At 53.8% G+C, this 55,505-nt stretch carries 62 protein-coding genes (1 of these 62 only partly in view); 34 read left to right on the top strand and 28 right to left on the bottom strand.

Annotation, left to right across the window (positions count from 1 at the left end; all coding sequences use genetic code 11):
- Window positions 1–219 (top strand): nucleoside-diphosphate kinase (locus VMX96_00945; GenBank protein HUU62481.1); only part of this gene is annotated, 219 nt, incomplete at its 5' end.
- Window positions 220–296: 77 nt separating this feature from the next.
- Here the strand turns inward: VMX96_00945 and rsfS are convergent.
- Window positions 297–665 carry a ribosome silencing factor gene (gene rsfS / locus VMX96_00940; protein ID HUU62480.1) on the bottom strand — a complete coding sequence of 123 codons (369 nt, stop codon included), beginning with the start codon at window positions 663–665 and terminating at the stop codon, window positions 297–299.
- 130 nt (window positions 666–795) lie between these two features.
- Here rsfS and VMX96_00935 point away from each other — a divergent pair, with 130 nt between their 5' ends.
- A complete protein-coding gene (locus tag VMX96_00935) occupies window positions 796–1,467 on the top strand; it encodes a DUF169 domain-containing protein (GenBank protein ID HUU62479.1) in 672 nt (223 codons plus the stop codon).
- A gap of 80 nt (window positions 1,468–1,547) precedes the next feature.
- Complete coding sequence (locus tag VMX96_00930) at window positions 1,548–2,189, top strand: ribonuclease HII (protein HUU62478.1); 642 nt, start codon at window positions 1,548–1,550, stop codon at window positions 2,187–2,189.
- On the opposite strand, the gene VMX96_00925 is transcribed toward VMX96_00930, so the two are convergent.
- From VMX96_00925 to VMX96_00915, 3 genes are read right to left on the bottom strand one after another with little or no spacing between them, the layout of a single operon-like run.
- Complete coding sequence (locus VMX96_00925; GenBank protein HUU62477.1) at window positions 2,164–2,910, bottom strand: alpha/beta hydrolase; 747 nt, start codon at window positions 2,908–2,910, stop codon at window positions 2,164–2,166. The genes VMX96_00930 and VMX96_00925 overlap by 26 nt on opposite strands.
- Before the next feature lie 9 nt (window positions 2,911–2,919).
- Complete coding sequence (locus tag VMX96_00920) at window positions 2,920–3,759, bottom strand: ARMT1-like domain-containing protein (GenBank protein ID HUU62476.1); 840 nt, start codon at window positions 3,757–3,759, stop codon at window positions 2,920–2,922.
- Window positions 3,760–3,784: 25 nt separating this feature from the next.
- Window positions 3,785–4,561 (bottom strand): class I SAM-dependent methyltransferase, encoded by a 777-nt coding sequence (locus VMX96_00915; GenBank protein HUU62475.1) that lies wholly within the window; start codon window positions 4,559–4,561, stop codon window positions 3,785–3,787.
- A gap of 68 nt (window positions 4,562–4,629) precedes the next feature.
- Here VMX96_00915 and VMX96_00910 point away from each other — a divergent pair, with 68 nt between their 5' ends.
- The 6 genes from VMX96_00910 (at window position 4,630) to VMX96_00885 (ending at window position 9,720) form a co-directional block, all read left to right on the top strand.
- The gene (locus VMX96_00910) at window positions 4,630–5,001 is read left to right on the top strand and encodes a YraN family protein (protein ID HUU62474.1); all 372 of its coding nucleotides are present in this window, start codon (window positions 4,630–4,632) and stop codon (window positions 4,999–5,001) included.
- Between the two features lie 242 nt (window positions 5,002–5,243).
- Window positions 5,244–5,621 carry an FmdB family zinc ribbon protein gene (locus VMX96_00905; GenBank protein ID HUU62473.1) on the top strand — a complete coding sequence of 126 codons (378 nt, stop codon included), beginning with the start codon at window positions 5,244–5,246 and terminating at the stop codon, window positions 5,619–5,621.
- A gap of 11 nt (window positions 5,622–5,632) precedes the next feature.
- The gene (locus VMX96_00900; protein HUU62472.1) at window positions 5,633–6,001 is read left to right on the top strand and encodes a zinc ribbon domain-containing protein; all 369 of its coding nucleotides are present in this window, start codon (window positions 5,633–5,635) and stop codon (window positions 5,999–6,001) included.
- A 3-nt stretch (window positions 6,002–6,004) separates the two neighbouring features.
- Entirely contained in the window at window positions 6,005–7,036 is a 1,032-nt protein-coding gene (locus VMX96_00895; protein ID HUU62471.1) for a thiamine phosphate synthase, read from the top strand.
- Window positions 7,037–7,681, top strand: a complete 645-nt coding sequence (locus VMX96_00890; GenBank protein ID HUU62470.1) for a haloacid dehalogenase — start codon at window positions 7,037–7,039, stop codon at window positions 7,679–7,681.
- Between the two features lie 14 nt (window positions 7,682–7,695).
- Complete coding sequence (locus tag VMX96_00885; GenBank protein HUU62469.1) at window positions 7,696–9,720, top strand: sodium-translocating pyrophosphatase; 2,025 nt, start codon at window positions 7,696–7,698, stop codon at window positions 9,718–9,720.
- Here VMX96_00885 and VMX96_00880 read toward each other — a convergent pair.
- Window positions 9,717–10,349, bottom strand: a complete 633-nt coding sequence (locus VMX96_00880) for an MBL fold metallo-hydrolase (protein HUU62468.1) — start codon at window positions 10,347–10,349, stop codon at window positions 9,717–9,719. The genes VMX96_00885 and VMX96_00880 overlap by 4 nt on opposite strands.
- A gap of 108 nt (window positions 10,350–10,457) precedes the next feature.
- Between VMX96_00880 and VMX96_00875 the strand changes: the two genes are divergently transcribed.
- The 8 genes from VMX96_00875 (at window position 10,458) to VMX96_00840 (ending at window position 18,504) form a co-directional block, all read left to right on the top strand.
- A complete protein-coding gene (locus tag VMX96_00875; protein ID HUU62467.1) occupies window positions 10,458–11,798 on the top strand; it encodes a glycine--tRNA ligase in 1,341 nt (446 codons plus the stop codon).
- Window positions 11,799–11,966: 168 nt separating this feature from the next.
- Window positions 11,967–12,179: a type II toxin-antitoxin system HicB family antitoxin gene (locus VMX96_00870; protein ID HUU62466.1), complete on the top strand. Its 213-nt coding sequence runs from the start codon at window positions 11,967–11,969 to the stop codon at window positions 12,177–12,179.
- 464 nt (window positions 12,180–12,643) lie between these two features.
- On the top strand, window positions 12,644–14,338 hold the full coding sequence (locus VMX96_00865) for a methylmalonyl-CoA mutase family protein (protein HUU62465.1): 1,695 nt from the start codon (window positions 12,644–12,646) through the stop codon (window positions 14,336–14,338).
- A 33-nt stretch (window positions 14,339–14,371) separates the two neighbouring features.
- A complete protein-coding gene (locus VMX96_00860) occupies window positions 14,372–14,791 on the top strand; it encodes a cobalamin-dependent protein (protein HUU62464.1) in 420 nt (139 codons plus the stop codon).
- 42 nt (window positions 14,792–14,833) lie between these two features.
- Complete coding sequence (locus VMX96_00855) at window positions 14,834–16,423, top strand: methylmalonyl-CoA mutase family protein (GenBank protein ID HUU62463.1); 1,590 nt, start codon at window positions 14,834–14,836, stop codon at window positions 16,421–16,423.
- A gap of 14 nt (window positions 16,424–16,437) precedes the next feature.
- Complete coding sequence (locus VMX96_00850; GenBank protein ID HUU62462.1) at window positions 16,438–16,842, top strand: cobalamin-dependent protein; 405 nt, start codon at window positions 16,438–16,440, stop codon at window positions 16,840–16,842.
- A 128-nt stretch (window positions 16,843–16,970) separates the two neighbouring features.
- Entirely contained in the window at window positions 16,971–17,321 is a 351-nt protein-coding gene (locus VMX96_00845; GenBank protein ID HUU62461.1) for a DUF167 domain-containing protein, read from the top strand.
- Window positions 17,272–18,504, top strand: a complete 1,233-nt coding sequence (locus VMX96_00840; GenBank protein ID HUU62460.1) for an exonuclease SbcCD subunit D — start codon at window positions 17,272–17,274, stop codon at window positions 18,502–18,504. The genes VMX96_00845 and VMX96_00840 overlap by 50 nt, the downstream gene beginning before the upstream one ends.
- 38 nt (window positions 18,505–18,542) lie before the next feature.
- Here VMX96_00840 and VMX96_00835 read toward each other — a convergent pair whose 3' ends face one another.
- The gene (locus VMX96_00835) at window positions 18,543–19,430 is read right to left on the bottom strand and encodes a nitronate monooxygenase (GenBank protein HUU62459.1); all 888 of its coding nucleotides are present in this window, start codon (window positions 19,428–19,430) and stop codon (window positions 18,543–18,545) included.
- 25 nt (window positions 19,431–19,455) lie between these two features.
- Window positions 19,456–20,412: a nitronate monooxygenase gene (locus VMX96_00830; GenBank protein ID HUU62458.1), complete on the bottom strand. Its 957-nt coding sequence runs from the start codon at window positions 20,410–20,412 to the stop codon at window positions 19,456–19,458.
- A gap of 279 nt (window positions 20,413–20,691) precedes the next feature.
- Here VMX96_00830 and VMX96_00825 point away from each other — a divergent pair, with 279 nt between their 5' ends.
- Entirely contained in the window at window positions 20,692–20,874 is a 183-nt protein-coding gene (locus tag VMX96_00825; protein HUU62457.1) for a methytransferase partner Trm112, read from the top strand.
- Window positions 20,875–20,889: 15 nt separating this feature from the next.
- A complete protein-coding gene (locus tag VMX96_00820) occupies window positions 20,890–21,126 on the top strand; it encodes a hypothetical protein (protein ID HUU62456.1) in 237 nt (78 codons plus the stop codon).
- Window positions 21,127–21,128: 2 nt separating this feature from the next.
- Here VMX96_00820 and queD read toward each other — a convergent pair whose 3' ends face one another.
- The 8 genes from queD to folP form a co-directional block, all read right to left on the bottom strand.
- Entirely contained in the window at window positions 21,129–21,491 is a 363-nt protein-coding gene (gene queD / locus VMX96_00815) for a 6-carboxytetrahydropterin synthase QueD (GenBank protein ID HUU62455.1), read from the bottom strand.
- 87 nt (window positions 21,492–21,578) lie between these two features.
- Window positions 21,579–23,399: a glycoside hydrolase family 15 protein gene (locus tag VMX96_00810; GenBank protein ID HUU62454.1), complete on the bottom strand. Its 1,821-nt coding sequence runs from the start codon at window positions 23,397–23,399 to the stop codon at window positions 21,579–21,581.
- A 1,180-nt stretch (window positions 23,400–24,579) separates the two neighbouring features.
- A complete protein-coding gene (locus tag VMX96_00805) occupies window positions 24,580–24,852 on the bottom strand; it encodes an RNA-binding protein (GenBank protein ID HUU62453.1) in 273 nt (90 codons plus the stop codon).
- Window positions 24,853–25,007: 155 nt separating this feature from the next.
- A complete protein-coding gene (locus tag VMX96_00800; protein HUU62452.1) occupies window positions 25,008–26,108 on the bottom strand; it encodes a nitronate monooxygenase family protein in 1,101 nt (366 codons plus the stop codon).
- Window positions 26,109–26,121: 13 nt separating this feature from the next.
- The gene (locus tag VMX96_00795) at window positions 26,122–26,529 is read right to left on the bottom strand and encodes a hypothetical protein (GenBank protein ID HUU62451.1); all 408 of its coding nucleotides are present in this window, start codon (window positions 26,527–26,529) and stop codon (window positions 26,122–26,124) included.
- A gap of 669 nt (window positions 26,530–27,198) precedes the next feature.
- Window positions 27,199–27,735, bottom strand: a complete 537-nt coding sequence (locus VMX96_00790; GenBank protein HUU62450.1) for a YgjP-like metallopeptidase domain-containing protein — start codon at window positions 27,733–27,735, stop codon at window positions 27,199–27,201.
- A gap of 184 nt (window positions 27,736–27,919) precedes the next feature.
- On the bottom strand, window positions 27,920–28,417 hold the full coding sequence (gene folK, locus VMX96_00785; protein ID HUU62449.1) for a 2-amino-4-hydroxy-6-hydroxymethyldihydropteridine diphosphokinase: 498 nt from the start codon (window positions 28,415–28,417) through the stop codon (window positions 27,920–27,922).
- A 7-nt stretch (window positions 28,418–28,424) separates the two neighbouring features.
- On the bottom strand, window positions 28,425–29,255 hold the full coding sequence (gene folP / locus VMX96_00780) for a dihydropteroate synthase (protein HUU62448.1): 831 nt from the start codon (window positions 29,253–29,255) through the stop codon (window positions 28,425–28,427).
- A 96-nt stretch (window positions 29,256–29,351) separates the two neighbouring features.
- On the opposite strand from folP, the gene VMX96_00775 reads away from it, so the two are divergent.
- From VMX96_00775 to VMX96_00705, 15 genes are all read left to right on the top strand, one after another.
- Window positions 29,352–30,260 (top strand): CoA ester lyase, encoded by a 909-nt coding sequence (locus VMX96_00775; GenBank protein HUU62447.1) that lies wholly within the window; start codon window positions 29,352–29,354, stop codon window positions 30,258–30,260.
- A gap of 470 nt (window positions 30,261–30,730) precedes the next feature.
- On the top strand, window positions 30,731–32,281 hold the full coding sequence (locus VMX96_00770; GenBank protein HUU62446.1) for a carboxyl transferase domain-containing protein: 1,551 nt from the start codon (window positions 30,731–30,733) through the stop codon (window positions 32,279–32,281).
- 9 nt (window positions 32,282–32,290) lie between these two features.
- Window positions 32,291–32,515, top strand: a complete 225-nt coding sequence (locus tag VMX96_00765; protein ID HUU62445.1) for a hypothetical protein — start codon at window positions 32,291–32,293, stop codon at window positions 32,513–32,515.
- Window positions 32,493–34,376, top strand: a complete 1,884-nt coding sequence (locus tag VMX96_00760) for a pyruvate carboxylase subunit B (GenBank protein ID HUU62444.1) — start codon at window positions 32,493–32,495, stop codon at window positions 34,374–34,376. The genes VMX96_00765 and VMX96_00760 overlap by 23 nt, the downstream gene beginning before the upstream one ends.
- 4 nt (window positions 34,377–34,380) lie before the next feature.
- On the top strand, window positions 34,381–35,634 hold the full coding sequence (locus tag VMX96_00755; GenBank protein ID HUU62443.1) for a 3-isopropylmalate dehydratase large subunit: 1,254 nt from the start codon (window positions 34,381–34,383) through the stop codon (window positions 35,632–35,634).
- Complete coding sequence (locus tag VMX96_00750; GenBank protein ID HUU62442.1) at window positions 35,635–36,129, top strand: 3-isopropylmalate dehydratase small subunit; 495 nt, start codon at window positions 35,635–35,637, stop codon at window positions 36,127–36,129. It begins immediately after the preceding gene.
- 14 nt (window positions 36,130–36,143) lie between these two features.
- Window positions 36,144–37,223 carry an isocitrate/isopropylmalate dehydrogenase family protein gene (locus VMX96_00745; GenBank protein ID HUU62441.1) on the top strand — a complete coding sequence of 360 codons (1,080 nt, stop codon included), beginning with the start codon at window positions 36,144–36,146 and terminating at the stop codon, window positions 37,221–37,223.
- Window positions 37,224–37,227: 4 nt separating this feature from the next.
- Window positions 37,228–38,157, top strand: coding sequence for a malate dehydrogenase (mdh, locus tag VMX96_00740; protein HUU62440.1), 930 nt, complete (start codon window positions 37,228–37,230; stop codon window positions 38,155–38,157).
- A gap of 2 nt (window positions 38,158–38,159) precedes the next feature.
- Entirely contained in the window at window positions 38,160–39,005 is an 846-nt protein-coding gene (locus VMX96_00735) for a fumarate hydratase (GenBank protein ID HUU62439.1), read from the top strand.
- 67 nt (window positions 39,006–39,072) lie between these two features.
- Window positions 39,073–40,794 carry a succinate dehydrogenase/fumarate reductase flavoprotein subunit gene (locus VMX96_00730; GenBank protein ID HUU62438.1) on the top strand — a complete coding sequence of 574 codons (1,722 nt, stop codon included), beginning with the start codon at window positions 39,073–39,075 and terminating at the stop codon, window positions 40,792–40,794.
- Window positions 40,794–41,243 carry a hypothetical protein gene (locus VMX96_00725; GenBank protein HUU62437.1) on the top strand — a complete coding sequence of 150 codons (450 nt, stop codon included), beginning with the start codon at window positions 40,794–40,796 and terminating at the stop codon, window positions 41,241–41,243. Before VMX96_00730 ends, VMX96_00725 begins: the two co-directional genes overlap by 1 nt.
- A gap of 9 nt (window positions 41,244–41,252) precedes the next feature.
- Window positions 41,253–41,585: a hypothetical protein gene (locus VMX96_00720; GenBank protein ID HUU62436.1), complete on the top strand. Its 333-nt coding sequence runs from the start codon at window positions 41,253–41,255 to the stop codon at window positions 41,583–41,585.
- 30 nt (window positions 41,586–41,615) lie between these two features.
- On the top strand, window positions 41,616–42,416 hold the full coding sequence (locus VMX96_00715) for a succinate dehydrogenase iron-sulfur subunit (GenBank protein ID HUU62435.1): 801 nt from the start codon (window positions 41,616–41,618) through the stop codon (window positions 42,414–42,416).
- A gap of 26 nt (window positions 42,417–42,442) precedes the next feature.
- Complete coding sequence (locus tag VMX96_00710; GenBank protein HUU62434.1) at window positions 42,443–43,000, top strand: Fe-S-containing hydro-lyase; 558 nt, start codon at window positions 42,443–42,445, stop codon at window positions 42,998–43,000.
- A gap of 201 nt (window positions 43,001–43,201) precedes the next feature.
- Window positions 43,202–43,969: a class I SAM-dependent methyltransferase gene (locus tag VMX96_00705; GenBank protein ID HUU62433.1), complete on the top strand. Its 768-nt coding sequence runs from the start codon at window positions 43,202–43,204 to the stop codon at window positions 43,967–43,969.
- Here the strand turns inward: VMX96_00705 and VMX96_00700 are convergent.
- The 13 genes from VMX96_00700 to VMX96_00640 all read right to left on the bottom strand — a co-directional run.
- Window positions 43,966–45,228 (bottom strand): glycosyltransferase family 4 protein, encoded by a 1,263-nt coding sequence (locus VMX96_00700; GenBank protein ID HUU62432.1) that lies wholly within the window; start codon window positions 45,226–45,228, stop codon window positions 43,966–43,968. The genes VMX96_00705 and VMX96_00700 overlap by 4 nt on opposite strands.
- A gap of 2 nt (window positions 45,229–45,230) precedes the next feature.
- Window positions 45,231–45,956, bottom strand: a complete 726-nt coding sequence (locus tag VMX96_00695) for a class I SAM-dependent methyltransferase (protein ID HUU62431.1) — start codon at window positions 45,954–45,956, stop codon at window positions 45,231–45,233.
- Window positions 45,956–47,143, bottom strand: a complete 1,188-nt coding sequence (locus VMX96_00690; GenBank protein ID HUU62430.1) for a glycosyltransferase family 4 protein — start codon at window positions 47,141–47,143, stop codon at window positions 45,956–45,958. The genes VMX96_00695 and VMX96_00690 overlap by 1 nt, the downstream gene beginning before the upstream one ends.
- Window positions 47,144–47,172: 29 nt before the next feature.
- Window positions 47,173–47,712 (bottom strand): NUDIX hydrolase, encoded by a 540-nt coding sequence (locus tag VMX96_00685; protein HUU62429.1) that lies wholly within the window; start codon window positions 47,710–47,712, stop codon window positions 47,173–47,175.
- Window positions 47,712–48,176, bottom strand: a complete 465-nt coding sequence (locus VMX96_00680) for an N-acetyltransferase (protein ID HUU62428.1) — start codon at window positions 48,174–48,176, stop codon at window positions 47,712–47,714. Before VMX96_00680 ends, VMX96_00685 begins: the two co-directional genes overlap by 1 nt.
- The gene (locus VMX96_00675) at window positions 48,173–48,988 is read right to left on the bottom strand and encodes an NAD(+)/NADH kinase (GenBank protein ID HUU62427.1); all 816 of its coding nucleotides are present in this window, start codon (window positions 48,986–48,988) and stop codon (window positions 48,173–48,175) included. Before VMX96_00675 ends, VMX96_00680 begins: the two co-directional genes overlap by 4 nt.
- Before the next feature lie 84 nt (window positions 48,989–49,072).
- The gene (locus VMX96_00670) at window positions 49,073–50,494 is read right to left on the bottom strand and encodes an NADH-quinone oxidoreductase subunit N (protein ID HUU62426.1); all 1,422 of its coding nucleotides are present in this window, start codon (window positions 50,492–50,494) and stop codon (window positions 49,073–49,075) included.
- A 10-nt stretch (window positions 50,495–50,504) separates the two neighbouring features.
- Window positions 50,505–50,927, bottom strand: a complete 423-nt coding sequence (locus VMX96_00665) for an NUDIX hydrolase (protein HUU62425.1) — start codon at window positions 50,925–50,927, stop codon at window positions 50,505–50,507.
- Window positions 50,920–52,401 carry an NADH-quinone oxidoreductase subunit M gene (locus tag VMX96_00660; GenBank protein ID HUU62424.1) on the bottom strand — a complete coding sequence of 494 codons (1,482 nt, stop codon included), beginning with the start codon at window positions 52,399–52,401 and terminating at the stop codon, window positions 50,920–50,922. Before VMX96_00660 ends, VMX96_00665 begins: the two co-directional genes overlap by 8 nt.
- 16 nt (window positions 52,402–52,417) lie before the next feature.
- Entirely contained in the window at window positions 52,418–54,340 is a 1,923-nt protein-coding gene (gene nuoL, locus VMX96_00655) for an NADH-quinone oxidoreductase subunit L (protein ID HUU62423.1), read from the bottom strand.
- Window positions 54,341–54,344: 4 nt separating this feature from the next.
- Window positions 54,345–54,650 carry an NADH-quinone oxidoreductase subunit NuoK gene (gene nuoK, locus VMX96_00650; GenBank protein ID HUU62422.1) on the bottom strand — a complete coding sequence of 102 codons (306 nt, stop codon included), beginning with the start codon at window positions 54,648–54,650 and terminating at the stop codon, window positions 54,345–54,347.
- A 3-nt stretch (window positions 54,651–54,653) separates the two neighbouring features.
- Window positions 54,654–55,148, bottom strand: a complete 495-nt coding sequence (locus VMX96_00645; protein HUU62421.1) for an NADH-quinone oxidoreductase subunit J — start codon at window positions 55,146–55,148, stop codon at window positions 54,654–54,656.
- On the bottom strand, window positions 55,145–55,505 hold the final stretch of the coding sequence (locus tag VMX96_00640; GenBank protein HUU62420.1) for an NAD(P)-binding protein. 1,547 nt of this gene lie beyond the right edge of the window; 361 of the gene's 1,908 nt are visible here — the last part of the coding sequence; the start codon falls outside the window, past its right edge; the stop codon is at window positions 55,145–55,147. Before VMX96_00640 ends, VMX96_00645 begins: the two co-directional genes overlap by 4 nt.

The following is a 55,505-nucleotide window of genomic DNA, read 5'->3' as shown; positions in this document are numbered from 1 at the left end:
CGCCCGATTATCGCTGCCATCTTCGAGGGCGAAGATGCGGTAGCAGTGGTTAGAAATGCTATGGGTGAGACCGACCCGGCACGCTCTGCACCGGGGACCATCCGGGGGGACCTGGCACAGGATATAGGGCGCAACCTCATTCATGGCTCGGACTCGGAAGAGACCGCGGAGAAGGAGATTGACCTCTTTTTCTCCAAATCGGAGATTTTAAGCTACTGAAAGGGGGACTTAGTTCGGTTCAGATCTATTGAGCATTAGTCACCCTATCAACTTAATGTGGGTTGAAAAGTTCAAAGTTACTGAATCCTGATTAAGGGGGTGGCTTTGCTCCACAGCTTATCCAGCTTGTAATACTCTCGCTCTGTTGCGGTAAAGATATGAATGACGACATCGCCGAAATCAGTCAGCATCCATCCCGAGTCAATAGTGCCCTCGCGATGACGTGGCACTATCCCCTCCCTCCCCATCACTTGATCGATCTCCTCGCATATGGCTTCGATCTGGCGGCCGGTGTCGCCACTGCAGATGATAAAATAATCGGTAAAAGTGCATACTCCCCTCATATCGAGCATCACAATATCCGAGGCCTGCTTCTCCGAGGCTGCCTCTGCTGCCTTCCTGGCTAATTGCTCTGTTTCCAGGTGTTGATCCCTCCTCCCAAACATATTATATCATGTTCACGCAATGGTAAGGCGACACCAGTCCCCGCTGTATACTGGCATGCCAGGCTTTGACGCCATGCTACTGCGCTGCTAAGATAGTCTTGCTTGACTTTTTAACAAGGAGGGCTATGGCATGGTTTGGCAGGAATATTCCAAAAGGCTGAGAGAAGTACTAGGGCTTGAGGGAAGCCCCATCGCAGTTAGCTATTCTATGGTGCCATCCTCTGAAGGAAAACCGGGGAAATACTTGGTGTGCCAGGCCCTACTCGACGCGAGGGGTGGCGCCATCATCAACCTGAGCAAGGAAAGCTGCGCTTGTCCCGGCGGGGTGTGGCATCTCGGCCTCGGCCCCAGACCTTCTGGGGAGGGGGATAAACTTCTGAAGAAATTCCTTGTAGAGGGAGAGAAACTTTTCTGCTCCATAGCCACCTTCCATCGGGCTATGAGCTTGACCACGTCTCCACCTCTGGGACTGGCAGAATATGTGGTTCTCTCCCCCCTGGAGAAGGCCGAAATAGCGCCAGATTTGGTGGTATTTTTATGTAATCCAGAGCAAGCGTGTCGCCTGGTCACCCTGGCTACTTACCCTGACGGCATCCCTCCCAAGACGGAGATAGTAGGCTCGACATGCCACATGGTTATTGCCTACCCCCTGGTATCGGGGGAGCTTAATATCAGTCTCCTGGATTATACCTCTCGCAAATACCAAAGCTTCAAGCCTGAGGAGCTGTTTGTAACCATCCCGTATCATAAGCTGCCGGGTTTAGTGGGCAGCATCGATGTTTGCAGTGCCGGCATGGCCTAGGCGGAGTTCCCTACTGGCTTTGGAGAGCCAACAAGTTGATGAAAAATGCGGGCGTCGAGGTAAAGCGGGAGCGATTGAAAATGCCAACTGAGATAGTACAGCGTCCGAGCTTTATAGAAGAAGAAAGGCTTGCGGAGCAGGGCTACCGCTTCATTGCGGGTATCGATGAGGTAGGGCGTGGCCCGCTGGCGGGGCCGGTGGTGGCTGCCGCCGTGATCCTGCCTCTAGACCTTGTTGCTCCCTGGCTACCTTTAGTGCGCGATAGCAAGGAGCTCACCCCGAAACGGCGGGCGTCCCTATTCCCCCTGATTGAAGCGGCAGCCGTAGCTATCGGCGTTGGCTTTACCGGCCCCGAGGTAATCGATAACCAGGGTATCGTAAGGGCAACGAAGATAGCGATGCGCTCCGCTGTGGAGCAGCTTGCCCGAGCCCCCGACTTTCTCCTTATCGACTTCGTTACCTTGCCCGAGATCACCATTTCTCAGAGAAGCATCACTAAGGGGGATAGCCACTGCCTCTCCATCGCCTGTGCCTCCATTATCGCTAAGGTGACTAGGGATGGCATCATGGTGGAACTCGATGAGACATATCCTGGCTATGGATTTGCCAGGAACAAGGGCTATGCTACCAGGGAGCACCTCCTAAGCCTCAGGCAATTAGGGGCGTGCCCCATTCATAGGAAGCGCTTCGCCCCGGTCAGGTTCTCTCTAGAAGGGCGATAAACCCCTGAAGGGCGGCCATGTATCCCTCTCCACCCACAATGTAGGTATCGTTGTGGCCTGCCTGCTCAATGGTATAGAATTCCTTAGGTTCATTAGCTGCTTCGTATAATTCCATTCCCGATTGAAAAGGGACCACCTCGTCATAGTCGCCATGCAGTATGAGCAGCGGGGCAGTGACCCGCTTTATTTTAGAGAGGGAGTCATACTTGATGGGGAGCATGTCGGGTGTGATGTTAGGAAAAGATCGGCTTATCCATCCCACCATGGAGGCGAAGGTCGATTCCAGGATAAGCCCGAGGCATTTTTGTTTGCTCGCCAGGTCCACCGCAATCGCCCCGCCCAGAGAGCGGCCGAAGAATACTATGGCGTCCTGGTCGATGTCCTGGCGAGTACGGAGGTAAGCCAAGGCGGCCTCGGCATCGCGGTAGGTGCCCTCCTCAGAGGGCTTCCCTTGGCTCCGGCCATATCCACTGTAGTCGAAAATGAATATAGTTAAGTCTAGCCTGTCATGAAGCAGCTTAAGGTTGTCCAATCGGTGGCTTATATTACCGGCATTGCCGTGGCACCACAGTAATGTTATCCTCCTCTGCCCCGGAACGAACCAGCCATGAAGCATCACCCCGTCGGCACTGGGGAAATAGACATCTTCGAAAGGCAGTCCCCAGCCGGCAGGGTCGCCGATGAAGTAGCTATCGGGGTAAAAGATAAAGTCCTCTCGCATCAACCTAGCTCAACGCAACATTGCCACGTAGCTTTTTAGCGGTACCCCCAGGGAATCGGCGACCGGCTGGCATTTGGCCATGAGAGAGTAGAGGATCCTTCCATCGCCAGGAAACTCCGATAGCGCCTCGTAGTATCCCATACCTTTAGCCAGTATCAGATCGGCCGCCGCAAACTCCCGCTTAAACTCATCTGAAGCCAGGTGAAGCAGCACCCCCGGCGTGGCGCATCCGGTGGTGATCACGCGATCCAGCTCACGCTCAAGGCCGGCTATCCTCAAGTCCTCACGGGTGGTATCATCTTGCACTGGTGATCCCTTAACTACATAGGTAACTGGGGTAAACCTTGTCATCCATTTTACAACGGGCAAATCGAAGAATACCTCCCCGGCATTATCGGCGAGAAAGAGAACGTTTGTCGATTTACTTAGCATCATTTCGAACCTGGCGCGATCGTCAAGGATAAATTCCACCTGGTTCTTCATATCCCCTCTGATGGTATCGAAGTCCCTGAAAAAATCGATGACATTACCCAGAGTGGATAGCGCCAGATAACCCTTGAAATCCTGGGTGTATGCCGGGCTTACCTCACTGATGAGCTCCCTGGAGATCCTTATCTCTTCGTCCTTAACCGTGCGATAGGGATCGGGGTTGGCGGTTATCTCCTTTACTGCCTGGTGAATCTTTGTGGCAATGGCGATGGTTACCACATCGGCGGAAAAATTCTCATCGACAATCCTGAGCCCTTCCCCTATCGCCTTCGATTTCAGTTCATCGTCATTAGTGGCCAGCCCCGCCGCCTGGCGGACCAGACGACATAGACATTGATAGCATTCGCTTGCCGCTTTCATTTGGATTTATTTTTTTCCAACCCGATCAAGGACGCTGGAGGAGCCACACCGCACTGATCATCGTCGTCTCCATTATCTCGCTCTCGCGCTCCTGCTTCTCCACATACCACAAAAAGGAGTCGGCGGCCTCCGGGTGTAATTCCGCCAGCTTCTCCGCCCTCCTGCGGATGAGCTCCGTATACTTCCGGTTAAGCGCCTTCACATCTTCCGTTGGTATGATTACTTCGTGCAGCAGAGCATCACCATGCGCTGTTAGCCGGCGCAGTGACTCCTGGTGGGTGGCACAATGTTCGTGCCACAGGCTTTCGACCTTCTCGGGATCAGCGAGGAAAACAGCGTCGATGAGCATATAGCCACCAGGATGTATGCACTGCCTCAGCTTCGCCACGCATTCATCTAACCTCCCCAGCACGCCGACAGAAGCATAGATGACCACATCAAAATCATTGGCTTTAAGTAGCGTATCGCGTATATCTTCGCATACGAATCCACACCGGCTGGCAAGACCCATCTCTTCTGCATGCCTCCTGGCTTCCTCTATAAAAGGCTCGAAGAAATCGACCCCCAGGGCTTGAAAGCCGAACTCCCGAGCCAGGGTGAGTGCCACTGCGCCCTTTCCGCAGCCAAGGTCCAGCACCCGCGTGGTCTCCGCCGGAAGGCCAAGCGGACGAAGCAGCTCCACTATTACCTCCAGCGAGCAGCCCAGTGCCCATAGGTCGGACAGGAGCTCGGGGATGAAAGGCAATAGCTCAGGCGTGGCGTCAAATGCTTCGGCTACTTCTCGCTGTTGGCTCTCGTCCATGCCAGATTATCGCCTTAAGTATACAATAAACTTGCCTGAAATGAACATGGCTACTATACTGGGGTACGATGGATTCTAGGGAGATCGGAGCTCTTGGTGAGAAGATAGCCGCGGAGTATTTAACCGGGCTGGGGTATGTGATTCGTGAGCGCAACTTTCGCTCGCGGGAGGGCGAGATTGACATTATCGCCGAAAAGGACGATTTCCTTGTTTTTATCGAGGTGCGCACAAGAAGGAGCCTCTCCTTTGGTACCCCCGAGGAATCGGTAACCGCTCAAAAGAAGGAGCGGCTGATCACCCTGACCCAGGCCTACATGGAGGATAGAGAAGACCTGCCGTCCTCTTGGCGCATCGATGTGGTGGCCCTGGAGCTGGGGCCAAAGGGGCAGATTTCCCGATTGGAGCTTATCGAGAATGCCGTAGGCCCCGGACTCGCCTGAGCCACTGAGGGGATAGCTGGGTATCACCATTAGAGTCTATCTGTTACCATTAATCTTTCGCTTTCCAATGCACTGAGCGGCAGATTGACCAAAGGGTCCAGCTCAAGGCAAACCCCGTAGCTGGGATTTTTAGCCACTGCATGGAATGACGACAACGAAGAGTCCACAGAAAGGGAACAGATACCATGCATTTACCGATTCTCCACGATGTGCTAGAATTATCATCGCAGGAGTGAGAGAAGATGCCAGTATACGAATATCGATGCAATAAGTGCCAGCGTAAGGTGAGCGTCTATTTGCGAGACACCTCGTCAACGCCAAAGTGCCCCCGGTGCGGCGGCGAAGATCTATCGCGCCTTTTTTCCACCTTTGCTGTCCGCGGGACATATAAGGATGTCTATGAGGATATCTTAACCGACCGCCAGCTGACGGATGGGTTGATGCGTAACGATCCCAGGGCGCTGGCGGATTGGAATAAGCGGATGAGCCGGGGGATGGAAGATGACACGGTCGCCCCGGAATACGATGAGTACCTGGAGAAGATGGAGCACGGGGAGTGGCCTCAGATACCCGGTGTTAACATGCCTGAGGGTAACCCGCCTGAGGAAGAGGTGGAATGAGGTGAGAGGTTATGCCCATCTATGAGTTTCGCTGCAACGGTTGTCAACGAAGGGTAAGCCTTTTTGTGAGGAGCATCGCCAGCTCGCTATCACCTCAGTGTCCGCACTGTGGAAACCGAGATATGGCTCGCCTGATCTCCAGGTTTGCCCAGCACAAATCGGCACGGGGCTGGCTGGAGGAGGCAGGTCCTCCCCAGGCCGCGGGGGGGGCGGACTACTATAAGGACCCGCGCAATATCGGACGCTGGACGGAGCATAGACTCAAGCAGTTGGGGATGGATATGCGCAGCGAGGAGCATTCAGACACCTTCTCCGAGGTTCGCCATATGATCGATGCGGCGAGGGAGGGCGAGATGCCGGAGCCAATCAAGGACTTATGATAGATGCTACGCCTCATCGATGTGAACCTGAACCGCATCAGCGAGGGGCTGCGACTCCTCGAGGATGTCGCCCGCTTCCTTCTCGACGACGCCGCACTAAGCGCCGCGCTGAAATCCCTGCGCCACGAGCTTTTAGGTATGCACTCCTCGCGACAGAAAGAGCTTCTCTCCGCGCGCGATTCGGCGGAGGATGTGGCCGCCTTCGCTGAGGAGGAGATGCGCCGAGCTGACATCCCTGCCATCGTGACTGCCAATGCCAGGAGGGTTGCCGAGTCGCTAAGGGTCCTGGAGGAATTTTACAAACTCCCGCAGAGCTATACCAACCTGGACCTCGACCCGGAAAGGTTTAAAAAGGCGCGCTTTGCCCTCTACGAACTGGAGAGAGCACTGACGGGAAAGATTCTGCGCTACGAAAAACGGATCGCGGGCCTGTATGTAATCATCGACCCGGAGGTTTTGGGGGAAAGGGACGAAGTGGAAGTTTGCCGCCAGGCGATACGAGGTGGGGCGAAGGCGATACAACTGCGGGATAAGAAGCGGAGTAGGGCGGAGGTGCTCGCCGAAGCGCAGAAGCTGAAGCAGGTCTGCGCTGAGTACGACGTGCCCTTCATATTGAATGATTACCTGGATATTACCCTCGCATGCGGAGCCGATGGTCTTCACTTGGGGCAGGGAGATCTCCCCATATCCATATCGCGCCACTTGTTGCCCATAGATAAAATTTTGGGTTGCTCCACCACCACGCTAGAAGAGGCGCTTAAGGCCGAGTCCGATGGTGCTGACTATATTGCCGTGGGAGCGATCTACCCCACCCCTTCCAAAGCGGGTGCTATCGTAGTAGGGCTGGAGAGGCTTTGTCAGATCAGGGGGGCTGTGTCGCTACCTATAGTTGCCATCGGTGGCATCGATGTGGAAAATGCTCCTGAGGTGGTGGGGGCCGGGGCGGATGCCATCGCAGTTATAGGCGCAATACTGGGAGCCGAGGATGTCGAGGGGGCCGCCCGCAGGCTGAGGGAGATAATGGAGGTTAATTAGATGGGTAAGATAACGGCTAAGGTGGAAGCCATCGCAGGGAAGGCCCGCGCTGCCCTGTCGGCCAAGGATGCCGCCCGGGAAAAGGCGCTGCGGTCATCCCGAGACGCTGTGCGTTACTGCTCGGAGGCCATCCGCTCGGTGCACCGCGGCGAGTACAGTGAAGCCGGGGAGCGGCTGTCCTCCGTACGGGAGATACTTAACCGAATGAACGAGGAGCTCGAGGAGCATCAGGACCTGCTCAATTCAGGCTTCGTATACAGTGCGCAGAAGGAATATGTGGAGGGGTGCGCTACCCTCAGCCTGATCACGGAGAGCACCGTGCCCGAGCCCGAAGAGCTTGGAGTGGGCTATGCCGCCTACCTGAACGGTCTTGCCGAGGCGGTGGGAGAGTTGCGGCGTCAAATCCTCGACCTGATAAGGAAAGGGGATACCGCCCGCTGCGAGGAGCTGTTGGAGGCCATGGATGACATCTACGGTGTGCTGGTAACCATGGACTTCCCCGATGCCATGACCGGCGGGCTGAGGAGGACAACCGACGCCACGCGGGGCATCCTAGAGAGGACCAGGGGCGACCTGACCGTCGCCGCCCGGCAGTGGGAGCTGGAAGGCAAGTTAAAAAAGTTCGAGGAAAAACTTAAACAGTGAAATAGGAGGTGAATATGGATCCAATATTCTATGCGGTAATAGCAGGAGTCCTTGGACTCATTGCTGCCGCATCTTTTGCTGCCTACGTGCTACGGCAGGATGAAGGCTCCGAGCGGATGAGAGAGATCTCGGCGGCTATTAAAGAGGGAGCGATGGCCTTCCTGAGGCGTGAATATCAGATACTGGCCATATTTGTGTTAGTGCTCGCCATCGCGCTGGGTTTCATCCCCAATCTCGGCTGGTGGGTCACCCTCGCCTTCGTTTTTGGTGCAGTCAGTTCCGCGCTTGCCGGCTTTATCGGCATGAATATAGCCATCAGGGCCAATTCCAGAACGGCCGCCGCTGCCGCTGAGAGCCTCAACCAGGGGCTACGGGTGTCCTTCCGCAGCGGTGCGGTGATGGGAATATCTGTCGTTGGCATCGGTATCCTGGGCTTAAGCATCCTCTACTTTGCTTTCAATGGACACGTTGACTTCCTCAAGATTATCCCTGGCTTCGGCTTCGGCGCCTCGCTGGTGGCCATCTTCGCCAGGGCTGGTGGCGGCATTTATACCAAGGCGGCGGATACCGGTGCTGACCTGGTGGGGAAGGTGGAGCAGGGTATCCCCGAGGACGACCCGCGAAACGCGGCGGTGATTGCCGACTTTGTGGGCGACAACGTCGGGGATGTGGCTGGCATGGGCGCAGACCTGTTCGAGTCCTACGTGGACTCTATTATAGCAACTATAACCCTGGCCACTATTGCAGTGGCTGCTGGACTGGTGGCCAGTGAGCAGACAGCGTGGCAGCTACCAATGATGGTAGCCACAGGTGGCATTATAGCTTCCCTCATCGGGGTGTTTCTGGTCAAGGTTGGCAAAAAGCCGGAGATGAAGGCACTGCTCAACGCCTTAAGGCGCGGCACCTTTGGCGCATCCATCCTGACCGCAGCCTTCGCAGCTTTGGCCGTCTATTTCCTCGATGCATCATGGGGAATATTCGGGGCTATCCTGACTGGTCTGATCGCAGGTGTGTTGATAGGAGAGAGCACCAACTATTTCACCTCCTACAGCTTCGGGCCGACGCAGCGCATCGCAAAGGCGTCCCAGACGGGCGCGGGTACCAACATAACCAGTGGATTCGCTAACGGTCTGATGAGTACCTTGCCTCCTATTATCATAATAGCCATAGCTATTGTTGTTGCCTACTACTTTGCCGACATGTATGGCATCGCCATCGCCGGCATCGGTATGCTAGCCACGCTGGGGGTAACCCTGGCCACTGATGCATACGGTCCAGTAGCGGACAACGCCGGGGGGATCGTGGAGATGTCGGATCTGCCCCAGGAAGTCCGGGACCGCACCGATGCCCTCGACTCGCTGGGTAACACCACGGCGGCAACGGGTAAGGGATTCGCCATCGGGGCCGCTGCACTCACCGCCTTAGCTCTCATGCTTTCTTACACCATAGCTGTAAACGTGAGCGTGGTCGACCTGCTGAAACCGGCGGTGATCGCCGGAATATTCCTCGGCGTCCTCATGCCGGCCCTGTTCTGCGCGCTGACACTTAATGCGGTGGGCCGGACCTCCTTCGCCATAATCAATGAGGTTCGACGCCAGTTCCGTGAGATAAAGGGTATCATGACCGGTGAGGAGAGGCCGGAGTACGGGAAGTGCGTCGATATCTGCACCAAGGCAGCGCTCAAGGAAATGATCGCCCCTGGGTTGCTCACGGTAGCCATACCTATCGTCGTTGGCTTCGTGCTGGGGCCTGAGGCCCTTGCTGGCTTTCTCATGGGTGCCGTGGCCACCGGTTTCCTCATTGCCGTAATGATGGCCAATTCCGGTGGCTCATGGGATAACGCGAAGAAGTGGATAGAGACGGGCCAATATGGTGGGAAGGGATCGGACGCGCATAAGGCGGCAGTGGTCGGCGATACTGTGGGCGACCCCTTTAAAGATACGTCAGGGCCCTCCCTCAACATCATGATAAAGCTGATGTCCATTGTGGCGCTGGTGCTGGCGCCTGTGCTGAAGGACATAACCGGAATCTTGGACTAGCCGACCAGGAAGGGGTTATACTGCCGTTCGGCGCGAATAGTAGTTTGAGGGCCATGCCCGGGGTAAACCACGGTCTCATCGGGGAGGGTCATAAGCTTGCTGTTGATGCTATCGATTAGCTGCTGGTGGCTGCAACCGGGGAAGTCGGTGCGGCCAATGCTGAGATTAAAAAGGGTATCCCCCACGAAGACCACTCCGTGTCCATAGAGGGATATGCCTCCGGGGCTGTGCCCCGGCGTGTGGAGTACGGTGAAGCTGAGGTCGCCGACCCCGATAGTATCGCCATCATTGAGCGGCGTATCCGGCTTGGGGAGCGGCTCCGCGGAGCCGCTCATGAAGAGTCCCATGACGCGGGCCATCCCTGATGCTATCATCCCGGCGGACTCAGCCTCATGCATGGCAAAGGGTGCCCCGGTCTCCTCCTTGATCTCGCTTAGCGCCATAATGTGGTCGGGGTGGGAGTGGGTGGCGATAATAAGCTTTATAGTGAGGCCGAGCTGGCGCACATTTTCCATTATAGTCTCCGCCTCGGCGACTGGGTCAAGGATCAACCCCTCCTTGGTCTTCTCCGAGCCGACGATATAGCAGTTGGCGAGGAATGGGCCCAGTTCCAGCACTTTTAATAGCATTGCTATATTCTTTACTATTCGTGCTTACCTGTCAAGCCTTTGACATTTGGCAGCAAAACTGTTAAGTTTTTTGAATAAAGAGCTTGGGGGAAATGATTGAAAGTAGATATGGATAAGTTAGTCTCCCTGTGTAAGCGGCGGGGATTTATCTTCCAGTCGAGTGAGATATACGGTGGGCTCTCCGCTTGCTGGGACTACGGGCCGCTGGGGGTGGAGCTGAAAAGAAATATCAAGGAGGCGTGGTGGCGAGGTATGGTGCGCGAGAGGGACGATATGGTGGGGCTGGATTCGAGCGTGCTAATGCACCGCGCCGTGTGGATCGCCAGCGGCCACGAGCAGGGTTTCTCTGACCCGCTTATGGAATGCAAGGCGTGCCACCAGCGGTGGCGTGCCGACGATACCAAGGACGGCCGCTGCCCCAACTGCGGCGGCGAGCTTACCGAGCCCCGCATGTTCAACCTTATGTTCAAGACCTTCTTCGGGCCGGTGGAGGAAGAGGCGGCGACGATCTACCTGCGCCCCGAGACCGCCCAGGGTATCTTCGTCAACTTCGCCAATGTGGTGGATACCGCGCGCAAAAAGCTTCCCTTTGGCATCGCCCAGATCGGTAAGGCGTTCCGCAACGAGATCACCACCGGCAACTTCATCTTCCGCTGCCGCGAGTTCGAGATGATGGAGATCGAGTTCTTCGTCAAGCCGGACACCGCTGAGGAGTGGTTCAACTACTGGCTCGAGGAGCGGCAGAACTGGTATATCAAGCTGGGGATAAACAAGGAGAACCTCCGCCTCCAACAGCACGGCGAGGATGAGCTGGCCCACTATGCCCGCGCCTGCTATGACATCCAGTACTTGTTCCCCATGGGCTGGTCGGAGCTTGAGGGTATCGCCAACCGCGGCGACTTCGACCTGGCGCAGCATGCCAAGCACAGCGGCAAGGACCTCAGCTATTTCGATGCCGATAGCGGGGAGCGCTTCGTGCCCTATGTCATCGAGCCCTCTGCAGGGGTAGACCGCGCCGCGCTGGCCTTCCTGGTCGATGCCTACGATGAGGAGCCGGATAAAAACGAGATAAGGGTGCTCCTGCGTCTTCACCCCGACCTCGCACCGGTAAAGGTCGCCGTACTCCCGCTGAGCCGCAACGAGACCCTCGTCCCTATGGCCAGGGATGTCTATGCCATCGTACGAAAGTGCTTTGCCACACAATACGATGATGCCCAGAGTATTGGGCGTCGCTACCGCCGGCAGGACGAGATCGGCACCCCGTATTCGGTTACCGTCGACTTTCAGTCGCTTGAGGACAACGCGGTGACCATCCGTGAGCGCGACAGCATGAAGCAGATAAGGGTGCCGGTTGCGGAGCTCACCCGCACGCTGGAGCTAAAACTCTCCGGCGAGCCCCTCGAAGTCCTCCCCCCAGGCGGCAAGTACTGGCTAGGGTTTGAGGGGTAAGAGAGCCTGTTTGAATCTAAGCGCTTTTGGCAATACTGAAAAATCCTCCGACTTTCTAGCACATGCAAAGCACTCTCTTGACAAATGTCGATAAAACTCCTAATTTCCCCATCGGTTTCAGGCGGCTTTCCTGCAATCGTGTTATAATTATGCTTGTGGAGGTGAGGGATGGAATACACTGTCATCATGAGAAAGGCACCTGACGGATTCTATATAGCTAGCTGCCCTCTGATTCCTGAAGCCTATGCCCAGGGCCAGACCAATGGTGAATGCCTGGCTAATATTAAGGAAGCGATCCAGCTTTGTCTCGAATACCGTAAAGAGCGCGGCGAGGAAATCCCCCAGGAGGTTGGCACGAGCCAGGTTACTGTTGCGGTATGACAAAACTACCTTCGCTCAAAGCCCGAGAGGTTATCAGTGGACTTCAGGCATTGGGATTCGAGAAGGTACGACAAAAGGGTGGCCACGCAATATTTCATCACAGGGACTGCCGCCGTGCCCCGATTCCCATTCATCCTGCTAAAACTATCAGCCTCTACTTGCTATCCGACATTCTAAAACAACTCGAGATTAGCGAGAATGAGTTTTTACGTACTATTGGTCGAAGGTAATTTCCACAATACACTCTTTTTAAGACAATAAAAATCCTTCACTTTATCTACCTACGCCTGCTAGTGGAGCGATATCTCTCCAGTCAGCTTTCCTTTAACCGCGCTATCGTGTTACAACATATTTTATGGAAATGTGCGCTGCGGATGCAGAAGCCCTCTGTTGACACACCTCATCGTCAAAGGCTATAATCAATTGGCCCATTAAACACCGTATATTATATATAGGGAGTGATTATGACTACAGAGAAAAAAGAAAAAGACCAAAAGTTACTTAATCTCGACCGAACAGTAAGAGCACAGATTATTAAGACCACAACGGAGAGCGGCATAGAACCTAAGGCCACTGCTTACAATCCTGACGATCTTCCGGACTTCGACTACAAGAGAGACCTTGGTGACGATGGGGATTATCCGTACACACGTGGCCTATACAAGGGGATGTACCGTAACTTACTGTGGGTGAGCGCCCAGGCTTTAACACGGGAGACAGCGGAGAAGAGCAGGAAAGACCGGGAGGTTGTCTGGGCAGGTGGTGCCGATACCGTCTACCTGTCCTCAGGCGATGTTAACAGGACAGGCTGTGATCCAGACCACCCGCTGGCCAAGTATGATATCGGATACGCCCCTGAGAATTATTCCTGGCGGAGGATAGAGAGGGAGCTGGAAGGAATTGACCTAGAAAAGGCGATCGTTACTTTCCACGGTGCCTCCTCGCAGCAGGATGATGTGCTGTGTGTGGCGCAGCTGGCCACTGTTGCGGAGATGCGGGATATAGATAAACAGAAGATTAGAGGCTCGTGTATAAACGACCCTATCTCCAATGTGGCCACCAGCTTCAGCGTTGAATTTCCATTAGAGATAGGACGCAGGCTTAACGGCGACCTCACCGAGTATATATGCAAGGAGATGCGCACCTTCTCCCCCTTCGCCCCCATCGCCTATGACCTGTGGGAGGCTGGTTGTAACTCTGTGCAGCAGCTGGGTATCATAATGTCTTCAACAGCCGCCTACTGTCAGGAGGCCATAGACCGCGGCGTACCGTTCGATATGGTAGGTCGCAGGGTGACCATCAGTATTGCCTCTTCCCTTGATTTCTTTGAGACGGTATGCAAGTTACGGGCAGCACGGAGGATGTGGGCCAAGATCGCCAGGGAAAGCTTTGGGGCTAAAGAAGATAAGCTGTGCCGTCTTCGTATCGCTGTCAGGACACCGGGGCAGACTATCACCCGTCAGCAGCCGCTTAATAATATCGCTCGTATTGGCTTTCAGGCACTAGCTGCAGTGCTAGGCGGAGCCGCCGCCGTGGACTATGCTCGCCACGATGAAGCCTTCTGCATTCCCTCTGAAGAATCCTCGATGATAACGCTAGCGCTTAACCATATCATTGGCCAGGAGACCAGCGTAGGTCTTACCGCGGATCCTCTCGGGGGCTCGTACTATGTTGAGTGGCTCACTAACAAGTTGGAAGAGGAAGCCAACATATTGATGAAACAGATAGAGGATATAGGTGGCATATGGAAGGTGGCTAAGAGCGGATGGCTGCGGCAGTTAGTCAACAACGCCCGCGAAGAAAGGATGACGGCTCTAGCCGACGGCTCCATGCCGCAGGTGGGGGTGAACTTCTTCCGTCAATCGGAAGATAAGGACCCCGATATCGTAGAATACGAGTTCGATGACATGGACAAGGTACAGAGCGACCTAATGGACGAGATCAAAGCCTATAAGGATAACCGCGATATCAAGAAGACACGTGAGGCTCTGCTGACGCTCAGGGAGAAGGCGAAAGGAACCGAAAACCTGATGTACCCAATAATCGAGGCGTTTAAAGCCGATGCTACCCGTGGAGAGATACTGGGAATGATCCGCGAGGGATTTGGCTATAGCTATGATACGGTAGATATGATCAAGCGGCCAGACTTCCTAAACTAGTGACTCATTGCTCTTAGACTATCGGAGGTGAAAGTGGATAAATCGGACCGGAAAATACGTGTCTTGGTAGCCAAACCAGGTACTGACTCTCATTACCGAGGCGCCGAGCTTCTGTGCCAGATACTCAGGAACGCTGGGATGGAGGTCATCTACACCGGCAGGTACCAGACCTCGGAAATGATCGTGAGCGCTGCAGTTGCGGAAGATGTGGATGTTGTGTGCCTTAGCTCCCTGTCATGGTCGCAAGATAAATACTATGTCGAAGTCGCCAACATGCTCAGGGATAAAGGCTCCGATATATGTATAGTAGGTGGAGGCATTATTTCTAAAAAAGCCATACCGAAATTGAAAGAGGCCGGGGTTACCGGACTATATGGTCCGGGCACTCCCTACCAGGAGATGATCGATCACATCGTGCAACGGGTGAAGAAAGACAGGTGGCATGAGAGTTAGCTCTGGGTCCCGGTTCGATGGGATTTAGAAGGAGGCCAAACAATGCAAACTAAGGAGCACTTATCAGCATCGGGGATTCCGGTAAAGGATATCTACACCCCCGAGGATATAAAAAACCTGGACTATGACAAGGATCTCGGCATTGCTGGGGAACCTCCCTTTACCCGGGGTCCGTATCCCACAATGTATCGCGGGCAGGTATGGACCATCAGGCGGTTAAGCGGGTTCAATACCCCTGAAGATTCCAATAAGCTCTACCGTGAGCAATATGAGTTGGGGCAGACCGGTTTCTCGGTAGCCCCGGACATCACCACTGCCGTTGGTGTGGATGCTGACAATCCCATGGTCGAATACGAGATCGGCCATTCTGGGCTGCCGCTGAACACAATTGAGGATGTGGAGGTGGCCTTTGATGGTCTGCCTATAGACCGCGTCTCTACGTATCTTGCGGAGAGAGGCCCAATAACCGCCATGTATTTCGCCATGGCCGAGAAGAGGGGAATAGACCTTAAGCAGATAAGAGGAACCACCGCCGGCTGCATGCTGAGTTGGGCTTGTTTAAACATCCCTCTCCAACCAACACCTAAAGGATACCTTAGATACGGAGTAGACTTTATAGAGTGGTGCAGCGAGATAGCCCCCAAGTGGAATCCAATAAATCATGACTCCTACAACCCTCGCGACCTGGGGCTTAATGCATACGAAGAGCTGGGCCTGCTATTCGCCTCTGCCATCGATTTCGTCGAGGAAGAGAAAAGGCGTGGGAGGGTTCCTCTAGATCGCTTCGTTAGACGTTTCTCATTTAATACAGCGGCCCATAATGACTTCTTTGAGGAGATAGCCAAGCTGCGGGCGGCGCGGCGTATCTGGTACAAGATCGTTACCGATAGATACGGAGTACAGGATCCTAATTGTGCCAAGTTCCGCGTTCACGTTCAGTCTTCGGGTTCCACCCATACTGCCCAGGAGCCGTATAATAACCTCGTTCGTATTGCCTATCAGACGCTTGCCGCTGTTCTGGGGGGGGCGCAATCAATACATGCCAACGGATACGATGAGGCGGTTTGCCTGCCTACAGACCAGTCGATGCTGCTCGCTATCAGGACTGAGCAGATCGCTGCTCTTGAGACCAACGTGACAAACACCATTGACCCTCTAGGTGGTTCCTATTACATTGAGTCGCTGACCAATGAACTGGAGGAGCGAACCTGGGAGTATATCAAGATGATCGAAGATATGGGTGGGATGGCACAGGCTATGGAGGATGGCTGGTACCACAAGCTTCTCAGGGATAAGCCAATCGAGCGGCAAAAAAAGGTGGATTCCGGCGAGATCCCGATTGTTGGTGTGAATACATTCCGCTCCGAAAAGGAGCCCTACAAGGTGCCTATTTTCAAGCCCGATCCGGCAACCTCACGGGAAATCCAGGCTGAGAAGCTTAGGAAGTTCAGGGCAAAGCGTGATAAGGCAAAGCACGCTGAGGCTATGAAGAGGCTGGTGGATGCGTGTAATAGCGACGAGAATGTTTACCCGTATACTTTCGAGGCGGTCAAAGCAGGCGCCACCTTTGGAGAGGTCATGAAGGCACAACTCGATGCCTATGGGGAATGGCCCTATCCAGTTGGGCTATAAACGAGGACTGCGATATGGATAAGCGTAAAGTCAAGATACTGATGGTTAAGGCGGGGCTTGAGGGGCACTGGGCCGGTCTGATCGTGGTCAGCAATGCGCTTAGAGATGCCGGCTTTGAGGTCATCTATGGTGGTAACATGACTCCAGCGGAGATCGCTGCCACGGCTCTACAGGAGGATGTCGATGTTGTAGGGATCAGTAGCCTTACAGCAAACTATATGCTAACGGTTCCGGCAGTAATCAAGGGGATAAAGGAGCGGGGCAAGGGGGATGTACTGCTGATCTTGGGCGGGATAATCTACGAGGATGATTTCGATGCACTCAAGAAAATGGGCGTTGCGGGGATCTTTATTCCGGGAACGCCCATGAAGGAAATCGTTAACTTTGTCCGCGATAAAACCTCGGCCTTGGTAAAATAGAGGTCGGCACACTGAGAAGCTGACCGCTGATAATAGAACGGCTATCAATTCGATAGCCGTTTGACATACTATTAACCGATTTTAACCTTTGGAAACGATTTTAAAAAATTGCATTTTGGATGCGCTAGGTGGTAGTGAGAGTCTTGGGTGAGCGTCAGGAAAGTATCACTATTCAGGTGCAGCCCAATGCCCGGCGTAACGAAGTACTGGGGTTTAAAGACGGTATTTTGCACCTCAAGATAGCAGCACCGCCGGTAAAGGGAAAGGCCAATAGAGAGCTTATAGAGTTCTTGAGCCAGCTCCTCGGGGTGAGCAAGGGCAGTATAAATATAGAGCGCGGGATTACTGGCAGAAGAAAGGTCATCGCCATTGCCGGGCATGACCCGGATAAAATTATAGAGCAGATAAAGCGATCGGGGGCGAAATCTTATGAGAATCCTTCACTTCGCCGATCTGCACCTGGGGGTAGAGAGCTATAGCGGGGGCATAAACCCTGAGACGGGGCTATCATGGCGCCTACACGATTTCCTCGGTGCCATCGATGAGGTAGTGGCATACGCACTGGGAAGTGACATTGACCTCGTTCTCTTCTGCGGCGATGCCTACAGGAGCCGCGAGCCATCGCAGACCCACCAGCGGGAGTTCGCCCGTCGCATCTGGAAGCTGGCATCGGCTGGCACCCCGGTCTTCCTCCTCATCGGTAACCACGACCTACCCAACGCCATCGGTCGCGCCACCACCATGGAGATTTTTCGCACACTGGAAATTGAGAATGTTACAGTGGCCAATGCCCCAGGTAATTACCGAGTGGAAACAAAGGTGGGGCCTCTTCAGGTGGTTGCCTTGCCCTGGGCCAGGAGGAGCGCCCTGCTGAGCCGGGAGGAGGCTAAGAACCTAACCCTCGATGAGGTAAACGAGCGGCTGGAGGGAATCATCACCGAGCGCCTCAATCTAGAGGTCGCTGCTCTGGACCCGAGCCTGCCCGCCATCCTCGCTGCCCATGTATCCCTCTCCAATGCGAGGTCTGGCTCGGAGCGGGGCATGATAATGGGGTACGATTATGTGCTGCTCCAGAGCAATGTGGCAAACCCCGCCTTCGATTATATTGCCCTGGGTCATATCCATAAGAAGCAGGTGCTTGGTGAAATTCCTCCCGTGGTCTACCCGGGAAGCCTCCAGCGCATTGACTTCAGTGAGGAGGAGGACGAAAAGGGGTTCTTCGTTGTGGAGATTTATCCCCAGGAGCAAGGAAGGCGGGTGTGCCACGAGTTCCATCCGGTGAGGGCACGGCGCTTCCTCAGCATCAGGGTAAATATTGGCGTTCAGGAGGCCGACCCCACCCAGGCGGTGCTCGGTGCTATCGCCCGCTATGACATAGCGGATGCCGTCGTGCGGGTACAGGTGGCGATCCCGGAGCAGCTCGTCGGGGAACTCAAGGATGGGGAGATCCGCAGGGCTCTAAAGGATGCCCACTTCATTGCTGCCATTGCGCTGGATGTGGCCCGTGAGCGCCGCCCCCGTATAGCGGGATGGTCTGCAGAGGGGGTCACGCCGCTGGAGGCACTCCAGGAATATCTTAAGGTTAAAAAGACTGAAGTGGAGCCTAGATTACTTCTGGAGTATGGCGAGAGGCTTATCAGGGAGAGCGAATCTGAGGAATGATGGGAGATAGTAAGAGGAGGGGGTAGAGCGGAAAAGGCCTATAGTCCAGCTACTATCCTGTCGTAGCCCTCAACGATGTTTCTTACCACATCACCGGCGCTTACAATCTCATTGATCATCCCCGCCACCGCACCACATATCATCTGTCTGGGAGCGATATCCGTCTCTGCGATCTGTTGACCCTGGGTTATTAGCTCGCTTTTCAAGCCCCTTATTGGCATCGATCCACGCCCCGTAATTATGGTAGCTGTATCGTTAGCAGCCACGATGGCGTCTTTGTAGTCCTGGTCAGCAATGCATTCCTGGGTAGCAATGAATACTGTCCCCATCTGCACCCCCTCCGCTCCCAGAGCGAGGGCAGCAACCAAGCCACGGGCATCACAAATACCCCCGGCGGCAATCACCGGGATGCTCACAGCATCCACTACCTGAGGGACGAGGATAAAAGTAGTAAGCTCATCTGGGCTATTTATCCCACCCGATTCGTATCCCTCAGCGATCACAGCATCTACACCACTTTTCTCAGCCCCCTTTGCATGTTTTACTGAGGCTACTAAATGGAGAACCCTGACGCCATGCTCCTGTAGGTAGCTGGTATGAAGAGCCGGGCTTCCCGCCCCCGTAGTAACTACCGGAATACCCTCCTCAATAGCGATATCGAGCAGGCTTCTATCCTGCCCTAATACAGGTATGGGGAAATTCACCCCGAAGGGTTTATCGGTGAGGCTTTTCGCCTTTCGAATCTGGCTTCTGAGGTTCCCCTCGACCTTCCCCCAGTCATGCTCTCCGGCGTTGGGGCTTATTATGCCCAGCCCTCCAGCATTGGAGACGGCGGCCGCCAGCTCGGCATTGGCGATAAGGCTCATCCCCCCTTGAATTATGGGATACTCGATACACAGAAGCTCGCAGACCCTGGTCTTTTTCACCTACTCCCCCTTTTAGCTCAATGGTTTATCTTAGACTGGCTACCACCCCGGAGTAGCCATCTGCGATATTTCGCACCACATCGCCCGCGCTCGTGATCTCGCTTATCATTCCGGAGATAGCACCGCAGTATAGCTCGCCTTCTTGCATCTCGCCCTTTAACTGGCCAATCCTTGACGGGGCAAAACCGATGAAAGCGAAAAGCTCCTCAGCGGTGGCACCCTGCTGCTCCATCTCGGCGACCTTTGCCAGGAAATCGTTTTTGAGCCCCCGTGTGGGGGCAAGCCTTCTGCCGGTGACCATTGTCCCGGTGTCAGTAGCGTTTATGATACCATCCTTGAAGTTGCCGTGAGCGATGCATTCGTGGGTGGCGATAAAGCGGGTGCCCATCTGTACCCCCTCCGCCCCTAGGGCCAGGGCAGCGGCGAAGCCGCGCGCGTCGGCGATGCCGCCGGCGGCAACCACCGGGATGCTCACCGCATCCACCACCTGGGGGACGAGGACCAGGGTGGGAATCTCATCCAAGCCGTTGTGCCCGCCGGCCTCATAGCCCTCAGCAATCACCGCATCCACCCCGCTTCTTTCCGCGCTTCTAGCCTGTCTTACGGAGGCTACCAGGTGAAGCACCGTCATCCCGGCTTCCTTCAGGAGGGGGGTATAGATGGCAGGGTTGCCCGCGGAGGTAGTTACCACCTTTATCCCCTCTTCAATTACTACACCGATCAGATCCTCAATCCCCGGGATCTGCACCACAAGGTTCACCCCGAAGGGCTTATCGGTGAGCCTTTTCGCCGTCCTTATCTGGCTCCTCAGGTTCGCTAACAGATCATCCTCCAGCCTCATAGAAGCGTTGGGGCTGATTAGGCCCAGCCCTCCAGCACTGGAGACGGCAGCGGCCAGCTCTGCGTTGGCAATCCAGGTCATCCCCCCTTGTATTATTGGGTACTCTATACCCAGCAATTCGCAAATCCTAGTCTTTTTCACAGATGCCACCCCTTCACTGGCTCTCAAGCATTCTATTCGGAGAGGAGGAGCGCTGTCAAGGCGAAGCGGCCGCTATTGATCTCGTTCAGATAGATGGGTGATACCCTAGTGTACTTTTAAGGCGCTCTTTTACCCATCATTGCGACCCCGATAAATCGGGGTCGCAATGACAGCGGCAATGGTCTGGCGATTTTGTGTCACTAATGTACTGTACAAGTATACGATATTGACGATGTGAAGGTAGTGAGGTAGAATTCTATTCGATGATAAGGAGGGATGATGAAACGAGAGCTTATGGAGATCCTCGCCTGCCCGCTGTGTAAGGGGGACCTGAAACTTACCGTCGAGGAGGAGGATGAGCAAGAGATAGTCAAGGGCTCACTGTATTGCGAAAGTTGCTCGGTAACCTATCCCATAGAAGATACTATCCCAAATCTACTCCCGCCGGAGCTTCGTACCTAAATTATAGGAGGTAACATGCAGAAGTCTCGCGTAGTTGGTGTGCTGATTTGCCTGGGAACCGTTCTGGCAGGGTGTGCCTTCATCGCCGGGATAGTCCTGCAGCACGAACTGGTCGTCTGGGCCATTGCGGTTCCGGTAATCATTGGCTTTTTCGTGGTGCTGGCGCTGGGGTTCTGGATCGGATGGATCATGGCAGTGACCGCGATCGAGATCCCGCCGGAGGTCATCGAGGAATCAGAGTCCAGGACCTAAACCTATTTACCCGGCATGTAGATAACGCAGGAGTCTGCAGATTCGCAGACCTGGATGCTTGAGATGGGGAGTTCCCTTTTCTGGAACTCCTCATATATTGTGGTGGCGATGTTCTCTGAGGAGGGGTTTATACGGTCGAAGGGTGGTACATCGTTAAGACACACGTGGTCAAAGCTTGCCAGTATCTCCCTGAGGTGCCGCTTGAGCACCGTAAAATCGTAGGCCAAGCCGATCTGGTCCAGCTCCTGTGCCTGCAGCGTTACCATCACCTCAAAGCGGTGCCCGTGAAGGTTCTCGCATTTCCCCCGGTAGCCCCTCAATGCGTGCGCCGCATCAAAGTGCTCCCGTACTTCTATAACGAACACAGCGTCCTCCTTCCCTATCTTTACCAATTATAACATAGCTCCGTAAAGAGAGGTTGTGCTAGCGAGATGATATGCTGCTACACGGCGTCATGCTGGCGATCTGCCTGCTGCAGTGTTTTTACCTTGCATGGCTTGGAGTAGCTCCAGTCCAGTGGTGATTACCTCTAGATGAGTAAGGGCCTGAGGGAAATTACCCAGGGCTTCTCCGGAAGTTGGGTCGGCCATTTCTGAAAAAAGCCCGATATGATTGCCGTAGCCAAGTAATCTTTGATACATAGCGACAGCATCTTCTAGCCTTCCCATCCGGAGCAAATCCCTCGCTAACCAGAAGGAGCACGACAAGAACGCTCCCTCCGACCCGCTGTGTCCATCATCGATCTCGTCGGCTCTATATCGGAACAAAAGGCCATTTAAACTCAGCTCTTCAACGGTGCGTTCGATAGTGGACATTATCCGCTCGTCAGAGATGGGTAAGAAGCCGTAGAGAGGCATGCGGAGATTACTCGCGTCCATAGCTAATGTATCGTAGTGCTGTGTAAAAGCCCGCCGCTGTGAGTTCCAGCCCCTGGTTAGAATGTCATCCTTGATATCCCGGGCAGTTCTTCCCCATCGCTCAAGGTTTCTCCTGTGCCCCAGCTTTTCGGCCATTTTGATTCCCCGGTTCACAGCTACCCAGCACATGAGCTTGGAATGCACAAAATGATATGGGCCACCCCTTACCTCCCAGATACCGCTGTCGGGTTTCTGCCACAGCTCGCACGCGTCATTAACAAAGCTCTCCAGGAGTGCCCAGATGCATTGCCCGATGTGGCCACCGATGTTGAAGTAGTTGTAGGCGGTCTCTAGAACCTCACCAGGAACGTCCAGTTGAAGTTGCCGATAGGCATCATTCCCGATTCGTACCGGCTGGGAGTCCCGGTATCCCCTAAAATGATCGAGCACCTGTTCATCAACTGGTTCCATAAAATCGATTTTATGGAAAACCTGGTTTCTGGAGTCACCCTTGCGGCATACATTAAGCAGCCACTTCCTGAACCCTGAATCCTTTTCACTGTGCCATAGGCAGTGAAATGCATTAAACGTTAGCGAGGTATCTCTGAGCCATGAAAAGCGATAGTCCCAGTTACGCTCGCCGCCGATTTCATTCGGCAATGATGTGGTTGGAGCCGCGATAACGGCACTTGTTGGTGAGTAAACCAGCAGGCGCAGGGCCAGATAAGACCTCACAATGGCCTCTCGCCAAGTGCCCGAACAGGCCATGCCTTCAGTTTGATGTTGCCAGTATGCCGCGGTTCTCTCTAATTTACCTGCCGATTTATAGGCACTGGGAGGCACAGGTGTATCGGAGCCGTATCGCAGGACAGACTCATTTTTTTGTCCCTGTTGAAGAGTGAATCGGCTAACAGCGCTATCTTCATGAGTGGCAAAGGGAATCGAAGAGGAGAGTGCTAGAGTATCTTTCCCTCCATTTGCGGTAACTCCGTATTTTGAGATATCTAATCGTGTCCTACTTCGAGCGTAGTCTAGCCTCGGCTCAAAAATAATTTCCAGTGACACCTCACCTTCGGTGCACTGCGCCACGCGATGGATCTCAGGGAATTGGGCCAGTCGATGCCCAGAGATTAGGTAGCAGGGCATGAAATCGGTTACAGTGGCCGTGCCTGTCGCGGTTTGGAAGGTGGTCTGAAGCACGTTAGTATCGGGTAGATAGGCTTGGCCGCACTTAAAAGGCGTCTGCGGCCTGATATGAAATCTCCCCCCCCTCTCATCATCCAATATCGCGGCAAAGACGCTGGGGGAATCGAATTGGGGCAGGCAACACCAGTCGATGGAGCCGTCGATCCCTACCAGGGCCGCAGAAAGCATATTTCCAATGATTCCATAATCGCTTATACTTTTATAACCCATTTTCAAACTCAGGGCATCTATCTAGCGGATGCTGGGAAATGGACTTTTCAATAGAGATTATGACTCGCGCTATTGTACCATGTCGCGGGGGCGTTCGCACCCAACAAGACTGCTACTGATTGGAGTGGTGCGCTATACGCGCTCTATCAGATTTGAGGATAGCCTGAGGTTTTATGAGGCGCCACTATCTTGATAGTGTGAGTTAATTGCTCTTTCAGATTAGATCGGGGTTGCCTCGGAATAAGGTAGAAGCCCTCGAAAGCCAGGTTAAGCTGCTAACTGCGGATAGGTCGCCCTGGCATAAACGGCTGCTTAGCAGAAGCAAGCCTGAGGAATTCCATGTTTAGTACTAATTAAGTATCCCCCAAATAGCGGGTATCTATGAGCTATGTTTTTCAGCATTAAAATATTGCCTTACAATCTTACGTCAGGGTACCCACCGACTTTTTGGTTAAAGCAGAGCCGTTTGAATATTCGAATATTCAAAAAAGTTCGCTATGGGTGTTGGTTTCAAATGTGGTATAATGGAATTCAGGAAGGTGTGAGAATTTTTAAATCACGTTGTTACTCTCTAACTTACGGTGAGACGCTTTCTGATACCCTGGACTCCCCCCCTCTGATTACCTGTGTGCATCACTGGATTATTAAAGAACAGAGTGATGGTGAGGCTCTAGGTATTTGCAAGAAGTGTGGTGGACAGAAAGTTTTTAAAACCTTTAGCGGGTTTGGGCCGAGAAGTGGAAAGCCTGTAATCCCTGTAACCCCTGTAACCCCTGCAACCTAATCAACCAGCACTCATATATACTCTATGCTAGTACTTTGTTGTAAAAGTAAACGTCTCAGTACCTTGTTCGAGAATGCGATTTCCCAAGCCTGTCAGCCCCCCCTAGGGGTAGTCAAGAAGTGACGCGGATTTCCGCAAGGAAGTATTAGTCTCCTCTCACCCAAAGCGAGTGAAACCTCAGCCCCCCCGGGAAGCTCTATTATGAGCTTGTTGCATAAACACGGATCTTCTCATTACAGTGAGGAATAGGCCCACTGGAAAGCCTATCTTGAGACTAATAATGGAGCCATCATGCCATTGTGATAGCGATTTTAGCAGCCTAGTGGGGGAACTTATTCAAATTTTTTGCTTTGTGCAATAGGCTCTTGTAAATCTGTTAGAAATTAGGACCGTTTATCAGCGCCGTTCCCCACCTCGAGGGCCTTCGGTGCGAGGGCGCGCCTCATTAACGGTAAGTGCTCGTCCTTTCAACTCCCTGCCGTTCAGTCCAGCGATCGCAGCCTCGGCTTCAGATTTGCTGGGCATCTCCACAAATCCGAATCCTCTCGATACGCCGCTGTATCTGTCGGTGATGATTCTGGCGGATGTAATCTCCCCGAACTCTTTAAAAGCCTCCTGCAATTCCTCCTCGGTGAGCTCGTGTGACAAGTTGCCTGCGTAGATGTTCACTTTGACCTCCTTTCTATCTCTCTCTCTTTGACATCAATGCTGAAAATTCACCTGACGTTTACAGCGTATACGACGTTGCTACCAGAGGAAGCAACGTCCCAAAGGGCAAGGGGGCGCAAGCCCGAAGCGTGTCTGCTTGTATCAGGCGAAGCATTTTATGCAGATGCTGCCCTTTCATATTCTTCCAATAAAGCCTCTATAAGCTCCTTAACAGGGGTGATTTTATCTGACCTATAGGCGTTGGCTCCCCCAAAAGCAAATCCTTCTTCAAGGTTTCCCTTTTTGGCATTGGTTAATGCAAGGGCAATGCAGTATGGCGCATTTCTAAAATCACAGGCCTTCAGACACTTCCAGGGGCATTTAAAAGGCTTTTTAACTCCCGATGACACATCTTCAAGAAACCTGTTTCGTATAGCTCTTCCCGGCAATCCAACGGGGCTCTCAATTATGATTATATCATCTTTTTTGCATTTTACATATGCCTCCTTAAATTCTATGGAAGCATCACACTCGTGAGTTGCAACAAACCTGGTTGCCATCTGCACTCCCTGAGCACCTAGCTGGATAAATTTATGAATATCAGCCCCTGTGTATATGCCGCCTGCGGCGATTACTGGAATGCTTTTATTAAAATGCTGCTCATAGGGCTTTATAATGGAGATCACCTCCGGCAGTATCTTTTCCAGTGTATAGTCAGGGTCATCGATCTGCCACTTTTTAAACCCGAGGTGTCCACCGGCCAGTGGGCCCTCAAGAACCACAGCATCAGGCACATGATTGTAGTTTCTTTGCCAATATCGAAATATAATTCCGGCCGCTCTTGCAGAAGATACTATAGGAACAATCTTGGTTGTGGCTTTTCTCGAGCTATCCGGCGACGATGCATTATAATTCCTTAGTGGAAGCCCTGCGCCAAGAAAAACTAAATCTGCGCCTTCATCCACTGCAACCTGTACGAGATCATGAGAATCTGAAAGAGCTACCATTATGTTTACACCAATAACGCCCGTTGTCATCTCCCTTGCCTTTTTTATTTCTTTGCTCAAGGCTCTCTTGTTTGCCTCCTTGAAATTTATGCCTGAATCAGGCTCAAGCCAACCAATCCCAGTAGCAGCAATAACTCCAATACCACCCTCATTTGCAACAGCCGAGGCTAAACCTGATAAGGAAATACCAACGCCCATTCCTCCCTGAACAATGGCCAGGTTAGCTTCCAAATCACCTATTCGCAGTTTTGGCAGCTTTTTAAAACTCATATATTACAATCCATCAATCAAATATGCTATTTCGCCTCACGACTACATAGACGAAATCAGGGGTAGCCTGATCCGCTCTGCCCTGTGCCTTTACAGCCCTATCCCTGGCAGTTAAACCTTGTCTCGCTCTGGCGAGCATCTCCCGGCCAGGTCGCCGGCCACGGGCAGCCTGTAGCGCTTTCCCTGGCAGACTTTCACCGTGAGCACGCTCCGTATAATAAAAAGCAAAGAGTCCCCCAGGCGATATGATAGCGGTGAACAAAACACCCACGTGGCCGGGAATCCACTGCGAGAAGCTAAAGACAATACAAGCTGCGGTTATGGCACCGAAGAAGATGATCGACTGCACGTCGTGGTAGCGGATAAATTCGTCCTTATGCTCTATCAGGGAGTATATCAGATCGGTTAACCGGCCCTGCATATACTATAGCATCCCTCCCATGTTGGAATCAAGACCTGTGCTGCTCTTCTTCATCTTAGCCCGCTATCGCAATCTAATTATCCAGGGATTTACCGCATCAACTACAGTGGTCGTGTCAAACAGGTCTTATCAGGGTATATCCCATCTCCTCGATGAGCGTCTTCTACCAGAGCAAGCGACTTGCTGTTGAGGAGGCCATCTGTGGGGAATGGGCTTTCCGGGAGAATCGCAGCCGTCCAAGCAGGTAAAGGGCTATCACTTCGCTGATACGCGGTCAAATGGCGACTGTAAGCCCTGCGGTCGTGGTAGCCGGATGGGTGTGCTTACGTGATACAGTCATAAAATTGCAACATGAGGTTGTGCTGGCAATATAAGGCGAAGCACTACGGCACCATGATAAAGATCTGCAAAGTATAGCTGTGGCATATATGATACATTTCGCCTGACTAGGCAAGCGTACCATCTGATGTTGATATAGCATAAGCCTTTTTGGTGGGTTTCTCCGATCGGCCAGATTATAGAACTGCAAATTACTCTTGTGAAATGGCCCGGCGCGGGAACAGGCTAGAAATGATAGGCTATGGCCGGATGCAAGTTGGGTTGCATTTTTCTGTCGGGTTGTCCCAAATACGCCTGGCTGGGCGAATTAATCGATCGGATATGGTGCTATTATAATAATCCCAGTCCGTATGCTTTCAATTGAGCGTCCATACCCTTCCCGTTTCCGACAAGTCTATCCAACTCGGCCCAGAATTCGCTGCTGTGGTTCTTGCATCGGGTATGGGCAAGCTCATGCAGGATCACGTAATCCATCAATTCATCCGGCAACCGGACGAGTTTCATATTGAGGCTGATGTCGTTTTTCTGAGAGCAACTGCCCCACCTTGTCCTTTGATTTCGGATGAACGCCCTTTCATAGGTAAACCCGTGCTTATCTGCCAGGTATTTGAGCCTTCGGGATAGTTTTCTTTTCGCTTTTGCCCTGTCGATACCAGGGGCATTCTGTGAGTTGGCTTCATATTCTCGCTCATACTGTTTTATCCTTTCCAGATGCTTGTTTATCCAATCCGACTTCGCGTGAACAAATTCCTCGGCTTTTTTAAGTGACAGTCTATAAGGAACAGCAACTCGAACGCCTCTCAAAGGTTTCACGGAGATGTTCAGATGCTTTGCCCGCTTGCTGCGTTCAAATAGAACTAGCCCTATACCATCGATCTCAACGGTTTTTAGGCCCTTCTGTTTTCTAGCTATATAGCTTATGTTTCAATCCTCCAAGTCCGTCCGGCAGGGCTGCGTCTATGCTGCTATCTCGCTCTTACATGACTCGCAGGCGGCTCAGGTGCCGGCGAATGCTAGACTCTCGGAAACTAGAGCAAGTATTTCGTCTATCTCATACATCTTCAGTCTTTAGTTCACCTATCTTTTTCACCCCATCCTGCCCCTCGACTACAGCTGCCATATCCTTTATTCGATCACCGCTTACCGGGTGGCGGAGATCGGGGGCGATCTCGAGAAGGGGGATTAGCACGAAGGCTCGCTCCATAAAACGGGGGTGGGGAATGGTTAACTCGGGGGTCTCCATAACCAGGTCGCCGTAGAGTATTATGTCAAGGTCAATGGAGCGAGGGGCATTGGGGAAGCCCGGCACTCTCCCCAGGCTGGCTTCGATCCCTTTTATCAGCGAGAGCAGTTGCAGGGGGCCTAGCTCCGTTTGCGCGCGGCAGACGGCATTGAGGAATAAGGGCTGCTCGATGTGTCCCACGGGTTCGGTCTCGTAGAGGGAGGAGACCTGCTCTATGTGAACACTATCGCTAAGGATTTTCAGCGCCCTTGCCAGATTTGCCTGGCGCTCACCTAAATTGGAACCGAGGCCAAGGTAGACCTGCATATAAAGTTCACCTTCCCCTGATAATGGCATCGGTCATACGGGCCACGCGTCCCATCTGCAGCACGTCGTGCACCCGCACTATATCAGCGCCCCCGGCAATGCCCAGGGCGATGGTGGCCGCTGTCCCCTCCAAACGTTGCTCAGGAGGCAGGTTTAATACCAGCCCGATCATCGATTTGCGCGACGTGCCCAAGAGGATCGGCCGTCCTAGCGCCTTGAGCTCGCCCAGCCGCCGGATGAGCTCAAGGTTTCCCTCCAGGGTCTTGCCGAAGCCGATACCCGGGTCGATGATGATATTCTCCCAGACCACCCCCGCGTCCCGCGCTAGATCAATTCCCTGACTCAGGGAAGCAATAACCTCAGGGACGATCTGATCGTAGGTGGTTTCCCGCTGGTTAGCCGCGATAACCAGGGGTACCTCCCATTCTGCAGCAAGCTGGGCAAGATAGGGATTACGCCTTAAGCCCCAGATATCATTGATCATCCTGGCACCAGCCTCAAGGGCATGCATGGCCACCTCAGGTTTGTAGGTGTCGATGCTGATGGGCACCGCAACCTCCCCGGCCAGCTTTTCAATCACCGGGATCACCCGTGCCAGCTCCTCCTCGGCAGATACCGGCGACGATTGGGGACGGGTGGACTCACCCCCCACATCGAGGATGTCAGCACCCTCAGCCACCAGGCGTCTTGCCTGGGCAAGGGCAGCAGCGATGTCATCTCCCAGCCCATCGCCGGAGAAGGAATCCGGCGTGAGGTTCAACACCCCCATAATGAAGGTTCGCTCACCCCAGCGGAACTCCCGATTGCCACATACGGTAACGCCAAGAGCGGTACTCATCGCCTCAGATTCTAGCACAAGCCTGTGGCGTTGAGAATACTTGACAACTATCTGGCAGAAACACCATACTAGCCTTTAGCAGCACGGAGGTAATAAGTGGAGCCGCTTAGAACTCTACTCTCTGTCCCCGGCAACCGGCAAAACATGATTGATAAAGTGTGGAATCTGCCTGTCGATGCGCTCGTTTTGGACCTGGAAGATTCGGTGCCCACTTCAGAGAAAGCTAGTGCCAGAGCCCTGGCAAGGGATACGCTAGCTATGCTGGCGAGGGCGAAGAGAGGGGAGACGCAAAAAGGGCGAAAGGTCTTTGTGCGTATCAATTCACTCGCCAGCGGACTGGCGCGGGAGGATCTAGAGGCTGTCATCATCCCCGGGGTCGATGGTATCAGCCAGCCCAAGCCTGCTACGGCGCATGACGTAACAGAGATGGCGGCGATCATTGCGCTTCTGGAACAAGAAAGAGGGATCGCCGCGGGTCATGTCAGGCTTCTTCCCTGGGTGGAGACTGCCATGGGGCTGCTCCACGCCTTCGAGATCGCCAGTGCCTCACCCCGGGTTGTAGGCATCTCTTTTGGTGCTGAGGATTTCACCTTGGATACGGGCATGATACGCACCGAGGAGGGCAGCGAGCTTCTTTATCCCCGGACGATGGTTGTCATCGCCGCCAAGGCGGCCGATGTTGTCGCAGTGGACACCCCCTATAATAACTTCAAGGATGAAGCGGGGCTGGTTAATGAGGCCAGGCTCGCTCGAAGGCTTGGCTTTGGGGGTAAGTTCCTTATTCACCCCAGCCAGATAGAGTCGGTGAACCGTATCTTTAGCCCCTCGCCAGAGGAGATAGCCCATGCTAGAAGGGTGGTTGACGCCTTTGAGGCCGCTGTGGCCCAGGGCTTCGCCTCAACCTCTCTTGATGGCAAGATGATCGATATTCCTATCGCCAATAGGGCAAGGAAGCTGCTCTTTGTAGCGGATTCCATTGCCCGGCGGAGGAGTGAGGATGATTAACTTCACGATCTCGCTCAGATAGACATGTGATATATAGTATGGTTGATTTCGCCCTTTTCTCATCCCCGGGAGCTCTGTGGTGAAAGAGCCCTGGGGAGTTTAGAGGTGAGATTGCCGTCCCCGATACATCGGGGTCGCAATCCAGCATGCCTCTCGCCAGCGGCACTACAGAGGATGAAAATGGTGTATGTTTGTACCGGCTTTGGCTGTCATTCCTGCGGAAGCAGGAATCCAGAGACTGGTCGGTCTAGATTCCCGCCTGCGCGGGAATGACATGTGCGTAGGGTTCGTCCAGACATATAAGTGTATTTTCGTAGCAATGACGGGGAAAAGCGGGCGAAAGGCGACGTGTCGCTAATCTATCGTACGAGTAAACTTGGTTGCATTTTTAGGTTTAGCATTATATAATGCACTATGTGACTGCTTTCACAAAGTGAGCGTTTTCACAAACCTGCTAGTCGGGAGGGGAAATGGCGATTGAAGAAAGGCTGGAAATTCTGGCCAAACTGAGGGCGGAGTCGCAGCTGGGTGGGGGCGAAAAGCGCATCGCAGCGCAGCATGAGAAGGGCAAGCTCACCGCCAGGGAGCGAATCTCCTATCTCATCGATGAGGGCAGCTTCGAGGAGCTGGACCCCTTCGTCACCCACCGCGCCACCGAGTTCGGCCTCGGGGATAAGAAGTTCCTGGGCGATGCGGTGGTCATTGGATACGGCAAGGTAGATGGCAGGCTTATTTATATCTTCTCTCAGGACTTCACCGTCCTCGGGGGCTCGCTATCGGAGGTGGCCGCTGAGAAGATCTGTAAGGTCATGGACATGGCGGTGAAGAACGGGGCGCCCTTAATTGGCCTTTTGGATTGTGGCGGGGCCAGGATTCAGGAGGGGGTGGAGAGCCTCGCCGGATATGGTGAGATCTTCGTCAGAAATACCCTATCATCGGGGGTGATCCCCCAGATATCGGTGATCATGGGCCCGGCCGCTGGCGGCGCGGTATACTCTCCGGCGATCACCGACTTCATTTTTATGGTTCAAGGAATGGGGGAGATGTATATCACCGGCCCCGATGTCATCAGGGCGGTGACCGGCGAGGAGGTGACCCTTGAGCAGTTGGGAGGGGCGATGGTTCATGCCAGCCAGAGCGGGAATTGCCACTTTGTAGCCCCAAACGAGGAGGAGTGCCTGAAGATGGTGCGCCAGCTCCTCACCTACCTCCCCCAGAACAACATGGAGGAAGCTCCCTTTGAGAAAAATGCCGATGACCCCGATAGGAGAGATGAGGAGCTTCTTCACATCATACCCGAGGATGCTAGTAAAGCCTACGATATGAAAGAGGTTATCCGGAGGGTGTTCGATAATGGCCAATTCATGGAGGTTCATGAGCACTTCGCCCCGAACATCCTTACTGGATTTGCCCGGCTCGGGGGGCGCTCGGTGGGCATCGTGGCCCAGCAGCCCTCCATATCGGCGGGGTGTATCAATATCGATGCCTCCGACAAGGCTGCCCGGTTTGTGCGCTTCCTCGATTGCTTTAACATCCCCATAATCACCATCTGCGATGTCCCAGGGTATATGCCCGGTGTCCATCAGGAATATGGTGGGATCATCAGGCACGGCGCTAAGCTGCTCTATGCCTACTCCGAGGCCACAGTGCCAAAGGTGACCGTGATCACCCGTAAAGCCTACGGCGGTGCCTATGTAGCTATGAGCAGCAAGCACCTCAGGAGCGACATCAACTTCGCCTGGCCCACTGCCGAGATCGCGGTTATGGGGCCCGATGGTGCGGTGAACATCATACATAGGGAGGCCATCCGAAAGTCGGAGAACCCCGAGGAGACCAGAGCGAATCTGGTCGCGGAGTATAAGGAGAAGTTCGCCAATCCCTATATAGCGGCGGCCCGGGGCTATCTCGATGATGTGATCGACCCCAGGGAGACCCGCCCCAGGTTGATAAAGGCACTGGATATGCTGCAAAATAAGAGGGACTCAAATCCCCCCAAGAAACACGGCAACATCCCGCTATAGTGAGAAAGAATGCATGAAAAAGAGGGGGTCATGGCGGCGATCCTGGCGGCCATCGACCGGTTTGAGGAGGAGGAGACCCTGGCAGTGCCCGCAGTGCCGCGCCCTAGGATGAGCTATTGGAAATATTGGGGGCTTGCGGAGATGATGAGGATGCGTATATCGTGGCAAATAAGAATATGCGCCCCAGCCCCCCGTAGAAGGAGGAGATCGTATGGAGAAGAAGAACCCGCTTAAAATCACCGATACCACCCTCCGAGATGGGCATCAGTCATCGCTGGCAACTAGGATGCGTACTGAGGATATGGAAGCCATCGCCGCGGAGATGGATAAGGCAGGATTTTATTCTGCGGAGGTGTGGGGTGGAGCTACTTTCGATGTGCCAACAAGGTTTCTCAATGAGGATCCCTGGGAGAGACCTCGCCTCTTGAAACGGCTGATGCCTAATACCCCGCTTCAGATGCTGCTTCGAGGGCAGAACTTGGTGGGCTATCGCCACTATGCCGACGATGTAGTATTCGCTTTCGTCCATCAGGCAGCGAAGGTAGGCATCGATATCTTTCGCGTCTTCGATGCGGTGAATGATGAGCGTAATTTCGAGGCTCCTTTTAAGGCGATCAAGGAGTGTGGCAAGCACATCCAGGGTACATTATGTTACTCCCTCACTGAGCGGAAATTAGGGGGGCCGACCTACAACATAGATTATTATGTCAAGAAAGCGCTTATAATTCAGGATATGGGAGCTGACAGCATTTGCATCAAGGATATGGCCGGACTCGCTGCCCCCTATGACATCTATGAGCTAGTTAGCGCCCTCAAGGCGGTAATAAAGATACCAATCCAGTTCCACACTCACTATACCAGCGGTATGGCGTCTATGAGCTGCCTCAAGGCCGCCGAGGCTGGGGTGGACATTATCGATACCGCCCTGGCCCCGTTTGCCCTACGCTCTTCCCAGCCAGCGGTGGAGCCTATTGTGGTCGCCCTTGAGGGGACGCCGCGGGACACTGGGCTTAACCTGGCCTATCTTTTTAAACTGGGGCAGTATATCGAGTCCATTGCCCCTAAATACCGCGACTTCCTGGGTACCACCAAGATGTCGGTCATCGATACCGGGGTGCTGGTGCACCAGATTCCTGGAGGCATGACTACTAACCTGATATCCCAGCTAAAGGAAGCGGATGCACTGGATAGGATCAATGAGGTATATGCTGAGCTTCCCAAGACCAGGAAGGAGCTGGGTAACCCCCCCCTGGTTACCCCCACCAGCCAGATCGTGGGGATTCAGGCGGTGCAAAATGTCCTCATGGGCAGATACAAGATGATCTCCAGCCAGGTCAAGGACTATATCTATGGCCTCTACGGCAAGCCTCCGGCTAATATCGACCCTGAGGTGCAAAAGAAAGCGCTCAAGGGGTATGAGCGTGGTGAGGAGCCAATCACCTGCCGCGCTGCAGATATACTAGAGCCAGAGATGGAGAAGGCTAGGGCGGATACAAAAGAAATCGCCAGGGACGATGGCGATGTGCTCATCTATGCCCTCTATCCCACCACCGGGATGCGCTTTCTGAAATGGAAATATGGGTTGGAGGAGCCACCACCGGAGACAAAACCAAAGACCTTAGAGGACGTTAAGCGGGAGGATGAACTTATAGCCAAAGCGAAAGCTGGTAAGCTGGAGGAGAAGGCGGAGAAGGCCGTTCCGCCAAAGGGGCCGGGGCTTAAGGCTTATAATGTATTTGTGGGTGATGAGTATTACCAGGTAGAGGTGGAGCCTGCTGGTGGGCATCCTGCAATAAATAGTCCGGCTGCTAGCGCAGCGCCACCAAAACCGGCGGAACCCGTAGCTACGCAGGAGACCAGAGAAACACCTGCGGTGACTCCTGAGGGTGCTGTACTCGCCCCCATGCCCGGAATAATCATCAGATGCGAAGTGACGCTGGGACAAGCGGTTAAGGCAGGAGATACCATCGTGATCCTGGAGGCGATGAAGATGGAGAGTGTCCTCCCTACCCCTATCGATGGTACGGTTAGGGAGCTGAGGGTGAAGCCTGGGGATCGCGTGGCCAAAGATGGTATCATCGCAGTGATTGGTTAACGCTATGGGGAAGACCCTCGCCGAGAAGATCCTGAGCGAGAATTCAGGGAGCGATGCCCATGCTGGAGATATCATCATCGCCAGGGTCGATCTTGCCTTCCTCCAGGATGGCACTGGCCCTCTAGCGCTGCGGCAACTTGAAGAGAGCGGCCTTGGGCAGGCAGCCAATCCAGATAGGGTAGTCCTTTTTCTTGATCACGCTGCTCCCTGCCCGTCACGAGAGCTTGCCAATGACCACATTACCCTACGTCAGTTCGCCCGAAAGAGCGGCGTCCAGATTTGCGATGTGGGGGAAGGGGTTTGCCACCAGCTGGTGTTGGAATACTATGCTAACCCGGGGGAGGTGATCCTCGGCGCTGATTCCCACACCGTGACCGCAGGGGCATTAGGGGCTTTTGCCACTGGTATGGGCTCCACCGATGTTGCCATAGCCATTGCTTTAGGAAAGACCTGGCTCAGGGTACCTGAGAGCTTCAAGGTAGAGGTAAGTGGTCGCTTCGCCAAGGGAGTATATGCAAAGGACCTTGCCCTGCACCTTATCGGGAGCCTTGGTGCTGATGGCGCCACTTACAAATCGCTGGAGTTCTCAGGAGAGGCTATCGCAAATATGAGCATGGCGGGTCGTTTCACCCTGGCTAATATGGCAGTGGAGGCAGGGGCCAAGACGGGGCTTTTCCCTACGGATGGGACTACACAAGCCTATCTTGAATCTCGCGGTCGCGGTGCTCTTTTTCACGCTTTGTGCCCTGATCATGATGCCATGTATGAGCAAGTGATCACCATCGATGCTTCTAGCCTTGAGCCCACATTGTCTAGACCTCACGCAGTAGATAATATCGCCCTGGCGAGAGAGCTAGCGGGCACGAAAGTCGACCAGGTTTTCATCGGCACCTGTACCAACGGTCGCCTGGATGACCTGGCGGTAGCGGCCGCAATTCTGAATGGAAAAAGACGTTATCCTAAAACTAGGCTGCTCGTTGCCCCGGCATCTTTGGATGTACTTAAAGAAGCGATTAGCGCTGGATATATCCAGACCTTCCTTGAGGCTGGGGCGGTGCTTCTGCCGCCGAGTTGTGGCCCATGCGTTGGGGTACACCAGGGAGTGCTGGGGGATGGGGAGGCTTGCCTCTCCACAGCCAACCGCAATTTCAGGGGGCGCATGGGAAATCCAGAGGCCCATATCTACTTGGGAAGCCCGGCTACTGCCGCGGCGAGCGCCATCGCTGGCGAGATCACCGACCCCAGGGAGCTAATGTAAATGCTAAGGGGAAAAGCCTTTAAATTCGGTGATAATATTTCCACCGATCACATCTGCCCGGGAAGGTACTTCCATCTTAGGAGTAATCTTCCGGAATTGGCAAAGCACACCCTTGAAGATGTTGAACCCGGCTTTTGTACAATGGTGAAGCCAGGCGATTTCGTCGTTGCAGGTTTGAACTTCGGGCTTGGCTCAAGCCGGGAGCATGCCGCTATCGTAATCAAGATGGCTGGCGTGGCTGCTGTCCTGGCGAAGTCAGCGGCGCGCATCTTTTATAGAAATGCCATCAATATCGGGCTTCCCGTATTGATATGCGACACTGAAAAGATCAATGATAGCGATACGCTTGAGGTTGACCTTGCGGGAAGAACAGTGAAGAATCTTACCAGCGGAACCGAGCTCACCACAGGAAAGTTCCCCGATGTGATGCTCGTGATACTTAAAGAGGGCGGGCTTATCCCTTATATTAAGAGGCATGGTGGCTTTGAATCTTAGCGCGGAGATATATATTGGCATATACCATTACACTAATTAGGGGCGATGGCATCGGTCCTGAGGTAACCGAGGCTGCAGTAAGGGTCCTTGAGGCGACCGGGATCGAGTTCAACTGGGAGGAAGCGTTTGCCGGCGAGAGGGCTCAAGAAAAGTATGGCTCTTTACTTCCCAATGAACTACTCGACTCCATCAGGAGGAACAAGGTAGCCTTGAAAGGCCCGATCACCACCCCCGTGGGCTCGGGCTTTCGCAGCGTCAATGTAGCGATAAGGAAGGGGCTGGATCTCTATGTTTGCCTCCGCCCCTGCAAGAGCTACCCCGGTGCTCCTTCCATCCACACTAATGTAGATGTTGTAGTGGTGCGAGAAAATACCGAGGACCTCTACCTGGGGATCGAGTGCCGTAGGCAGACCCCCGAGGCGATAAAGCTTACCCGCCTCATTGAGGAAAACGGAAACTGGGTCAATGCGGATTCGAGCTTTAGCATCAAGGCGATATCCCCCAATGCCACCCGAAGGATTGCACAGTATGCCTTCGATTATGCCAGAGCCCATGGCCGCAAAAAGGTTACTGTAGTTCACAAGGCGAATATCCTGAAGGAAACCGATGGGCTCTTTTTATCAATCACAACCGAGGTTGCTAAGGATTACCCCGACATTGAGTTTGAATCCCACATGGTCGATAGCATGTGCTCACAACTAGTACGTTTCCCTCAGCACCATGATGTTATCGTCCTACCGAACCTTTATGGTGACATCGTCTCCGAGCTTTGTGCCGGGCTTATTGGTGGGGTGGGGATCGCCCCTGGAGCCAATATCGGGAATGATATCTCCGTCTTTGAACCGACCCATGGCAGCGCCCCTAAATATGCCGGTCAGAACAAGGTAAACCCTATGGCCATGATGCTCTCCGGGGTGATGATGCTCCGCCACCTCGGGGAGAAAGAGGCTGCCGATAGGATGGAGAGTGCCATAGTCCAGGTTATCGCTGAGGGGAAATCGGTTACCTATGATATGAAACGCGACCGCAACGACCCCACGGCGGTAGGCACCTCACAGGTTGCTGATGCCGTAATCGAAAAAATGAAGGAGTAGAGCAATGCGAAATAAGGTCACAGTTGTTGGTGCCGGGAATGTGGGTGCTACCTGCGCCCAGCGGATCGTGGAGGGGGGCTATGCCGATGTGGTGATGGTGGACATCATCGAGGGGCTGCCTCAAGGGAAGGCACTGGATATCCTGCAAAGTGGACCGATCCTGAACTTCGACTCCAGTATTATCGGTACCAACGGCTACGAGGAGACAGCGGATTCCGATATCGTAGTCATCACCTCGGGCATAGCGCGAAAGCCAGGGATGAGCCGCGATGACCTCATCCTCACCAACATGAAGATCATCAAAGAGGTTACCGAGAACGTGGTGGAGTATTCCCCTAATTGCATCATCATCGTGGTCACCAACCCACTAGATGCCATGACGCAGCTGGCGCTTCATGTGAGCAAGTTCCCCAAGAATCGCGTCATGGGGCAGTCCGGAATCCTCGATTCATCCAGGCTCAGGACATTTATCGCAATGGAGCTCGGTGTGTCGGTTGACGACGTTGCTGCATGCCTCCTTGGTGGGCACGGCGACACTATGGTAGCAATCCCCCGATTGACTACCGTTGGTGGCATCCCAATGACCGAGCTTCTGTCGAAAGATAGAGTGGATGCTATCTTGGAACGCACTGTGAAGGGCGGCGCCGAGATCGTTGGCCTGCTCAAGACAGGAAGTGCCTACTATGCCCCCTCCGCGGCAGCAGTCCAGATGGTTGAAGCTATAGTGTTCGATAGAAAGAAGATCCTCCCCTGTGCTGCCTACCTCGAGGGCGAATACGGCATCAACGGTGCATACGTCGGAGTCCCGGCAAAGCTGGGAGCCAGTGGGATCGAGCAGATCATTGAATTAAAGCTGACACCTGAGGAGAGCGAGGCGCTCAAGCGCTCGGCTGAGGCGGTAAAGGAACTCGTAGCTATTATGAAGCTGGAGTGACGATGAGAGAAATATCGGTTGCGGATATTGTCAACACCGTGGCACACCTCTGTCAGCGGGCAAATTTCAATATCGGAGAGGATGTCCTAGAGGCGCTTAAGCAGGCTAGGGAGAAGGAGGAATCCACCTTAGGGCAGCAGGTCTTAGATCAGATATTGGAGAATGACAGTATCGCCACGAATGAGAATATCCCTATATGTCAGGACTGTGGTACCGCAGTGATATTTCTTGAGCTGGGTCAGGATGCCCATGTTACCGGTGGCGATCTTTATACCGCCGTTGAAGAGGGGGTACGCCGGGGTTATGAGGATGGCTACCTCAGAAAATCCATAGTGAGCCAGCCTTTCTCGGCAAGGGCGAATACCAAAGATAACACCCCCGCTGTGATACACCTAGACATGGTGCCAGGGGACTGCTTGAAGATCACGGTCATGCCCAAGGGCGGCGGTAGCGAGAACATGAGCCGTCTTGCTATGCTCACCCCAGCCAAGGGCCGTCAGGGGGTTATCGAATTCGTGGTGAAATCGGTGGCGGAGGCAGGCTCCAATCCTTGTCCACCGATTGTCGTCGGCGTGGGGATTGGTGGGACGGCAGATAAGGCGACGATATTGGCGAAAAAGGCACTGCTGCGCCGGGTGGGAGAGCCAAATCCAGACCCCGAGATGGCTGAGCTGGAGCGGGAAATACTGGAGCGCGTGAATAACCTGGGCATCGGGCCGCAGGGTTTCGGTGGTAGGACCACAGCCCTGGCGGTGCACGCCGAGGTCTTTCCGACGCATATTGCGATGATGCCGGTGGCGGTGAACCTGAATTGCCACGCCGCAAGGCATAAGGAGGCGATTCTCTGAAAGTAGAAATTTTCCATAGTCTCGGATTGTTGAAGGCTATACTAAAAGAAAAGCTTGTGGGTGTAGAATGGTAGCTGTAGAAACTACTCATGATGTAGTAATTCTGGGTTCTGGTCTGGCAGGTTTAAGGGCAGCGATTGAAGCTGCCCGTGTGAGCGGTGACGAGATGGATATAGCCATTGTTTCCCGGGTGCAGCTAATGCGCTCGCATTCTGTCTGCGCCGAGGGTGGAACCGCCGCAGTCATGCGCCCGGAAGAGGGCGATAGCCTCGAGCTTCACGCCTGGGATACGGTAAGGGGGAGCGATTTCCTGGCTGACCAGGATGTGGTGTGGCGTTTCGTCGAGGAGTCTCCCATGGAGATCCTGCAACTGGATCGCTGGGGTATCCCCTGGTCCAGACGTCCTGATGGCCGCATAAACCAGAGGCCGTTCGGGGGGCACAGCTTCGATCGGGCTACCTTCGCTGAGGACAAGACTGGCTTCTTTGAGATGCACACCCTATACGATACCCTTCAGCAGTATGCCAGCGTTACACGCTATGATGAATGCTACGTTACTTCTATTTTGATAGATAATGGCATCTTTCAGGGTATAACGGTTTGGGATCTGACCACCGGGGATTTTTTTGTGATAAGAGGTAAAGCCCTTGTTATAGCTACCGGTGGTGGCTGCCGCATGTTTGGATTTACCACCTATTCCCTAACAGCTACCGGAGACGGTTTGGCTATGGCCTATAGGGCTGGTATGCCACTTAAGGATATGGAGTTTGTGCAGTTTCACCCAACTGGGTTGATACCTTCGGGTATCCTGATCACTGAGGCTGCGAGGGGCGAGGGCGGGTATCTGATTAACAGTGAAGGTGAGAGATTCATGGAGCGGTACGCGCCTTCCAAGATGGAAACTGCGCCCCGGGATATCGTATCCCGCTCTGAGATAACCGAGATTTTGGAGGGTAGAGGTTTATCGGGACCAGATGGCCTGGACTATGTTCATCTTGACCTGCGCCATCTAGGGGCACAAAAGATAAATGAGCGATTGCCACTTATCAGGGAGGTTGCCATCAGGTTTGCCTTCATCGACCCCATAGAGCAGCCCATACCCATTCGGCCGGCGGCTCACTATTTCATGGGGGGCATCCATACCGATATTGACGGGGCGACACCTGTTGAGGGCATCTGGGCAGCGGGGGAGGCAGCTTGTGTATCCCTGCACGGGGCAAATCGCCTGGGCGCCAATTCTACCGCTGAGTGCCTGGTCTGGGGTAGGATCACAGGAGAGAAAGCAGCACGTTATGCTATGGGTCAGAGGTCTCTTCCACCTGCTCCTCAGCAGAAGGCTCAGGAGCAAAGTGAACGATTGTTTGAGCAAATTGGGCGTGGCAGTGGAAGCGAGGATATCTTTGCCCTACGCACGGAACTGCAACGAGTGATGGACCACAATGTGGCTGTTTATCGTGATGGCTCGGAGTTGGAACAGGCTCTGGAAAAGATAAGGGAACTTAAAAAGAGGGTTGGGCAAGTAAGGGTTAAGGATGAGAGTCGGATATATAATACCAACCTGCTCGCCGTTCTGGAAATGGTTAACCTGGTTGATGTGGCAGAGGTAATCGTGGCCGGTGCCCTGGCGCGCACCGAGTCCAGGGGGGCGCATTCCAGGCGGGACTTTCCCAAGCGGGACGACGTCAACTGGGAGAGGCATACCCTGGCTTATTATACACCAGAAGGGCCGCGACTGGACTATATCCCGGTGAATATCACCATGTGGAAACCGGTTGAGAGGAAATACTAATGGCAATGAAGGCAGCAGGTAGCCAGAGCGGGCATTTACCCAATCGTCTGGGTATAAAGGGTTGGGCATGGGCGGGGCGCTACACGTTGGAGCGCTATCTCTACACCCTGCATAGGCTGACCGGGCTCGGCTTACTTCTATATATAACCCTGCACCTAGCCATGAATGGCTTCCGCCTGGGGGGTGTGGAAAGCTGGACTGACATCATGGGGATCTTCAGCCACCCCGGGTTCAAGGCGGGCGAATACCTGGTAGCAGCAGCCTTTATCATCCATGCCCTGAACGGCGGCAGGCTCATACTGCAACACCTGGGGTACACCCTAGGCAGGCCCAAGACACCGGTATATCCCTATGTCGATGCCCTGCGCCGTAAGCGATACCTGGTTTGGATGATGCTGGCGCTGATGGCGGCACTGGTGATATATGTTCTAATCGTGATTCTGACCTAGGAGACCGCTATGAGAGAGACTAATCTTAAGATTCTACAGTACATTACCGGTATAGGGCTCTTCTTCCTTGTAGGTTTGCATTTAGTAATCATATACCTGGGAAGCGGCGAGCAAACGGATTGGGGAGCGGTTTCAGAGAGGGCGGCCAGCGCCGGTTGGCTCATCTGCTATGTACTCCTCTTGATATTTGGGCTTTACCACGGGATACATGGACTTCGAACCATAATTATAGAATCGAGAATACCCAAGCCTCCTGCCAGATTGCTGGACTGGGGCTTGGTGGTCGTAGGGCTGGCGATCTTCGGTTACGCTGTCTATATTCCCATAAATGCCTTCCTATGAGTGAAAAAAACAGGTAGCAAGGAGTAGCTTGTGCAAGAGTTAACCTTCAAGGTGCAGCGGTACCTCCCCGGCAAAGATCAGAAGCCCTATCTTCAGCAGTTCACCATTCCACTGCGTAAAGGGATGACGGTGCTGGATGGCCTTATCTACATCAAGGAGAATATGGATAACACCCTTTCATTTCGCAGCTCGTGCCGCATGGGAATCTGTGGCTCCTGCGGCATGCTCGTAAACAGTTTCCCTATGCTCGCCTGCCACACCCCCGTTGAAGAGCTGGGTGCGGGTACGATAACGGTAAGGTCCCTACACAACTTTCCCATTATCAGGGACCTGGTGCCCGATCTGGTTTCCCTCTTCGAGAAGCACAGGTCGATAAAGCCCTACGTAATGGGCGGAGAAGGGGCCGAGGAAACTGAAGCGGAATCTGTACAATCAACAGATGAGCTGGAGGCATATGCGCAGTTTTCGTATTGCCTAAAATGCGGGCTTTGCATGTCAGCCTGCCCCACTGTGGCCTGGGACGATCTTTTTATAGGTCCCCAGTCGCTAACCCAGGCATATAGATACTGCACTGATACCAGGGATACGGGAGCTAGGGAGAGGTTCTGCCAAGCCGACTCGCGTCACGGCATCTGGCTGTGTCACCTGGCTGGTGCCTGCTCGGAGGCATGTCCTAAGGGCGTCGATCCGGCACTAGCCATACAACTGCTCAAGCGAGCGATGGTGGCTAGTAGTCTGCGGTTAAAAAGGGGGAAACGGCCTGCCCCTATCGCCCCGGCACCGACGGAGATAAAGCCGAAGATAGAGGTGCCTGAGTTTACGGTAAAATAAACCGAGCATCGAAATGGAGGATTGCGATGTTGAAGAAGATTACCTCGCCCCTAGATGATAAGACCATCGAGGATCTAAGATCTGGGGAACAGGTATTAATCAGCGGGGTCATTTATACCGCACGTGATGCTGCTCATAAGCGGCTGACCGAAGCCCTGGATCGCGGGGAAGAGCCGCCATTCGATTTCCATGGTCAGACCCTTTATTATATGGGCCCCTCCCCGGCTAAGCCGGGTGCGGTTATCGGTGCGGCGGGACCCACTACCAGCGGGCGCATGGACCCCTATTCTCCGCGCCTCATTGCCGAAGGGCTAAAGGTCATGATAGGAAAAGGCAGCCGCTCGTCGGAGGTAAAGGAAGCTATCGTGAAAAACAAGGGGGTGTACCTCGCCGCCATCGGGGGAGCCGGTGCTCTCATTGCCAGGTCGATAAAGAAGGCTGAGGTAGTAGCCTACGATGACCTGGGGGCAGAAGCAATCAGGCGCCTTGAGGTGGAGGACTTCCCCGCCACTGTGGTAAACGATGCCCACGGGGGGGATTTATACGAGGAGGGGAAGGCCATGTACCGGAAAAAAGCAGGCTAGACAAATGGCGATGAGATTTACAGGGTCAGGAGGGACAGTTAGTGCGTACCATTAAGGTTGTTTTTCCTTGATATGGTAATTACCCTGGTAGATATGTCCCTAGCATCTATCTGGTAGTGAGATTTTGTGCTGGCATCCTGAAAATATGGGCTCCTTCGGTTAAGGGGCTCAACCTGTTATAACGCCCTGGTTGGAGAGCAAATGGAGCTAAAGGTTGATCTGGAGTGGGGTGATGAGGGGGTTGTCCCGGAGACGGTTCACCCCGATACCGCATTTATCTTTGACAAGATGGCGGAGATAATCCGGGAGATGGTTGCCCCCAATAACGGGGAGATAATACTGGATATCGGGTGTGGCCGGGCAGTGGATGCTCTGGAGCTAGGCAAGCAGGGTGTTAGAGCGATAGGTATTGATCCCTCAGATAAGATGATGAGCGGGGCTAAAAGCAACCTGAGAGATAGCGATGTCGCCCTTGTGCGCGGGATTGGGGAGGCGCTGCCCTTCAAAGGAAACTCCCTGGATAAGATTATATGCAAGGGGGCGCTGGACCACTTCGCCGACATACCAAGGACGATGGCGGATATATCTCAGTCACTAAAGCCTGGTGGCGCTGCGATAATCGCTATTGCCAACTTCGAAAGCCTTAGCTGTCGACTGGGGAGGAACTGGTTCTCTATTGTGAAGAGGCTTTACCGTAAACAGTCTGACATCCATCCCTGGATGCCTCCTGCCGACCACAACTACAGGTTCGACTGCCCCATACTGAAAAAGACAGTTGCAGATGATTTCGAGATAAAAAAAGTAAGGGGCATGTCACTGCTCTGGACTGCCCCTTACTGGGGAAAATTTCTATCCCTGCTCCCCCGGTGGGTCGCTTCAGCCATCCTGGTATCTCTCGATAAGATTGCCTGCCTGTTCCCCTCGCTAAGCGATGTTATCATTATCAGGGTTACGCCGAGACGCAATTAGCGCTTGCAGACCTCTTCATACACGTCGATAATCTGTCTTGCTGTCTGCTCCCAGGAGAAGCGTTGCGTTACCCTGCTCCTCCCCTCATCACCCAGCCTTCGGCGTAACTGTTCGTCCCCCAGGAGTCTTTTTATTGCCCTGGCCAAGGCATGGGGATCCTGGGGGGGCACCAAAATGCCATTCTTCCCATCCTCACCCACCACCTCAGGAAGCGCCCCGGCCCTGGTGGCGATTACCGGAACCTCGCATGCCATAGCCTCCGCTGCGGGGAGACCGAAGCCTTCATAAACGGAGGGTGTAATGGCGATCTGGGCTGCTGAGTACTCTCTCACCAGTTCCTCTGTGGTCACCCTCCCGGTGAAGTCAACCATGTCCTCGATCCCGTACTCCTTCACCAGGTCGAGGGCATAGGTATCATTTGTCTCGATCTGGTCTACCACCGTTAGTTTAAGCGCCACATTTTCCTGCTTCAGCAGCCGCAACGCCTGAAGCAGGAAAAGGACACCCTTTTTGCGGTCGCTGGTTCTGCCGACCATGATGAGTCGGCCCAACTCCTTTTCGGACTTCGCACCAAACCCATTCACATTCCGGAATAGATCGGTATCGATGCCGGGGTAAACCATCCTAATCTTGCTATCGGGTATCCTGAATTCCCGGCCAATCTCAAACGCCGAGCTATTCGAGTCGGTGATGACCATATCAAGGCGGCGAGAAACGATCCCCTGCATTAGCGGGGGATAGAGAAGGAGTTGCCTGACCTTCTTCCAAACGCTCGTCTCCTGAGCAAGTTCGGCCCTGGTATCAATTGGGAGGGGGTGGTGAATGGTGGCGACCACGGGGATCTGGAGGGTCTTCATCAGCAGCAGCCCGTAGGCCAGGCACTGGTTATCATGAATGACATCGTAGCGATGGGTGTCGAGAAGTTCCCTTATCTTGAGATATGCCTTAAGGCTGAAGGTGAGCATTTCGGGGAACATGCCCAGCTTGCTACCGGCGAACTCGTAGAGGTTAAACGGGGTGAGCAGGTGGAATGGTTTTTCCTGGGACAGGGGGCTTTTCCCGTCATGCCTGCGATCGTACAGATTCAGGCTCTCCAGGTAGTGCGCCCTGACACCGCAGGGGACATCGGGATAGGGCGGGCCAACGATTATGTCAACTTCATGTCCCAGCCGGTGAAGCTCGCGAGATAGGTAATAGAGATAAACTCCCTGACCACCACAGTATTTATTCCCCCGATAACACAGGAGACATATTTTCACCTTTAGCTCCCCCTGTTTTGCTTTCGGGTATAGATAACGATGCTTTTGGGAAATATGAAGTTGAAAATGCGTTCTACCCGGGGAACAAACCTGGACTTGGTGGTTATCTGCATCTCTAGGAACCTCAGGTAGGTCGCGGGAACCCTTGAATCCTCATTCTTAAGCCCGAAGATGCAGCGCAGGATCCAATAGATAGAATGGAAGGCATGTTCATAGCGAATAGCGTAAACCCCCAGGTTATGGCGGCGCAGTGTCCTCACCAGCCCTCGTGCGGTGAATATCCTAACGTGGCCGCCGGGATGGTTATAGTAGTCCGAATCCAGTATCCAGCAGCCCTTTTCGGGCACATAGGTGGGCACGGTGACCGCCAGCAGTCCCCCAGGCTTGAGTACCCGCACCATTTCCTGAATACCCTGATCGGGATCCTTAACGTGTTCCATAACCTCAGCACAGATAATCCTGTTGAAGGAGTGGTCCTTAAAAGGGAGGTTCAGGGCGTCACTGCAAAGCACGTTCCGGTTACCACTGGACCCGTTCTGTTGATCCATATGGTCCAGCACATACTTGGTCTTCCTGAGGCATAAATCGTCGAGATCCATAGAGCATGTCATGCCACTGCCATTGTTGAGGCGGTATGCTTCATAGCTGTGCCTGCCATCACCGCAGCCCACGTCTAAAAACCTGTCGCCGTCTCTTATCTTAAAAAGGTTAAAATTAACGGTAAGCACTAAACTACCTCCCGGTATACCTCCAGGGTTTTCCGTGCCGCCTCCTCCCAGGTGAAGTGGCGTTTTACCCTTTCCCTTCCCGCTTCCCCCATTGCCTGGCGCAGGGATTCGTCGTCAAGCAGGCGCTTGAGTGCTCCAGCCAGTGCATGGTGGTCCCGCGGTGGCACCAAGATGCCGCACTTCCCGTCCTCCACAACCTCAGGGAGCGCTCCCGCCGTAGTGGCGACCACGGGAAGGCCACAGGCCATCGCTTCCGCAGCGGGAAGGCAAAAGCCCTCATACAAGGAGGGAACCACTGTCACCTCGGCTCTTGCGTAGCACTCGACTAGTTCCTCCACACGCAGTCTCCCGGTAAACTCGACGCTTCCATCGAGCCCGAACCTTTCCACCAGGGCCGGTGTATAGTCGTTATCAGGGGCGCCACGGTCTACGATAGTTAATTTCACATCCATCTCTTCACGGAGTAGCTGAAGGGCGCGAAGCAGGTAGATAACCCCCTTTTTGCGGTCCTTGGTGTTGGCCACGACGAGGAGGCGACCTCTCTCCTTCCGCTTGCCATCCAGCTCCCGGAACATCTCGGTATCGATGCCATTGTAGACCACCCTTATCTTCTCTCGGGGAACCTTGAAGGCGCGCCTGGTCTCCTCTGCAGCGCTCTCTGAGACCGTGATTACCCGATCCATTCTTCTGGTCACCAGGTGCTGCATTACCAGCGGGTAGAACATTATCCTGCCGAATCTCTCCCATGCCCTGTGTATATAGGCGATATCGGTCTTTCTGTCGATGGGTAGGGGGTGGTGAACGGTAGCCACCACAGGTATTTTAAACGCCTTCATCAGAAGCATGCCATAGCCCAGGGTCTGATTGTCATGAATGATATCGAAGTGGAGATGGCGACGGAGCTGGCACAGTTTCTGGTAGGCCCTGATGCTGAATGAGAACATCTCGGGGAACATACCCATCCTGGTTGCCGCCAGCTCGTAGAGGTTGAGCGGGGTGAAAACCTGGAACGGGTCTTTCTTGGGGAATCCGAACTCGAAGAGGTTCAGGTTTTTTAGGCGGTGCTCCGTGATACCCTCGGCAATATGTGGATAGGGAGGACCGACAATGACATGAACCTCGTGCCCCAATTTCTTAAGCTCGCGGGACAGGTAATAGAGATAAATCCCCTGCCCCCCACTGTACATATTCCCCCTATTGCAAAGGAGGCAAATTCTCATGCTTCGCTCTTCCCCCGGTGCAGGGATAGGGCCAAGAGGCCGGCTATGCTCTTGGCATCCCGGATCTCACCCGATTTAATCAGGCGGTGAACCTGTTTCAATGGGATGGGTACCACCTCCAAAATCTCGTCCTCATGGGCCTGGCTGGGACCGGGCTTGAGTTCAGTGGCGAGGAAAAGGTGCAAAAACTCGGTGGAGTATCCCGGGCTGCTGTAGAAACCGCCAAGCCGCTCAATCCTCCCGGCGATATACCCGCTCTCTTCCGCTAGCTCCCTCAGGGCACTCTTCAGTGGCTCCTCGCCGGGTTCGATGACGCCGGCGGGGACCTCCAGAAGCTCTTGCGCTGCCGCTTGGCGAAATTGGCGTACCAGGATAACATTATCATCCGCGTCGAGGGCAATAATGGCGACACAATCCGGGTGCTCTACCACCTCCCGGGTGGTCTCCCTGCCGCCGTGGAGCACCACCCTATCGAGGCGAAGTTTCACCCGGCGCCCGTCATATATTTGTCTGCTGTCTAGGGTTTGCTCATCCATCAGCACGAAGATTCCGGCTTATAAATTAGTGCCACCTCATCGCAGTCGGGGAACTTGGGGCAGCGAAAACACTCCCCCCATATCTTGTGCGGTAGCTCCTTTTTGTCCACCTGTCGAAAGCCAAAGTGCTCGAAGAAATCGGGCCTGTAGGTGAGACAGAAGATGGTCTTCATCCCCATACTAGTCGCCTCTTCAAGGCAAGCCTGAATCAGCAGAGTGCCGGCCCCCTGATCCTGCATCCCCTCGACCACGGATACAGCCCTTATCTCTGCCAGATCGGACCAGAATATATGAAGCGCGGCACAGGCAACCAGTTGTTCGTCATCGAGTACCACGAAAAAGTCCCTCACGTTCTCATAGAGCTCGCTCCGGGCGCGGGGCAACATCTCTCCCTTATCGGCAAAGTGATTGACCAGCTTGTGAATATGAGGTATGTCACTAATGCGGGCCCTTTCCGCCTTCATTTTGGCACCAATCTCTCCATCAGGACGGTGTAGTAATAGCCACGCGGCTGAACCCTGAGGAAACGGGCTACGTGATGGCTGAGGTTGACCTTAACTTCATCACCGCTTTCCAGCGACAGGTTAATCTGACCGTCGATGCTGAGCATCGCTTGATGGTCGGTGTGCACTTTTAGCTCAACGATGGCTGTGGGTGGAAGCACCACCGCCTTGGCGAAGGTGAGGTGGGGGGAAATGGGGTTTAATAGGATCTCCCTAGACTGGGGATAGAGGATGGGTCCACCTGCGGCCAGGGAGTGTCCTGTGCTTCCGGTTGCAGTGGCGAGAATGACACCATCCGCCTTGTAGGTGGTTAAAGGAGCACCATCGATGGTGGTCTCCACGTAGATTACCCTGGATATGGCGCCACGCCCTATGACAATGTCGTTTAAGGCATGATATGTTCGTTTGCCTGGCAGTTTTGCCTGGAGCATAGCGCGCTCATCAACCCAGCCCTCTCCTGCCAGTAAGGCAGTGAGTCCATCCCTAGCCTGCTCAACGCTAAGCTCGGTCATAAACCCAAGCCTGCCCAGATTTATCCCCACAATGGGAATGGACTTAGGTGCGACAGCGCGCGCTGCCCGCAATATAGTGCCATCGCCGCCAATGCTGAGGACTAGCTCCGTGCTCTCAATCTGGGCCCCGGCACTCTCCTCATCCCAGGCAGAACAGAGCCAAACAAGCGCATTCAGGGAGGGTAAAAAGTCTGCCAACTCCTCGGCAAAAGCCCTGGCAGCAGCGATCTTTGGATGATAGAGAATACCAACCCGCTTCAAGAACTGCTCTCAATACCTAATCAAAACAACAAAGATTTTTAGGCTAAATTGCACTGGGAAGTCTAGCATTGCTCATAAGGGCTGTCAAGGGAGAAAGATACTAGCGGCAGTCTCTGCAAACTTCATCAGCATCCAGGGGTAAATACCGAGCGCTAACACCCCGAGGCAGGCGATGGAAAGTGCAACGCGGAGCCCAATTGAGGCATGTACCTTCTCCTCTGATAGTGGCTCTCCCAGGAACATCACGCGTACTACCCTCAAATAGTAGTATGCCGAGATCACCGAGTTAATAACGGCAATGATAACCAGCCATAACAGCTCGGCGTTAACGCCGGCACTGAAGATATAGACCTTGGCCATGAACCCTGCGGTAGGCGGGATGCCGGCAAGTGAGATGAGGCAGAGCGCCAAGGCTATGGCATATAGCGGGGCCCGCCGCACCATACCGGAATAGTCAGCGATTTCATCGCTGTTGATCTTGTTGGAGATGGCAATAATGGCGATAAACGCCCCAAGATTGGTGAGGGCGTAGCATGCCAGGAAGAAGATTAGCGCGCTACTTGCCTGGGTGGTAACCGCCGCCAGCCCGATTATAAGATAGCCCGCCTGGGCGATGCTGGAGTACCCCAGCATGCGCTTGATGTTCTTCTGGGCGATGGCGACCACATTGCCTACGGTCATGGTGATGGCAGCAATCACGGCGAATATCATCCCCCAGTCCGCGCTCGCCGCCCCGAAGGCCTCATAGAAGACCCTCAGTACAATCGCAAAGCCCGCCGCCTTGCTGGCTACAGAGAGATAAGCGGTAATTGGTGTGGGCGCCCCTTCATAAACATCGGGGACCCACATCTGGAAGGGAACGCTGGCGATCTTAAAGCCGAAGCCGGCAACTAGTAGAACGATGCCCATGAGGAGCGCCGGACTTGCCAACAGACTCTGAGATGAAATAGCCGCGGCAATCCCCTCAAGATGGGTGGTACCGGTTAGCCCGAAGACAAGCGCCATACCATATAGCAGCACCGCGCTGGCCACTGCACCCAGGAGCAGGTACTTCAATCCCGCCTCGCTGGACTTGGGATCCTTGAGAAAGCCGGTTAAGACATAAAGAGATATTCCGGTCAACTCTAGGGCTATGAAGATAGAGATCAGCTCCCTAGTTGATGCCAGCAACATCATCCCCGTGGTAGCCAAGAGCACCAGGGCATAGTACTCCGCGCGAAAGGCGTTGAACTTACGGGCATACTCAGTAGAGGACAGTAGTATTAGAGCTGCCACTCCTAGGAAAAGTAGGCAGAAGAAGATAGAGAAATAGTCAACAGCCAGCGTGCCGCCGAAGGATGTCTCATTTCTACCCCATAGGGATAGAGCGAAGATGGCAGGCACGATGAGCCCGATAATGCTCACCCATCCCAGGATCCACTTTTCCTTGATGAATAGGTCGAGGAGGATCACAACCAGAGCCAGGGCCAGGAGGCTTATCTCAGGTGACAACAGATAAAGATCCAATGCTCGCTCCTTAAACCACCTTCGCTAAATTTAGTAGCTTCTGGGTATCCTCGTGCAGATCATCCCATATCTTCGGGAGATCTTCTGGTGAAACCCAGATTCCTTCGCCCACGTCGCTGCCCGGTCGGAATTCCCTCCCGATCAAGCGTGCTATAGAATCAATGTAAATAACGTGAAGCGTTGTCTCACTATCCGACTTTACGATCCGCTCGAAGGGAGGTAGCAGAGTCTGCAGTTGTATCTGGAGATCGGTTTCCTCCTTCACTTCCCTCGTTATTCCCTCCTCGATACCTTTCCCAAATTCCAGTGTACCCCCGGGGCAGATCCATTTCCCCTGCCAGAAACCATTCCTCTCCGGCACATGCTTTACTAGCAGGACCCGCCCCTCCTCATCACCGATCACGGCTCCAACTGCTACCTTTATCTCACCCACTGAACACCCCAAGAATTGACTGAATGCTTGGTTTAATAACATCGGTGAGTATTGCCGGATAGAGCCCGATGAGCATGATCAAAGCTATAAAGGCGAATGTGTACACCTTTTCCAGCCTGTCAGCATCGGGTGCACCATTATATTCATCCCTAGGCGGGCCGTAGAACACGCGCCGCAGCATCCACAGGATGTACCCCGCACCCAGCACCACCCCGGTAATTGCCAGAATGGTGTAGACCTGAATGCCGGAAACCATGGTGCTGCCGAAGCTACCAATGAAGGTTATGACCTCGGCGGCGAAACCGCTAGTGCCAGGAAGGCCCAAGGCGGCAAGGCCGGCAATGCTGAAGACGACCGCGACTACCGGCATCTGACGCACCAGCCCGCCAAGCTTGGGGATGCTACGCTCATGCGTTTTGCTGTAGACTAGCCCAACCGACGCAAATAGGAGTCCGGTTATGACGCCGTGGCTGACCATCTGCAGCACGGCGCCGGTCATGCTCACATGGGATAAGGCAAAAATGCCGAGTAGGACGAAGCCCATATGGCTCACGCTGCTGTAAGCGATCAGTCTCTTTAGATCGGTCTGCCGCAACGTCAATGCCGCACCGTAAATCACACCGACAACCGCTAGCACAATGAAGAACGGCGCATAGCTATGCGCAGTCTCAGGGAATATGCCCACCGCAACCCGTATCATACCGTAGCCCCCCATCTTGAGGAGCACTCCGGCGAGCACTACGCTCACCGCGGTTGGGGCATCGGTATGCGCATCGGGGAGCCATGTGTGTAAGGGGAAAATGGGCAGCTTAATCGCATAGGCAGCGATAATAAGGAAGAATATCGACGCTGCCATCATTGAGCTGAGGATGGAGTCGAGGCCCATTCCCGCCAGCGCTATCATATCGAAGGTACCCGCCTGGAAATAGAGAAGCAGGATGCCGGCAAGCATAAAGGCGCTGCCGAAGAGGGTATAGAGGACGAACTTGATTGCCGAGTACTCCTTCCTCCCCGTGCCCCAGATGGAGATGAGCATATACATCGGTATCAGCTCCACCTCCCAGAAGATGAAGAATAGGAGAAGATCCAGGGAGCAGAACACTCCCAGGATGCCCGTTTCCAGTACCAGGAGCCAGGCAAAGTATTCCCTGACCCTGAGGTCTATCTTCCACGATACAAGCACTGCGACGAGGCCGATAAAGGTGGTAAGGATTACTAAGGGCAGGCTTAACCCGTCGACGCCCATAAAGTACTGGACATCGATTGCCGGGATCCACGACACCTGTTCCACAAACTGGGGCCCGTCAAGTGAGCGGTCGAACATGGAGAAGAGAGCCAGCGACAATATAAACGATACCGCGGCAAAGGCAGTGGCAGTGAGCTTTATACGCCTGTGGTTAGCCCCCAGCAGGGCAATGACTATTGCCCCGATGAGGGGGAGGAAAATTATTACCGATAGATAAGGAAAATCCAACCTTTCCTCCTAATTTCTAGCTAAATATGAGCAGGAAAGCTACGATTGCCAGGATGCCGACAAATATGGACAGTCCATAGACCTGTAGCTGTCCCGTTTCTAGCCTCCGCATAAGGCTCCCGCCCGCCACTGTAACCGTGGCGATGCCGTTTACCGCACCGTCAACAATGTATGTGTCGATCCATTCAAGGGCGGCGGAAATGCCGTCTATAAAGAATCTCATCAAGAAGAATCTCTCGTAAAGCTCATCAAAGAAGTATTTACGGATGAGTAAGGTATAGATGGGGCCAAGGCTCTGCCCGATAGATTTCGCTGACACTAGCTTCCTTCCGTATATGGCATAGGCTAGCAAGATACCGGCGATTCCAAAACCGAGCGACGCCCAGGCCAACCAGCTGGTGAGGGCGCCAAAGAAGCTGAAATGGACATCCGCCCCTAAGAAATCTCCAACTGGCAGCCACCCCGCAATTACTGCAAATATGGCTAGAATAACAAGTGGGATGATCATAATCTTGGGCGACTCATGCAGGCCATGGCTATGACTGCCTTCCACATCACCCCGGTACTCTCCATGGAAGGTGAGAAATACTGCGCGGAACATATAGAAGGCGGTCATGAAGACGGTGATCATCGCTAACCAGAATAAAACTGGAGTGTACGCATTTGCTTCGTGCAGGATGCCTTCTTTGCTCCAGAATCCCGCCAGCGGCCAGATCCCGGCAAGGCTCAATGAGCCTATTACGAAGGTGGCATATGTCCAGGGTTGCACCTTCCTGAGTCCTCCCATCATCCGCATATCGAAGGTTCCCGTAGCGTGGCTGACGCTGCCTGCTCCCAGGAAGAGTAGCGCCTTGAAGAAGGCATGGGTGAACAGATGGAAGATTGCCACCGCTACACCCAGCGCCAGGGCATGATGCTCATCTAAGTGACCGCTGGCATAACCTATACCGACTGCTCCCAGTCCCAGCATCATATAGCCGAGCTGGCTGATGGTGGAGTATGCCAGAACGCGCTTAACATCGGTCGCCACCAGACCCATAGAAGCAGCGAATATTGCGGTAAAGCCTCCAATTATGGCCACTATAGTGATCGCTGTCTCCGATGATGCGAACACGGGGAACATACGCGCAACCAAGTAGACGCCTGCAGTTACCATGGTAGCGGCATGGATTAGGGCACTGACTGGTGTCGGGCCCTCCATGGCATCGGGGAGCCATACATGTAGTGGGAACTGGCCCGATTTTCCCACCGCCCCCGAGAAGATGCCGATAGCCGCTAAGGTAAGCGTTGAACCGCCTAGTACCCCCGCAAGGGCGAGCGTATGAAGTTCCCCGATATCGAATGTGCCGGTTTTGACGTAGAGGAGTATGACCGCGACCAGGAAGCCGAAGTCACCGAGACGGGTTACCAAGAAGGCCTTCATCGCTGCCCTAGCTGCCTCGGGCTTATGGAACCAGAATCCGATAAGGAGGTATGAGCAGAGCCCTACACCCTCCCAGAACAGAAACAGGAAGAGGAGGTTGTTGGCCATCACTAGCCCCAGCATCGAACCGGTGAAAAGCGACATGAAGGCAAAATAGCGGGCAAGTCCCCCGTCTCCCTTCATATAACCTATGGAGTATATCTGTACCAGTAAGCTTATGGTGCTGACTGCAACTACCATTATCGCTGCCAGCGAGTCCATCGTAATACCAATATTGATCGCCATATCGCCGATGGACAACCACTGGTAGCTGACGTCCGTCAGGACATGATGCTCCGCTCCATTGACCGAGATTAGTGCCCAGATAGAAAGTGCGAGAGAGCCCGCTATGGCAAAAATAGTAGTATACGCGCTGAACTGGGGCTTATGATTGAAAAACGGCCTCAATATCAGTGCGATAATGAGGAAGGAGAAGAACGGCAATAGAAATATGGCCCAAACTGCTACATTCGGCATAGTACTACCACTTCATTAGATCGAATTTCTCTGCATCCACAGTTTTCTTTCTTCGATAGATGGTAATTATAAGCGCCAGACCAACCGTAACCTCGGCGGCAGCGACTACCATAATAAAGATGACAAAGACCTGTCCGGTGATGACATGGCTATACCGGGAGAAAGCCGCCATAGAGATACTCACTGCAGCAAGCATTATCTCGATGCTCATCAGGATTATCACCGCATTTCTCTTTGCCAGAACGCCATAGAGCCCGATAGAGAAGAGCACCGCTGAAAGGATCAAGAAATGCTCGAGTCCAACAGACATCGTCTATTTCTCCCTCACCAGCACTATAGCCCCGATTATCGCTGCCAGCAGAAGCACTGCTGCTATTTCGAAGGCAAGGACGAAGCCATCCACCTTATTAAACAGGGCATCTGCGATCGCTGATGTGGTGGGCTGGGTGGGAATCTCAGCGACGACATGCCAATCGGTATTCAACACCACAAAGAGCATGGTTATTAGAAAGAAAAGCCCTATCAGTAAGGCAGGGAGCCGTAGTCGCCCCGAGGGGCTGCCCCGCTGGCTCTCTCTGGTAAGCATGATAGCGAAGATGATAAGCACCCCGATGGCCCCCACATAGATGAGCACCTGTGCGCCGGCAAGGAAATCGGCACTCAGGGTGATATAGATTCCGGCAACGGTGAGGAAGCATAGCATCAGGAAAAGTGCGGCGCGGAAGACATCGCGCAGTAGTACCACCGCCAGAGCCGCACTAACGCTCACCACCGCCAGAATCCAGAAGGCAATATCTAAACCAATCACGTCACCTTTTCCTTCTCTCTCTCCTCCTCAACCACCCGGTTATTGTCCAGTAGAAGGGCCTGTTTGGGCAGGGCAGGCTCAATCTCGGGACGGGCATAGGCACTCGGCTGTTTTTCGGGGGATGGTATTAGCCCCTCCTTATCCAGTAATAGGTCTCCCCGCCGGTAACAGGATGCTTCGTATATTCTCGATAGATATAGTCGGTGTGCCGGACATGCCTCGATGCACAGGCCGCAGAATATACATTCTCCGAGGTCGATGTCAAACCTTTCCACTCCGGTCGTACCCTCCGGGGTCTCCTGGGGTACTATCCTGATAACCCCGTAGGGACAGGCATTTTCGCACTGCCGGCACCAG

Source organism: Dehalococcoidia bacterium (assembly GCA_035528575.1).
Lineage (GTDB): Bacteria > Chloroflexota > Dehalococcoidia > E44-bin15 > E44-bin15 > DATKYK01.
This window is presented reverse-complemented; position numbering and strand designations above follow the sequence as displayed.

Coding starts and splice junctions, on each gene's coding strand:
- VMX96_00900 (HUU62472.1), top strand. CDS start 5,633: ATGCCCATCTATGAGTTTCGCTGCAACGGTTGTCAACGAAGGGTAAGC.
- VMX96_00680 (HUU62428.1), bottom strand. CDS start 48,176: ATGAAGGCGGAAAGGGCCCGCATTAGTGACATACCTCATATTCACAAG.
- VMX96_00870 (HUU62466.1), top strand. CDS start 11,967: ATGGAATACACTGTCATCATGAGAAAGGCACCTGACGGATTCTATATA.
- VMX96_00885 (HUU62469.1), top strand. CDS start 7,696: ATGGATCCAATATTCTATGCGGTAATAGCAGGAGTCCTTGGACTCATT.
- VMX96_00935 (HUU62479.1), top strand. CDS start 796: ATGGTTTGGCAGGAATATTCCAAAAGGCTGAGAGAAGTACTAGGGCTT.
- rsfS (HUU62480.1), bottom strand. CDS start 665: ATGTTTGGGAGGAGGGATCAACACCTGGAAACAGAGCAATTAGCCAGG.
- VMX96_00705 (HUU62433.1), top strand. CDS start 43,202: ATGGAGCTAAAGGTTGATCTGGAGTGGGGTGATGAGGGGGTTGTCCCG.
- VMX96_00770 (HUU62446.1), top strand. CDS start 30,731: ATGGCGATTGAAGAAAGGCTGGAAATTCTGGCCAAACTGAGGGCGGAG.
- VMX96_00825 (HUU62457.1), top strand. CDS start 20,692: ATGAAACGAGAGCTTATGGAGATCCTCGCCTGCCCGCTGTGTAAGGGG.
- VMX96_00890 (HUU62470.1), top strand. CDS start 7,037: ATGGGTAAGATAACGGCTAAGGTGGAAGCCATCGCAGGGAAGGCCCGC.
- folK (HUU62449.1), bottom strand. CDS start 28,417: ATGCAGGTCTACCTTGGCCTCGGTTCCAATTTAGGTGAGCGCCAGGCA.
- VMX96_00880 (HUU62468.1), bottom strand. CDS start 10,349: ATGCTATTAAAAGTGCTGGAACTGGGCCCATTCCTCGCCAACTGCTAT.
- VMX96_00925 (HUU62477.1), bottom strand. CDS start 2,910: ATGCGAGAGGACTTTATCTTTTACCCCGATAGCTACTTCATCGGCGAC.
- folP (HUU62448.1), bottom strand. CDS start 29,255: ATGAGTACCGCTCTTGGCGTTACCGTATGTGGCAATCGGGAGTTCCGC.
- VMX96_00840 (HUU62460.1), top strand. CDS start 17,272: ATGAGAATCCTTCACTTCGCCGATCTGCACCTGGGGGTAGAGAGCTAT.
- VMX96_00800 (HUU62452.1), bottom strand. CDS start 26,108: ATGAGTTTTAAAAAGCTGCCAAAACTGCGAATAGGTGATTTGGAAGCT.
- VMX96_00875 (HUU62467.1), top strand. CDS start 10,458: ATGGATAAGTTAGTCTCCCTGTGTAAGCGGCGGGGATTTATCTTCCAG.
- VMX96_00910 (HUU62474.1), top strand. CDS start 4,630: ATGGATTCTAGGGAGATCGGAGCTCTTGGTGAGAAGATAGCCGCGGAG.
- VMX96_00765 (HUU62445.1), top strand. CDS start 32,291: ATGCATGAAAAAGAGGGGGTCATGGCGGCGATCCTGGCGGCCATCGAC.
- mdh (HUU62440.1), top strand. CDS start 37,228: ATGCGAAATAAGGTCACAGTTGTTGGTGCCGGGAATGTGGGTGCTACC.
- VMX96_00725 (HUU62437.1), top strand. CDS start 40,794: ATGGCAATGAAGGCAGCAGGTAGCCAGAGCGGGCATTTACCCAATCGT.
- nuoK (HUU62422.1), bottom strand. CDS start 54,650: ATGTCTGTTGGACTCGAGCATTTCTTGATCCTTTCAGCGGTGCTCTTC.
- VMX96_00905 (HUU62473.1), top strand. CDS start 5,244: ATGCCAGTATACGAATATCGATGCAATAAGTGCCAGCGTAAGGTGAGC.
- VMX96_00760 (HUU62444.1), top strand. CDS start 32,493: ATGGAGAAGAAGAACCCGCTTAAAATCACCGATACCACCCTCCGAGAT.
- VMX96_00915 (HUU62475.1), bottom strand. CDS start 4,561: ATGGACGAGAGCCAACAGCGAGAAGTAGCCGAAGCATTTGACGCCACG.
- VMX96_00865 (HUU62465.1), top strand. CDS start 12,644: ATGACTACAGAGAAAAAAGAAAAAGACCAAAAGTTACTTAATCTCGAC.
- VMX96_00930 (HUU62478.1), top strand. CDS start 1,548: ATGCCAACTGAGATAGTACAGCGTCCGAGCTTTATAGAAGAAGAAAGG.
- nuoL (HUU62423.1), bottom strand. CDS start 54,340: ATGCCGAATGTAGCAGTTTGGGCCATATTTCTATTGCCGTTCTTCTCC.
- VMX96_00755 (HUU62443.1), top strand. CDS start 34,381: ATGGGGAAGACCCTCGCCGAGAAGATCCTGAGCGAGAATTCAGGGAGC.
- VMX96_00810 (HUU62454.1), bottom strand. CDS start 23,399: ATGGGTTATAAAAGTATAAGCGATTATGGAATCATTGGAAATATGCTT.
- VMX96_00720 (HUU62436.1), top strand. CDS start 41,253: ATGAGAGAGACTAATCTTAAGATTCTACAGTACATTACCGGTATAGGG.
- VMX96_00795 (HUU62451.1), bottom strand. CDS start 26,529: ATGCAGGGCCGGTTAACCGATCTGATATACTCCCTGATAGAGCATAAG.
- VMX96_00850 (HUU62462.1), top strand. CDS start 16,438: ATGGATAAGCGTAAAGTCAAGATACTGATGGTTAAGGCGGGGCTTGAG.
- VMX96_00690 (HUU62430.1), bottom strand. CDS start 47,143: ATGTACAGTGGGGGGCAGGGGATTTATCTCTATTACCTGTCCCGCGAG.
- VMX96_00685 (HUU62429.1), bottom strand. CDS start 47,712: ATGGATGAGCAAACCCTAGACAGCAGACAAATATATGACGGGCGCCGG.
- VMX96_00855 (HUU62463.1), top strand. CDS start 14,834: ATGCAAACTAAGGAGCACTTATCAGCATCGGGGATTCCGGTAAAGGAT.
- VMX96_00735 (HUU62439.1), top strand. CDS start 38,160: ATGAGAGAAATATCGGTTGCGGATATTGTCAACACCGTGGCACACCTC.
- VMX96_00820 (HUU62456.1), top strand. CDS start 20,890: ATGCAGAAGTCTCGCGTAGTTGGTGTGCTGATTTGCCTGGGAACCGTT.
- VMX96_00710 (HUU62434.1), top strand. CDS start 42,443: ATGTTGAAGAAGATTACCTCGCCCCTAGATGATAAGACCATCGAGGAT.
- VMX96_00895 (HUU62471.1), top strand. CDS start 6,005: ATGCTACGCCTCATCGATGTGAACCTGAACCGCATCAGCGAGGGGCTG.
- VMX96_00750 (HUU62442.1), top strand. CDS start 35,635: ATGCTAAGGGGAAAAGCCTTTAAATTCGGTGATAATATTTCCACCGAT.
- VMX96_00920 (HUU62476.1), bottom strand. CDS start 3,759: ATGAAAGCGGCAAGCGAATGCTATCAATGTCTATGTCGTCTGGTCCGC.
- VMX96_00730 (HUU62438.1), top strand. CDS start 39,073: ATGGTAGCTGTAGAAACTACTCATGATGTAGTAATTCTGGGTTCTGGT.